Consider the following 57,671-nt stretch of genomic DNA (forward strand, 5'->3'; position numbering starts at 1 on the left):
AGGGCACAAAGAGATGCGGGGACGCAAAGGGAAACAAGCCCCCAAAGAATACTTGATGTCGGATGTGGCACAGGGCTATTGACCGTTGCCTTTGCAGAACAAGGACACGATATAACCGGGATTGATCCCGCTTTGGATATGCTTGCCATAGCTGAAACCCGACCATTCGGTGACAAGGTTTCCTGGGTTCAGTCAGATGCAGCCACGTTCAAATCTGACCTGCGTTATGATCTTATTATTCTCAGTGGTCACGCTTTCCAGGTTTTCCTGACCGATCAGGCAACCCATGACGCCCTGTCCAACCTAAAGTCCCTTCTTGCGCCGGATGGCAGAATTGCATTTGATACCCGCAACCCCCAAATAAAATCATGGGAAAACTGGACACCCGCAAAAACAAAAGAAACCTTTGTTCTTCCCGTAATCGGTTCCCAAAACCGCGTAACAAGTCACCAAAATAAAGACAACGGCCAATCGCTAGAGATCGAAGTCTGGCATGATCTCGGTAAAGTTGAAAAGTATGGCGACGGTAAAATAGTCCAGTACTTTACCCTCTATCAAACAAAAGAGGATGGATCGGAAAGGGTTCCTTTGGAACACCCATCGACAGGCCCGGTCAAAACCGAAGCACAAATCAGATTTTTGAGCGATAGAGAACTTGCCGCACATATGGAAAAAGCGGGGCTTTCGCTGGAACATCTATACGGCGATTGGGATAGAACCCCCTTTGAAAAGGACAGCAAGGAAATGATCGTGGTCGCTCGTTCAAGGCCATGATAGCGATCAGAAAAAAGCCCATAGCAAATAAATGCTATGGGCAACCATATTCATATAAATGACCTTTAGGCCATGAACGGGATTATTGCTTCGCCCATTTCCAATAAAGTTCCCGCGCCAGTTTGCTTACCGGACCAATAGGATATTCCACGTCCTCAAACTTGACCACCGGGGTGATTTTCGAAATGTTACCGCTCATAAAGACCTCGTCTGCACCTTCGAAATCCTCGAAAGACAGGGTGGTTTCAATAACCTCGCGGCCCGCTTCACGTAACAGACCAATAACACGCTGACGGGTAATGCCGTTCAAAAAAGTACCATTTGGTATGGGTGTGTAGATTACATCATCCTTGACCATAAATACGTTAGAAGTTCCGGTTTCGGCTACATTCCCCAAAGCATCTGCCACAAGCGCATTGTTATAACCGCGGGCCTGTGCTTCGCGGATCATCCGGCCATTATTTGGGTAGAGACAGGCTGCCTTGGCATTTACAGGTGCCATTGACACCATCGGGCGCACAAATTTTGTCCGGCAAAGTGTTTGTGTATAGCTGCTCGGTGCCATGGGAAACTGTTCCAGGCAAAGACAAAACTCGGTAGAGTTTTCATCGGGAACAACCGTCCCTGCACCCCCTTCTTTCGACCAGTACATGGGGCGAATATAAACTGCAGCATCATCAGCAAACTTTTTCAAACCTTCCATGGTCAGGTCAATAAGCTGCTGGGTCGTCATGGTTGGTTTCAGGCCCATAACTTCGGCAGAGGCATTCACGCGCGCGGAATGAAGATCCAGATCGGGGACAACACCTTCGAAAGATCGCGCACCATCAAAGACGAGCGACCCAAGCCAGGTACCGTGATCCGCTGCCCCCATAATCGGTAAATTACCTTCGTGCCATTCACCTTGGAAATATGTCCAGATTACTTCACCGATAGCCATCCCGCTGCCTTCTCTGTTTTTTTAAATAGGGTTGTGAAATTTTATACAATAGCTTTATTCGGCCCTAAGCAATTCTTCAAGCCTAGTTTATCTAATACCATACAAAAAAATTTTCTAATCCGAAGAGATTACCTGGTTTCGAGAAAGCAAACGAAAAATATCATGTGGCAATCTGCTACAGCCCAAGTGATAATTTCAGGACAATGCAATCAGTATTGCAAGGGCAGGCTAACATAAACCGTTGTGCCCGCACCATAAACACTTTCGATGCGAAGGTCGCCCCCTTGTGCAATAGCCAGCTTTCTGGAAAGGCTCAACCCCAATCCAACGCCCTCGTGCGCACGGGTCATACTATCAGCAACCTGATTAAAAGGCTCCATGACCCGTTCCAGATTTTCTTCGCTAATACCAATGCCATTATCGCTGACCACAAAATCGATATACTCATCCCCATTACGCTCTGCAGAAAGCGTTACCTTGCCTTTTGACGGGGTAAATTTGATGGCGTTTGTCAACAAGTTGGAAATGATCTGCTTCACATGCTGTTTATCTGCATAGGTATAATAGTCACCATCCGGCTCTATTATTTCATAGGCAACATCTTTGTCATTTGCCCGGCTTTTAATCAGCTGAATACAACAGCCCATCAATTTCTTAACTGGCAAAACTTCAGGTTCTGGAGATATTTTTCCCTCTTCAATCAAAGAGATATCCAGAATATCATTAATGATATCCAGAAGAAAACGGGCAGATGTCTGAATATCCCCTGCATAGGTTTTATACCTGTCCACCCCCAGCGGGCCGAAGAGTTCCCGTTCCAGTATTTCCGAATAGCCAATAACCGCATTCAACGGTGTTCTTAGCTCGTGGCTCATATTGGCAAGGAATTGGTTCTTGGCATGGTTAGCAGCTTCGGCACGGTTTTTCTGTTCTATTAACTCAAAGCGCGCGTTATGAGTTTCAATTGCCCCGCGACAGCTCAAGGCCAGAGACTGAATAAAATTCAGTTCGATTTCGGTCGGCCTACGCGTTGTTTTGTAATAAATTGCAAAGGTGCCATAGGTGACCCCTTTTGTACTAACAATTGGATGCGACCAACATGCATGGTAGTCAGTGGTTCGAATTACATCCAGATAATCAACCCAATTCGGATGGTTATATATATCTTCGACAACAACAAGTTCCTGTCTTTTTGCCGCCGCACCGCAAGAACCAACAAATTCCCCTATTTCAACGCCGTTTATCAACCCCGCATATTCTGATGGTATGGAAGGCCCTGAAAAATTGCGAAGATACTGCTCGTTTTCCAAGAACATGATGGCGCAATTCATATGCGGAAAGATTGTCTCAATATTCCTGATCAACTGATCAAAGTTTTCCTTTAGCGGAACCCCTTTGGTCACATTCACCAACATTTCATTGTAGGCAATCATGGTCTGTTCACGGGTTTTTACCGGGGTGATATCAACACTAACCCCAAGGTAATAAAGGTTAGGATCATCTTTAAGTTCCAAAGGGCAGAGAGACAGGTCTTCCCAGTAATAAGCCCCAGATCGATCCATACAACACAATTCACCCGTCCAGGTTTCCCCGGCACGAAGTAATGCCCACATTTCATCATAGAAAGAATCAGGATGATATTCAGACCTAAGATTTAATACAGACATTCCCTCTAGCTCATCAATGCTAAAGCCGGACAGGTCTGCAAGCTTTTGATTTGAATACTTTAAAATGCCATCATCAGACAGAATATAAACAAGCGCATGATTGTCTATTAACCGAACCAGTTCCTTCGCAGGGCCATCGGTAAAATCATTAAAAATCGGAGGTTGATCCATCAAGTCACCCCTTTGAAGAGGTTAAAGTTCTCAATATTATCTCGCGCTCTACATAGAATTATACACAAGTAATAAGGGATTTTCTAGCAACAAGAATCCTCATCCCACTGCTAGACTATCACCATAAACTTAATTGAACTTAAAGGACCAACCCCGGTCTTTGAATTTAGTAGTTTCCTGCTTTACTTCTACGGCAACAGAACAGTTGACCCGGTTGTCTTTCGTGTTTCCAGTTGATCATGGGCACTGGCAACGTCCGACAAGTTAAATTTTTGGTTGATACTGATCTTTATTTTCCCGGATGAAATCATGACAAACAATTCATCCGCAGCAGATTGCAAGTACCCCGGTTCTGCCGTGAAATGAAACAATACCGGGCGTGTAACCGTATAGGACCCAGCCGCCAGATCAGACAGTTTAAAATCAAGTGCGGGCCCGGATGACTGGCCAAAACTGACCAAAGAGCCGAAAGTCTTCAGACACTGTAACGATCCGGGATAGGTATCCTGGCCAATACTGTCATAGACAGCATCGACCCCTTGCCCACCGGTGATTTCTTTAATCCGTTCAACAAAGTCCTCGGACTTGTAATCAATCATTTCGCTATAGCCATGATCGGCTGCAAGAGTACATTTTTCGGCCCCACCAGCCGTTCCATAGGCCGTCACCCCCTTCGCAGCCAGCCACTGCCCGGCGATCAGGCCAACGCCGCCAGCCGCCGCATGGAAAAGAACTTTTTTGCCCGCCTCGGCAACGTAGCTTCGGTGCAAAAGATAATGCGCCGTCAATCCCTTGAGCATGGATGCAGCCGCAACTTCGTCCGAAATACTATCGGGCAATTTAACCAGATGTTTGGCATCAATGGCACGGTGTGACACATAGGCCCCGTTTGGAATGGTATAGGCCACACGCTCACCAACCGCAAAACCGGACACACCATCGCCAACGGCCTCAACCACGCCTGCGGCTTCACTGCCGAGAACAAGGTCTTTATCAACGGGCCACGGATAAAGTCCGGTGCGAAAATAGGTATCAATAAAGTTCACCCCGATGGCCGTGTGGCGGACAAGAACCTCTCCCGCTGCTGGTGTTGGTTGCGCAACCTCCACCTGTTCCAGAACATCACTACCGCCCTGTTGGCGCGCAACTATTGCATAGGTCATCTTTATCTTCCGGGTTTAGAAATTATTGAAACTATTCGTTCTAGATACGGCGCGCGTCCTAAAGTTTCAATCTTTTCGTCAACAAAAACCAGAACGGAATCTGGAACAAGGCTGTCGATAGAAAGATATTACTCTTCCAGCAAAAATTCTGGATCGGTTGGTAATTGCAGGGCGATCGCCAGCTGATTGGTTTTTGATGCCAGCGCCACAATCTTGAGAACCTCGGCATGCTGCGCAGGGGTCATGCCCTTTGCCTTGGCCCCGGCCGTATGGGAATGCACACAATAGTTACAGTTATTGACGATGGACACCGCAAGATACAGCATTTCCTTGGTCAGCGGATCAAGATCAGACGGTGTTGCCATCACGGCCTTGACCTCGGCCCATGTGCGTTCCAGTAGATCCGCATCAAAGGCCAGATAGCGCCAGATATTATTAATAAAATCGGTTTGACGCGTCGCGCGGATATCATCAAAAACGGCTTTTACCCGGGGATTACTTTCCAAATTTTCCGGCGGCAAAACAGTGGACATAAGTTACTCCTGAAATGGCTGAGCAGTTCAAATTTTCGAACAGGATAGTAACTCTTCACCTACACCACCAGCCCTAAAACCGGACACCAAAACTGACGGCACCAAAGACGGCGGGGTCGTCTTGTCCTTCGAATTCCTTGGTGCGGTACACCATGGTATAGCTGACGCGATATTGATCATAGGTCAGTGCCAAACCCCCGTTGATATCGGCAACGAAGTGGTGCTTGTCGACGGAATGGGAATTGCTAAAGGTATTGCCATCCAGAAAAATATTCCGTGCGACAGCGCGTCCCTCTACACCGCCAAAGAGGTACCAGCTCCACCCGTCATCGGGGGTATCAAAATATCCCGTACCGGGAAGCCCCGGTTTGACACGCAGCGGACCGTCCTGCCAGACATCCTTTTCCGGGGTCAGGCGAAAGTTAATCCCCACATCGGCAAAGGTATGCACATTACCCAGTGTCGCCCCATAATATGGCGAAGCCGCCAGACTTAACCCGGCTGCGTCCACCGACCAATAGTTTGGAAACCGTCTTTGCCACCCCAAAGAAACTGCGGGTTCATGGTTAAGCTGATTTGACCAGCCGCGGGGGGTCGGGCTACTGGGTGTGACATGGGTGTGGACAAACTTTTGGGCCTGTTCCCCCAACGCAGCGGGGCCAACGACACCAAGAGAAGCCTCTATTTCATCCAGATGGTTATCTGTAACCGTCACCAGACCAATTGACCCGTACAGATGCGCCGCCCATGGTCGGTCATTGGGGTCCTGTTCACGCTGTCGAATGTTGCGGGGGGTATAGATATTCTGCCCCAGAGAATAAAACACGCTGGATGTTTCATTAATACCAAAGGTCGGAATAACCCGATCCAGCGTATAGGCGATATCTGGCAAGTCGGCATTCACATCCAGATAGCCCAAACGAACACCGCTGGTATAGTTTTTGTCGGTACCAGCCGCCCCAAGGGAATCATTTTCGATAACCAGCGAAATGTACTGGTCTTCTTTTTTGGACGCAACGCGACCCGTTAACTGCTCTTGAAAGGTCACATCTGTGTTTTGTGGCGGTTCAGCGTCCTGCGCAAGTAATGGCGAGCCACTGCAAATGAGTGCCGCCGATACAACCCCACAAAAGAGCCCAGAAAAAGACGATGTAGCTTTCAAACCGGGATATCCCCCAAACAATTATTTAGTACAACGATCTATCGCGCATTATCCCTACAAAGAGATCATGGCGGAAAAATGTCATCACCACTTTCTAACAGATAACTAGGCTAACAGATAACCAGGCTAACAGTTAACCAGAAAGAGATAAAATCTCCCTTAGTTGAAGCAACGATATTTATCAATTTTCGATAAACCTGATTTCTCCATTCCCGAACACTTGACCCTGGGTATTCAAAAAAATAAATGCTGTTTCCAGAAGCTATTCTAAAGCGTTCAACAAACAGGCATCCAGTCTGTTGTTCAAATCGGCACAGTTCAAATCGGCAAAGTCGAAACTTTGAAAGGCCCCCAGGAAAGAACTTGATAGATCAAAAACATAATTCGGTGAACAAGGGTTCAAGAACCCGTGCAAACCAGAGCTTTGAAAACAGGTAACGAAATCTTTCTCGCCCAATGCAATCATCACATCCTGAACAGAAAAGTGTGTTTCTTCCTTTGGAAAAACGAGTGACACCGGACATTCCGGATTGATCGACAGATAATGCCGGATCTGACTGGGATAAAATCCCACAAAGTGCTGAACTCTCTTCGCCAAATCAGGGTGATCCAACATGCGCCAGACTGTTGAGGCCCCAACACTGAAGCCCAAAAGAAACAATGGCCCCACAGTTTCACGGAATGTTTTTTGTAACAACGACAGATAACCATCATGCCCGCACACACGTATAAAAAAATCATAGGCATGCTGTTCATCGTCAAAGACAGGTTGCTGTCCATCATAAGGATCAAGTGTTGTCACGGATATTCCCTGCTCGAGAAAGGTTGCCTCAAGCTTGGTGGTAAAAGACGTACGCCCATAAATTTCGGGCAAGATGATAACTTGCAAAGGCTTTAATATCCGAACACCGAACCAAACGGGGATACTGCTTTTAGATATTCAGGAACAGCAATATCCCTGCACAAAGGTAAAAACCAATTCACCCGAAATCAGAACCCCGAAATCAGAACATTGCAAAAATACGGGATGGTCCGCCCGTACCACCGCGATGTTTTGGCGCCCCGACGACCAATGTCGCACCACTTTCCGGAACTTTGTCCAGATTGGCAAGACATTCAATGCCCCAACGGTTGGTTGGTAACCACGCGTAGTGTGTCGCAAAGTCCGGGGATTGCCCGTAATCCAGTGACAGACTGTCCGCTGCCAATCCAACTGCGTTTGTTTCCAGCAACATCTGCGCGGCTTCTACGTGAAAGCCGGGGAAGTGCATTTTTTCATCGCTGCCAACGTTACGGAACTTGTCGCTATCGGTAAATTTATCCCAGCCTGAATTCATGGCAACACAGGCCCGATCCGGAATGGGGCCGTTTTTGGATACCCATGCCTTGATATCATCGGGGGTTACCTGTGCATCCGCATTTGCGGCTGCTTTTTCCTTGATATCAATGACACACAAGGGAACCACCAGATTATCCACGGGAATTTCAGTAACCGACTGACCATTTTCAGAAAAATGAAGTGGAGCATCCAGATGCGTGCCCGTGTGCTCATTCACTTTCAATTCAAGCAGATTGAATTTGTGTTCGGCATAGTTAAACTTTTGCTCTTTAAAAAAGCCTTGCGCCCCGAAATAGGTCGGAAAATCTTCATGCAGCTCATGTGTCATGTCTTCGACTTTACTGGCCCCCGCCGCCATTACAGGTGTCGGAGCGCCTATAGAAGCAGCGCCACCGACAATACCGACCGCCGCGGTAGCCGCAGTTTTCCGAAACAAATCACGACGGGATAACATCTTTTCTTTGACGGCTTCGATAACACATGCATCACACATGGAACTTCCTCCCAGATTTATCAGTTTTAAATACGCTTAAAATGATCTTTAGAAACTATTTCCAAACACAGGTTCGGAATTGATCATAAGGGAATGTAAAGGCCAGACACGAAAGCCAATACAAGCAACGACGGGATTAACGTTTTGACAACCGACTTTAACATCAACAATCAAAAGTATAAAGGCCGGGTCTTGTTTCGCCCTGCATAAAACAATCAATCACATGGTGATAAAAAGAAATAATCACAATGCGGTGAAAAGCCCAAAACCATTATTCCCAAAACAATTATTGATGGATTTAAAGCTGTTGGTTTTCTCAGCTCTCTTTTGTTTTATCTTCAAGCTGTTGTGTAAAAATATCACTGCTGTTCAACAGGCTTTCTTCTAACGCTGCTACGGCTTCGTTAATATCGGTAAGGTGCTTTTTTGCAGCAACCTGTGGCGACAGGGCAGAGGAAAAAAACACCATGTTGATCGATGCCACAACCTGCCCCCGGTAGAAAACAGGTCGGGCGATTGATGATATACCCGCGGCCGTTTCATCAATACTTTGTGCATAGCCACGTTCCCTGGTAATTCGGACCAGATTGTCAACATGGGTCTGGTCATTGGCCACACGATCCCCCGGATCGTCTGATGCCCTTAAAATTCGAAGGATAGATGCTCTGGTTTTTTCATTCGAGAAGCAGAAAAAAGCACGCCCCAAAGATGACGACAGAACGGGCCACCGGACCCCAACCATAGAACGATGATTTGAAAGGGGGCTGAATTTGTGCGTTGTCTCACGTATTAGCATTCCCTTGCCATCAAACGCAGCCAGATCGGTCGGCCAGACAACTTTTTTAAGCAACTGCCCCAACACAGGTGCACCAAGCTGTGTTACCCAATCGCGGTGATCATAACCTTCGCTGAGGGATTTAACCCCCATCGTTAAATGCCAAAGTGATGAAGACAAGGCGCCTGATTGCACAAAACCATCCCGTTCCAGCGTTTCCAGCAAACGATAGACTGTGGTCCGGTTTAGCCCACTCAATCGGGACAGCTCCTGAACAGGCAAAGGTCCCTCTCTATTTAAAATTTGCAAAAGAGACAATCCCCGAGAAAGCGCCCTCACAGGTTTGTAAACATCACGATCCATTCGAAAACTTTCCTTTATCATGCCCCCGGTATCATGCCCTGATATCATGACTTAGGCCTGATCTGGTTTTCAGGTGAAATATCAAAATCAACCAATGTTCGCATAGTGAACATTTTTTAGCATTTAATTGTGAAAAAAACAAAACCCTTTAAAACAACAGACAAGAAGATCACGTTGTCCCGTTTTATCAGGAACGCAGGAAATTTCTGTTAGTACCGGATACAGTTTATAGTTCCTGATCAAAAGATCAGGACTATTCACACCAAAAGCATAAGAGGTGTTAAGATCTGTCGCCGAACCAGATTTTGGCACTGTTGAAAATGCTTAGGGCCCTTCCCCGCTGTATCTGTTACGGCGACGTGATCTTCCAAAACCAATATCCACCAAAAAAAACAAGATGAACTGCACTTTAGGTATCGGAGCTTGCTTGTGTTAACCCTTGACGTCATCGCACTTTTTTTCCCACTGTGCATTCTGCTGGCCTTAACACCGGGGCCGGATAATATTTTTGTGCTGACCCAGGCTGCATTGAATGGAAAGTTGGCCGGTATTCTGGTCGTATTGGGGCTTTGTACCGGGGTGTTGGTTCACACATCAGCCGTTGCCTTGGGCGTTGCGGCCATCTTCAAGGCCTCGCCAGCTGCGTTCAACGCCCTGAAGATCATCGGGGCGCTCTATCTGCTTTATCTTGCCTGGGGGGCCTTGCGCGCCAAGACCGAGACCATAACGGTTGACCAGCAAAGCCAAAGCGGGGCGCAAAAAATCGGGTACGCAAAGCTTTACCAGCGGGGCATTATTATGAACGTGACCAACCCAAAGGTTTCGATTTTTTTCCTGTCCTTCTTGCCCCAGTTTGCCGACCCAACCCGCGGCAGCATGTCATTACAAATGATCCAACTGGGCGGTTTCTTTATTCTTTCTACTATTCTGGTTTTTGGGGGTATTGCCCTGTTGGCAGGGGCTGTTGGTGAATATTTACAACGATCACCCCGGGCACAAACCGTCATGAACAAGACAGCCGGCATTGTCTTTATCGCTCTGGCGGCCAAGCTGGCCACGATCCAGCAATAATATCTTAATCCAACAAGCCTATTCCCCCTGTTTGCGCCTATAGCCCTGATTATTTTTTGTAATCCTCTAGGCTTGATCCAAATCAAGTTCGAACAAAACAAAATAAGGTAGCTTGTTAAAAATCAGGGCTAAATTATGCCCTGTAACAAACGATATTCAGTGCCAGAATATATCCGAAAAAGGAGAACGATCGGCATGTCGCAACATACGTTTACATCAAAAGAGAACCAGTTTCACTCTCCTTTTCTGGAATTGGCCGCAGAAAAAAAAAAGTTCTCTTACCGCTTAGCCGTATAGAAACCTTCCCCCCGGGGGCCGCGATTGTAACGTTTGGCGAAAAGGCCGAAAACTTTTATGTTATTGAAGACGGATATGTCCGGCTTGTGCTGAATTCCACCTGTGGCGGAAAAAAATCAACTATTGATGTGCTCGGCCCTGGCAGTGCTTTTGGCGAAGAATCAGTTACAAAATCAGCGTTGAACAATTTCACCTGTATCGCACTCGACGAGGTCGAAACACGTGTTATTCCCGGCGACGTTCTCAGGCGAATTTTACTCGAAGATCCGGTTCTTCTTTTTCGTATGATGGGTAGTATATCCCTTAACATGCATTCTTTGATGACTCAGATTGCCGATCTGAAGATGCGTTCAACAGCAGAACGGTTAAGCATGTTCTTGCTGGGACTTTCGGGAAAAGATACAGGTGACGACATAATAAGACTTCCCTATGACAAACGCGTTATTGCTGATAAACTCGGTATGTCACCGGAAACCCTGTCTCGCACTTTTGCAAAGTTAAAAAAAATAGGCGTTAAGACACAACCAGGTAACAAGGTTATGATATCAGATATCGAAACACTTGCAGATTATTGCGGCTATTCTTTTGTCTGACCCCCAAATGCCAGAACACAATACTTCAAGGTTTAACACTGCAAAAAGCAGAGGCTCATAACATGAAACACTTTCCAATCGGGGATACCGAGCTTCAAACCCTGAATAACGTCGCGATTTTCTCTCAGCTGCCCCCAGCGCTGTTACAGGGGCTGTTTGAAAATGCCTCTGGCACTTTCTACGAAAGCCAAACTGACCTTTTTATGGCTGGGGACCCGGCCGACGGATTTTATATCCTTTTGTCCGGCGAAGTTCATCTGACAATTCTGACTGCAGATGGTGCACAAAGCCTTGTACGAATTGTTGAACCCGGCGAAAGCTTTGCCGAAGCTGCGATGCTTGGCCTTGGAGAGTTCCCGATCAATGGGACTGCCATGTCAAAATCTGCCATCGTCAAGGTCTCCAAATCCGCATTCGAGAAAAAAATTTCCAGTGATCCCGAAGCGTCTTTGCATCTGTTAAGCGCCCTGATTAAGCGACAACAATTTCTGATCAGCGAAATAAAAATACTCAAAAGCCTTTCCCCCTGTCAGCGGGTTGCATCGAAACTGTTGTCCCTGTACGAAAGCCAGCAATGGAAAGGGTCAGGCAGCTTGCCACGATGCAAGCAAACCATGGCCAGTAACGTCGGGATAGATCCCGCAAGTTTTTCACGGGTTCTACGGCGGCTGGAAGACGCAGGAATTGTTTGTGAGGGACAAGAGGTCATCATCACCGACCCCGAAAAACTACGCCAATACTGTGCCGGATTTGGCTATGTGTTTGATGACAACAAGCTTTTGATGTCCGCTTAATCACAGGAACTTTCTGCAATGAATAACGAAATACCTTTGAATGATGAAGACGAAAACTGTCACGTTCTCAGGGTCGAAAACTTGATCGCAGAGGGCCAGATACCAGTTGACGTCGTCACCCACATTCTTTTTGAAACAGACAACAAAGCATGGGTCGCCCTGCATTCAAATTTTGATCCAATACCCTTGCGGTTAAAGCTGACCAAACTAGGATGCATTATCAACAAACAAGATACCACTGATGGATGGTTATTCCATATCCACCGCGATGTCACCTTAGCTGAAAACAAAAAGCCCGTGCCATCTGCCAAGGCATCTTTTCGATTTCAAGACGGTATCATAACCATTGATGTCAGGTCTTTTGATTACCCCAATGATTTACTGGAAGTTTTACGGTTTATGGACACGTCCCTAGATAGCGATTGTTTCAGCGTCGAGATAAAACGTTTTACACATAAATTCCAGGAAGTACTGGCACAACGCGGATGGAGCTGCGTTTCAAAATCAAGTCATTGCGATGAACGCGGCGACTTTTGGGTCTTGGTACTCGAAGAAAAATAGTCACGGCCTCACGACGCTGCTCTTGTAAGCAGCGACGCGACTACACCCCTTGTTCCATAACAAGGCGAAAACCAACATTGTTTGGGGGGGAACCTACGGAACATCCACCAATCTTGGGATCACGGATCAATTCAGACTGATAGGATCTGTGTTCCCCTTGCATAATACGGACACCACCACAGGTTTCACTGCGTTCTTTTGATGTTGTCAGGTCGCTATAGTCAGTGCTCCAGCACGTTTGTGTCCATTCCCAGACATTACCCTTTAGATCAACCAGACCATATTGGTTGGTTCCATACCCCCCAACAACTTTGGTTTTACTAGATTTGGGGCGATTGCTAAAGGTGACATAATCTGCGGCCCAAGCCAGCCGGGGATCGTCAAAAAGCTTTTCCGCTGGACTTATGACATCACGGGAAAAATAGTTCCATTCTGATTCCAGCGGTAACCGAAAAGGAAACCCTGTCTTGTTAGAAATCCAATGCACAAATTCTTCCACATCAAAGTAACTGACTTGTGTGACGGGATGTTGCGGGGTTTCGTTTTCACGCATCCTGGGTTGATAACTGCACCCGCCATCATCATAACAAGCTTGCCAATGCGCAATTGTGATTTCTGAATAGGTTACAAAGATTGTCTTTGTTTCTGTGTAACCAGATGTGGCATTTGGCTCTAATTCAATCCGGACCAATCTGGGGTGATAGATCGGGTTTTCACTCAAAACAGTATCCAGTCGGGCCTTTTCATCATGACGCCCTTTCAAGGCAAGCGCACCACCACCAACAACCAGACCAAGTAACAAAGTTGCCATGATATGTTTACTGTTTATCATTACATCACCCCATATTTAACCGGGTAAAATCAGAGCCAAGCCACTCCTGGCGAACATTGCCTACCTATACAGTTTCACCGCCCTTATTGATTTGCTTCATCAAATCATCGTTCCATTCGCCCTCTACAACCATATGGGCAACGGCACCAAGTTCAGTTGCTTCAATCAGGTTGTGATTGACATAGGCATAAACGCCTGGCTGTTCGAACTCATAATGAAACACCCCGGCAGATCCACCACGGATGATCGCGGTTTCATGGCCACGTCCAGGCACATCATCAAATGACCCAGCTTCCCAGGAATAGTTCCAATGCCCCCCGATTAAATGCGGACGGCAGTCTCTGTTTGCCTGGGAATGAACAAAGAGAACCTTTTCACCGACTTTGGCCGTCATCGCGCCCTCGCCTGTCAATGCGCCGACCCTGCCGTTAAAGACCTCGTGTGTGGGGATCAGGCCACGGGCAAGTTCCATGACTTCAGAGAAATCTTCACCAGCTTCGGTAAACTTCATATAGTTACCGTTTTCATCTTTTGGCACATAGAAATCCTGTTCCCCGATGTAATACATCTTGTCATAGGTAATCGGATTGCCGCGACCATCGGTTAGTCCGTCACGTGGTAAAACAACAACCGCGCCATTCATTCCCTTGATCACGTGGTACGGGATCATGGATCCACCCGGTGCACAGTGATAAACAAAAGCACCCGGTTTTGTTGCTTTCCAACGCAAGACAGCGGTCTCGCCCGGTAATACATGTGTCAGACCACCACCGCCGAGCGCACCTGTTGCTGAATGGAAATCAACATTATGCTCCATTGCATTGGTCTCGGGATTTTCCATTGTGACTTCGACATAATCCCCTTCGTGAACAACAATAAGCGGTCCGGGGACACTACCGTTAAAGGTCAACGCAATTGTCTCGGCCTCGTCATCAAGCTTCCAAGGCATTTCTTCGACAGTTAAAGTAACTTCAACCACCTTGGGGCCGCCTTTGGCAACCGGATCGTGCTCTGGCGCAAAGGGGGGAGCGACCATTTTCTGTTTCACACGAGGCAACTTCGCAATTTCTGCTTCGCTTAGGGATGGGAAAGCTTTTTTACCTGTATGAGTAGCAGTGCTCGCAACCTGCTCATGTTTCAATTCCGGTTGTGTACCAGTCGCAGAAGCGTTGGCTTGGCCAGCGAGTGTGATCGCGCCCAAGGCTGCACCCGTTGATGCCAACGTTGTTCCGCGTAAAAAGCTGCGACGATCCATTGTTCTATCGTTATTGTTTTCCATGATCTTGCTCCTTGATAAGGTCCCGATCTCCGTCAGAACCCTTGTGACCCCTAGATTTACAGGAAGGGATAGGCCTCTTTCATGAGCCGTCCTAATATCAACTCACGCTTAAGGATTAATTCAAAATTCCTATCAGTGATTTGACTTTGAGCAAGAGACTGAAAATCACTCTTCCCCCACCCAAAACACAATAGATAAAACATTGTTTTTAAATGAATAAATCGCACTTGGCACATTTTGTCGCAGCTTAAGAATTATCGTTTCCACGACTTGATTCGCTTATGAAACGGGTAAAAACGACAATTGGTAAATACCCAAATAAAACAATATCCGGTCCGTCACTTGACCATCGTCAAATCTAAAGATGCGCCTTGAATGTATCTATAAAACAGGTGGAAAGGTTAATGGCATTCCGTCGTTGTCTTTCGCATCCGTCTAGCAAGTTGGGAGATCCATTATGAATGAGCGCTTATCAATCAGCGCCGCCCGAAATATCTTCTACGGAGGGACTATCTTCTTTGCCGTGATCTTTATAGGTCTCGTCATTGATACTGTTTACTACGCAACTGATGCAGAGACATCAAATGCGGCAGAAATCAACGAACAAGTCGCCCTCGGTAAGGAAGTATGGGAACGGCATTCCTGTATTAACTGTCACAGTCTTCTTGGCGAAGGCGCATACTTTGCACCGGAACTCGGAAATGTTTGGGCCCGCCGCGGAGGCGAAGAAGATCCCGAAGGTGCCGCCGATTACATCAAAGAATGGATGAAGGCACAGCCAACTGGCATCGAGGGCCGTCGCCAGATGCCAAACTTTAATCTTAATGAAGAAGAGTTGGACGCACTGGTCGAATTCTTCAGGTGGACCAACGGGATCGATACCCAGGACTGGCCACCAAATGAAGAAGGGTGAGCCGAGGGGACAATCTTATGAAATATCAAACTCAAAAAGTTGCACTTTATTATTTTGTTGGTGCACTCGTTCTATTCCTTGCCCAGGTAACTTTCGGGGCTTTGGCAGGGGCCGTGTATGTGTGGCCTAACCTATTGGCGGACACACTTCCCTTTAACGTCATCCGAATGATCCATACCAACAGTCTGATTGTCTGGCTGTTGATGGGTTTTATGGGGGCGGCCTATTATCTGGTGCCCGAAGAAGCAGAAACAGAAATCTACAGTCCCTTCTTGGCGAAGTTACAATTCTGGCTCTTTCTAGGCGGTGGTGCAGCGGCTATCGTAGGTTACATCTTCGGGGTTCACGGTGGACGTGAATTTCTGGAACAGCCGCTCTGGATCAAGCTTGCCATCGTTGGCGTGATGCTGATCTTCCTCTTTAACCTTAGCATGACTGTCCTCAAGGGTCGGAAAACAGCTGTCTCTATGATTCTTGTCATTGGTTTGTGGATGGTTGCTCTTCTCTTCCTCTTTGCCTTTTACAATCCAGTCAATCTCGTCCTCGACAAGGTATTCTGGTGGTGGGTTGTCCATCTCTGGGTTGAAGGTGTCTGGGAATTGATTATGGCCTCTATCCTTGCCTTCTTGATGATCAAGATGACAGGTGTGGATCGTGAAATTGTCGAAAAGTGGCTCTATCTTATCGTCAGTCTGGCGCTCTTTACCGGATTACTTGGTACAGGTCACCACTATTACTGGATCGGTGCGCCCGGCTATTGGCAGTGGATCGGTTCTGTTTTCTCAACGCTCGAAGTTGCGCCCTTCTTTGCCATGGTTCTCTTTACCTTCTATATGGTCTGGAAAGGTGGCAGAAAGCATCCAAACCACGCGGCTATTCTCTGGGCTCTTGGCTGTTCAGTGTTTGCTTTCTTTGGTGCCGGTGTCTGGGGTTTCCTCCACACACTCGCCAACGTGAACTACTACACCCACGGGACCCAGGTTACCGCCGCCCATGGTCACCTCGCCTTCTATGGTGCCTATGTCATGGTCAATCTGGCGATCATCACCTATGCCCTGCCGAAGCTTCTGGGACGGGAACCTTACAACCAGACACTTAATATGTGGGGTTTCTGGATTTGTTCTTCCGGGGTGGCTTTCATGACCTTTACCCTGACCTTTGCCGGGGTGATCCAGTCTCACGTTCAGCGTTTTCTGGGCGAAGCCTATATGGATGTTCAGGACCAGATGATGTTCTTCTATCAACTGCGTCTCGGGTCTGGTCTGGTCGTTGTCATCGGTGCATTCATTATTGTGTATTCCCTTCTTGTTCCAGGAAAAGAAACACAGCGTGTAAATGCCACAGCACAACAACCTGCTGAATAAAAGCTGTTGTTATGGCGATTGGGGTTTGTTTTTCAAACCCCAATCAGCCCCTTTAACCAAGTAGCTATTCGTTATTTAATTTTTTAAAACAGGTGTTAGTTATGGCACAGTCACAACCTTATTACGAACCAACAGCAAACGAGTGCCTGCTTTTCGAACAGGCTTTTAAAAACAAGCTTCCCCTGTTGCTCAAAGGGCCAACAGGATGCGGCAAGACACGTTTTGTCAGCCACATGGCCCATCAGATCGGTGTGCCGCTTCACACCGTTTCCTGTCATGATGATCTTTCTGCCTCTGACCTGACCGGGCGCTACCTTCTCAAGGGCGGCGATACGGTCTGGACCGACGGTCCTTTGACCAAAGCGGTTCGGGAAGGTGGAATCTGTTATCTTGATGAAGTGGTCGAAGCCCGCAAGGACGTTGCTGTTGTTCTTCATCCTTTGACCGATGATCGGCGCTTACTTCCGTTGGAACGTACGGGCGAATTATTGGAAGCACCAGATGATTTCATGTTGGTTGTGTCTTATAACCCCGGCTACCAGAATATGATGAAAAGTCTGAAACCCAGCACACGACAACGTTTTATCGCCGCCGAGTTTGACTTTCCCGATGCCCAGACTGAAACGCGTATTGTCGCAACAGAAAGCGGCCTTGATCCGGATCGTACCATGGGCCTTGTCAGGTTGGCACGCAAGTTAAGGGACATGAAGGGGCAAGATCTGGAAGAAGGTGTTTCCACACGTCTTCTGGTCTATTGCGCCACATTAATTCAGGCTGGGTTAGGGTATGACGAAGCCATTCGTCACGCCATGATCGAACCGTTGACCGACGAATACGACGTCAAACAGGGACTGGAAGAAGTCGTTCGGGTCAGCTTCGGATAACCCCTTTCAACAGATAATTTCAAGCGGTTAAAGTAAAAGCAGGAAGTCACACCATGGGTATAATGGAACTGATAGAGGTAGAAGAGTTTGTTGGCCGACAATGGCACAAACTTATTGCCAATGCAGAAAGCTATCCTGCTTTTGCGGATCAGGCAGTGGTTCTGGATGACGTCAAGGTTTTGCTCAGTGTCTTCTTTCGGGCTTTAGGCGGGGAAAATGCCATAGAAATCGCCGCCAGCGGCACCGAAAAATCCAATCACCGCCTTTCCCTGCGCCAAAAGCTGGGCATCGACATCGAAAAGCTTGCCCGCCCGACCCTTGACGGGCGGACCATGATGCTACCTGATCAAATTGCCCTGTTTCCACAAAAATCACTGAACCGGGATCTCTATCTCTGGCTGGCTGCTTTCTTTTCCCGGCATCAAAATGAAAAGCCCATTGATGTCGCTAATCCCTTACTCGCCGATATCCTTTTCATTCGTCAGTCTTATCAGGTTTCCCTGTTTCTTCTTCATGAACTACCCGGCTTACAAAAAGTCTATGGATCTCTTTGTGACAATTTACTGGATTTGCGCCCCGCACGGGATTACCTCCCCGATCAGGAACAAGCCCTGGAAGATGTCATCCTTCATTTGTTAGCTCAAAATCCAGAAGATCAGGCACCTGCTTTTTCTGACCGTGCAAAGCTGTACCTTGCAATTATTCAATGTCCATCCTTGGAAAATATCGACCTTAGTGGCTTTGAACAGGCAAAACAGAACTATCAACCTTTCCTGCCCGTTCCCTTGTGGGGGGAAATCATCCCGACAGCCAGAACAAACGGCTCTTCTGATACAGAAGGCGGTGGCGGTGCCAACAAACAATCACGGGATAAAAAAAAACGCCGGGCCGAACGTCAGGAAATGGACCAGACGAAAAAGGGAGACGGCTTCTTTGTTAGTGTTTACGACAAGCTAATGGCTGTATCTGACGTCATTAATCTAGACAGAAACATCAAAGAAGACGAAGAAGAAGACGCGCTGGAAACAGCCGATGACATTGATCGGATCACCCTCAGCAACCCGGAAGAAAAGGTTGCAACCCAGATCAAAATGGATCTGGATTTACCAGCAAACGAGCTAGATGAGAGCCGGGTAGAATCAAAACGAGCTGTTCATGAATGGCACTATCGCAAAAATACATTTCTGCCAAATTACTGCGCCATTACAATCCGCGAGGCATCAGACGAAAATACAGAATGGAAATTGGGTAAGGAAGCTGGGAAGCGTATTCGTCTTGTTCGGCGGCAATTTGAAGCCTTCAGAAATGATCGCAAGCTCCTGCGGGCACAGCCCGAAGGCAGTGACCTTGATATCGAGGCTCTGGTTCGGGCACAGGGGGATTTAAAAGCTAGCGGGATCTGTTCTGATCGAATTTACCTCAATACCCGAAAGATTGATCGGGATATTGCCGTTTCTATATTGATGGATGTTTCTCTCTCCACTGATAGCTGGCTGGATGATCGCCGGGTGATTGATGTTGAAAAAGAGTCGCTCGCTATTCTGGCTAATGGTCTGGACGCTGCGGGGGATGATCTGTCCATCCACACCTTTACATCCCGCAAGCGTCATTATGTTCGCCTGGATCGGGTCAAGGGTTTTGATGAACCCTTGAATGAGAAAGTCATGCAACGCATTGGTGCCCTGAAACCCGGATACTACACCCGTATCGGTGCCGCGATCCGGGTTATGGCCGAAGAACTGGATATCAGACCCAACAGACAAAAGCTCCTGTTAATCCTGACTGACGGCAAACCAAATGATGTGGATCATTACGAAGGCCGCTATGGAATTGAAGATGCCAGAAAGGCAGTACAGGAATGCCGCCGGAAAGGCATCACAGTCTTTGGTGTCACCATTGATCAAGAAGCCAAAGACTATTTTCCAACAATCTTTGGCCGTGGTGCCTATCACATCGTCGGTAACGCCGCCCGGCTTTCCCAGGCATTGCCCAAAATTTACAGACAGTTGGTAGATGCAGCGCATTAACATCAAAAGTTCATAAAATCCGAAACAAAAAATCAAAATAAAGCTAGAAAAGACAATCCATTAACTTTATTTCATCATTCAGGTGCTACTTTTACGCTGGTTTCTTGAATATGGAAGATTTTATGGCTGCCTCTTTGCCATCGTTACAACGCTTTGCACGGCTAAATAGTAATTCTGACAAAACCGAAGTCAGCGAAGTTGTCGCCGCGGTTATTGAAGACCTGCGCGTAACAGTTAAAAATACCGTTGATCCCTCTGCGGCCCGCAGATCCATTACAGATCTTCTGGATTTTTTAAACAGCCTAAAATCCACCGTCCATCCCGGGCGTGTCGAACTGGCACAATCAATATCGCAAAAAATGATACCCGAGCTCTATCAAAAAGATGAGCCAGCTGAATACGATAATTATGAATATCTGCGTGCAGAATATTTACTGGTTAATCACATCAGCAATAAAATAGCCGACAACCTGTCGTTAATTCGCGGCGAAATTTCTGCCCATCCCGGCTTTAGAAAAGGGCGACGAGAGTTCCCTGTCCATCCCTTGTGTATCTATGCCAACCTCTATGCATCGGGTATCAGAGATCTGATTACCAAGCTGATCACGCAGCGGTTTCGAAACAAGAAAATCCAAACCACCATCTATGAGCCGTTGACCCGCGATGTCATTGGTGTTGGCAAAAATCATGAAACCTTTTTCGAAGATAATGTGATCTATATTGATGAACAGGTCACAAAGCTTTTGGACTGGGGAATTGCAGCAGAACAGAGTATGGCCGCAAAAAAAATCGAAAGCTCTGACCCATCAAACAGTTCCGACAAAGATTTCACCCCCGAAGAACTATTGGTTCAGGAAGTACGTGACAAACTTAAAGTCCATTCTGAAATTAACGAATATTTTTTACCGCAAACAGCCGGATTTATCCTGATAAAACAGCTCTACACACTGAACAAAGGTCGTTTTCTGCACGCAGCAAAAGAAATTCAGAATGCCACCAAGTATGGCAATGATCACAGCCAAACTGTCTTGCAGATTGATCAGATCGTCAATGAAACAGAAGAACTGGAATTTGATATAATTGCCTTGTCTGCCCATGCTGTTGGTGATGAACAGAGCTTACTTTCTTACAAGGCATTACAAGACATTTGTATAGGATCAGCCCGCACCCGTGAAGCAATGCTCGAAGCACGACCCTTGATTGCCGCCGAACTGGGCCGCCAGCCGATCCACATGGCAAAGCTAATTATAGCGGAAACTCAGAAAAAAGTTGGTAACATACAAAAAATAAACGAGATGCTGGAAAATTTCCGTGAAATGATCCGCCGCCTGAACCAGAAAAGGTTTGAGCCGGAAATCACGACCTGCGCCAGTATGATGTTGTCATACAAAAGCCTGAAACCCATCGTTAAATGGCTACAAAACGAAGGCGCCGAAGAAGGTACCTTCTTCCTCCGCGCGCAACAGGTTCAGGTAAACCTCAAGAAAAAATGGAATATGGTCTAGGAACAGTTACCATTTAGGAACAGTTACCATTTCTGGCGTTCGAAATTCTATTTTAGAACGCCAGGTTCGTTCCTTACAGCCCGGAAAAGACCCGAAAAAGACAGTGATCGTATCTCTTCCGGACTAAAAGTTTCCTGGATAAACAACTGCTATAATTCTATTGTCACGATATCACTGAAGCGGCTCAAAACTGGCGGTAAAGTGGCGCAGCATTTTTGGCTCCTGGGTAATACGGTAACCCGGCAAGCTATCTTTGATGGCAGACAGCTCTTCAAAAACCTCGACCATATAGTCCGCGTGTGATTGTGTATAAACCCGCCGCGGGATTGCCAGACGCACCAGATCCATGGCCGCGGGCTTTTCCGATCCGTCCGGTGCACGTCCAAACATCACCGTGCCGATTTCGCATCCCCTGATACCACCCAGTTCATAAAGCGCACAGGCAACAGCCTGTCCGGGATATTGCAACGGTGCAATATGGGATAACCAGCGCCGGGCATCAACAAAGACCGCATGTCCACCCGCAGGTTTTACCACAGGCACACCCAATGCATCCAATCGCTCACCAATATATTCGTTGGTGCGGATACGATAGCGTAAATAGTTCTCGTCAACGATCTCGGTCAGCCCCTGTGCAATGGCATCCAGATCTCGTCCTGCAAGACCGCCATAGGTAGGGAAACCTTCGGTCATGATCAAACGCGCTCGACATTTCTCTGCCAACTCATCATCGTTAAGCGCAAGCCAGCCACCGATGTTGGCAAAAGCATCCTTCTTTGCTGACATGGTCATACCATCCGCCAGCGCAAAACAATCCCGGACAATTTCCTTGATGGTCCGATCACCTTGTCCCGCTTCACGCTGTTGAATAAACCAGGCATTTTCGGCAAAGCGACAGCCATCAATGATAAAGGGTTTGCCAAAACGTTTGGCCAGTGCCGCAGTCCCGCGAATATTTTCCAGTGACACAGGTTGTCCACCCCCGGCGTTATTGGTGATGGTCAGCATCACGCACGGTACCTTATCACCATATTCACCCAGATAGCTTTCCAGTTTATCCAGATCCATATTGCCCTTAAAGGGATGGATCAACGCCGGGTCTTTGCCCTCTTCAATGACAAGGTCAGTGGCCTCGGCCCCGCTGTTTTCAATGTTTCCCCGTGTGGTATCAAAGTGGGTATTGGATGGAATGTACTTCCCCTCGCCCCCCAAAATAGAGAACAGGATAGCTTCGGCAGCACGCCCCTGGTGCGTCGGAATAATGTGTTTGAAATCCATCAAATCCCGCACCGCAGCTTCAAACCGATAAAACGATGGAGACCCCGCATAGCATTCGTCCCCGGCCATTAAGGCTGACCACTGTTGTGCTGACATGGCCGACGTACCACTGTCGGTCAACAAGTCAATCAACACATCATCAGAATGTAGCTTGAAAAGATTATAGTCTGCCCGCTTCAAGAGATCCCGCCGCTCTTGTGGCGTAGTCATGCGAATGGGTTCAACAGATTTAATACGAAAAGGTTCAATTATGGTCTTCATCAAAAGGGTTCTCCGCTTTCGCCCCTTTTAGATGCCTTACTCCATTAAAGAAGGTAAAGACCGTATTCCAATCGGGGCAAAGCGCCGCGGTTGCCTGCTGCTCATCAGCCTGCCGCGCTCAGCGCCCAAATTCATACCCAATAAAATTAGCGAGTTCGCAAAACCCTTGCAAGGGGGAAGTCATATTTAAATCAGGTTTTATTGCCCCCAAAAATCCGTACATCCAGATACAAAACACTAAAATATAATCAAAACATCAGAATATTACGTGGCGACATCATAATTAATTCTCCGACAGAGAGGGCCCAGAACGCGATGTCGGGCTGATCTGATCTGGCGCTGTTTGTATTGTTCGTGCGATGCTTCGCCATTGCGATTGGCTTGATAGCTTTCTTCGTCCTGGATCTGGATTTCATAGGGAAAATAAAAACGGCGCGGGCTTCCATCTGCGTCCCTCAGCTTAATCCGCTGGCGACAGGTAAACTGCAGGGCACGATAGCTGTCACCACTAAAGACATTATCGCTCATACGTCCCACTTCTTTTGGGTATTGCATTTCCTGCAAATCCGCACTGACCTGTGCCAGATCCTCTATACCTTTCCAGCGTTCTTCGACCCAATCCACATCTATCAAACTGTTACGGGAACGGGATGGTTTGATATTGGCGAACATCACGACATTCTGGTTCCGCAGATAACAAAGGACACGCAAGGCATCCAGCGGATAGCGGGTCACCATCCGAATACCGATCCAGTCAAAAATATCCGCAGCTACATTTTCAGCCTTGTGCAACAGCTTGAGCACCGCTGACTTGCGGGATTTGGACGCACGACTTTCATAGGAAACAAGCTCGATATCCCCAATAAAGATGCCATTGGATGTATAGCGAATATGCTGTTCAAAACGGCTGAAAATCTGATCTTGAATTTGCCCGTGATAATTTTCATTAAAAAAGGATCCACAGTGGGCATAGGTGTGCATCACACGTAACAGGGCACAGCTCCACCGTGACCGCGGGGTTGCCTCAGGCTCAGATACCCACATAAGCAAATGCAGGATATTTTCCTGATTACGTACTTCCGGCAAGATTTCCTCGCCATCTTTCAGCAAAATATCTTCGATAAAATCGATCGCTTCCAGACGAATAGATTCAATTTCCTGGCGATCTTCCAGTTGATTGTAATCATAACCGTAACATTCCAGAAAGGCCTCAGCCTCTTCCAAAGATGTGACCTGTAAACGCGGGGAATCAATAATAGACTGACCATTCAGCACCGTCTTTAACGATGCGCCAGCCCATAGTTTTAGCTCTTCGTTCATTAAATCAGTATTTCCCATTTGTATCTTACCCCAATATCAAACCGGGTAAGGACGGGTGGGGCAAAACAAACTGACGATACAGGCAAGCTAGTATTCAAAATACAGATGCTTACATGCGGATATGCTCTAGCCAGTACTCTGGCAAATGAAAGCTAAATAATGATTAAGTTTGCCTGTCAGAATAAAACCATCTTGCAAGATTTCCTCGAAATGATTTCCTTCAACTGCCCCGCCAATGAAGAGGCATAAGATTAAACGTCCGGTTATGACCTTTGACATATCTGTTAATCTATCTGGTTTAGAAGAAACTTTCTTCAAGCAAGGTTCGGATCAAAACTCTGTGAGCAATCCCGCCAGAAATCGAACAATCAAATTTTCAAAGATTAAAGATAGAGAGGCTGGCTATCTAAAGGCCGACTACCTAAAGGCTGGCCCATGTACCCACGCCACCAAGGCATAGCGTGTCCCCTTTGTCACCGGGCGCACCTGATGTTGAAGAAAGCTAGAGAAAATTACAGCCGTTCCCTGATCTTTCGGAGCTGACCAGTTCTTGCCCTCGTTATCAACGCTCAGTTCTCCGCCATTGTAGCTTGCGCCATGGCTCAACTGGATCGAAATAGACAACTTGCGGCTAACCGTTGAACCAGAGGCACCAATATCCATATGCGCACCATAATGTCCCGCAGGTGCCTTGGGGTCTTCGGGGGCATCATATCTGATCAGCTGGAGCCCCTCTTTAAAGTCTTCCAGATCAAACTGAAACCAATCCTGATTGACCCGAGACACCAGCCCGGCAAGTTTTTTAAAAAGCCATGATGTTTCATTGGTATCATCCAGCCACAAATAGCTGCATTCACGAAGCGAGCTTTTGACCCCGCCCGCCAGCTTGGCATCAGCCACATCGGGTGAGCCTTCAAACAGATCAATCAGCTGCTGACACTCCCCGGGGGACAGTACTTTTTCCCTCACACAGGGACGGGTCATCTTCATGGTAACGGTAGCTCACAATTTAAAATATGCACAATCCAGTTGTGGGTATTTTGGCTATAAAATACAAGAGAAAAATTTTAAAAAACAATTGTATATTTTAACTGCTCCGTGCATTCTCTATAAAAAAATAACGATCTATTTCAGGGTTCTAGGCTAAATCTGTAACAACTTATAATTATAAAATACAAAGTAGTTTCAAATATAAGAATATAAAAATAATAACGACGGAAAGCGATTGTGGCAGACTTGTGATATGCTGCACGCGTTAACGACACATTAGTATTTTTCGCCTCAATATGATGTCGTCAGGGGAGTCATAATGAAAAAAATAGAACGGCGAACGTTTTTGAAAGGGGCTGCCGCCCTTTCAGCTGGTGGTATCGTACTCAAAGGTATCACCGACAGCGGTTTCAGTTACGCACAGGAAGTCCTCAACAGTACATCACCGCTGGGCATTTCCGACGATCTGCGCAACCCACCGGAATTACGATCTGTGGACGGTCAACTCCGCGCAGAGATCTATATGAGCTATAACAAGGTTGAACTGCCCAGTGGCACGGCGCTGTTGCGGAATTTGAATAACAGCCTGCCCGGCCCCACCTTGCGGATTGATCCCGGTGATACTCTCGAGCTCGCGTTTGAAAATCGCATGCCGGAAAACACCCCGGATCAGCCCACCGAAGTGAACATTCCAAATCACTTCAACACCACAAACATGCACTACCACGGCTTTCATGTCAGCCCAAAGGGCAACAGTGATAACGTCTATCTGAACATCGAGCCGGGGCAAAAGTTTAACTATGTGGTCGAAGTTCCCGATGACCATCCGGCGGGCAGTTACTGGTACCACCCCCACCGCCACGGATCTGTATCGGCACAGGTTGCATCCGGTGCCGCAGGCATGGCCGTGATCACGGGTACACTGGATGACGTGCCGGAAATTAAAGAAGCCGTGGAACGCGTTCTGGTTATTCAGGCGCCGATCCCCGGTGTTGATGGCATACTGGATGCCGAAGACCCGATCTGGCCACTTGATGCAGAACGCGACTTTCTGGTCAATGGCGAATACAAGCCCCGAATTTATATCCGCGAGGGCGAAGTCCAGCGCTGGCGCATTCTGCACGCAGGTGATGCCCAGTTCTTCCCCTTCAAGATCGACGGTTTGGAAATTTACGAAATAGGCCGCGATGGCAACCCTTTGCCCAAGGCTCAGCGCCGGGAAGAAATTCACCTTGCCCCCGGCAATCGTGTTGATGTCCTGGTCAAGGGTGTAAAACCAGGTGCCTACCTACTGCGCCGTCCATTTTTTGATCAGGGGAAAGCATCTTTGCCCCCTGTGCATCTCGCCAATATCTTTGTCATCCCCAAAGATGACCCACGTGTTCCGGTGGGTATTCCTTTTGGCCGGGCTATTCCACAAGGCGACCTGCCTAAAAACCGGATATTGACAGATATAACAGACGACGAACTGACAGGGCATCGCAAGATTGTTCTGGGCGTCGAAGATGTAAAGGGCTTCTTCCACGATACGCTCTTTACCATCAACGGCGAACCATTTGATCCCAAGCGTGACGATGTGGTTTCCAAGGTTGGCGCCGTCGAGGAATGGACCCTGATCAATACAACACCTTTCCCGCACCCGATCCACATCCATGTGAACCCTTTTCAGGTTCGATCCATCAATGGTGTCCCTGATCCTGATAAACCGTGGATGGATACCATAGGTGTCCCTGCCGCAGGGTCTGTGACCTTTCGAACCCGTTTTCTGGATTTCTCGGGCCGCTATGTCATGCATTGTCATATTCTCCCCCACGAGGATACGGGCATGATGATTAATGTGAATATCGAAGCTTAGACCCGCGCAACGAACTGGATTACTGAATATGACGAAATTATCCACAATTTACGCCACCAGTGCCCTTTTGGTTGGTGGCATATTCCTTGGAAACAATGCAATAGCAGATACAGCTGCGTCCTCTCCCACACCGAACCCGATCCCGGCATCAGGCTCGCAATGCCTTTCCTGTCACGGAGAGGATGGTCGCCCGGCACTGGCTGATGTGCCCATCATCGCCGGGCAACAACCGATCTATCTGGCAAATGCCCTGCGCCATTACAAAAACGGACAGCGCACAGGCGGCCAAGCCCTCGTGATGCAGGAAATGGTCAAAGACCTCACCGATAAAGATATTGAAGAACTCGCAAAATGGTTTGGAGAACAGAAATGAGAAAGTTCCTATTAAACACAGTTGCCGTAGCAACACTTGTTACTCTGTCTCTGACCGGTATCGTACAGGCTGACAGTACTGCCAAGGTCGATAACAACATCTATCTGACCTCACCCGAGGGAGAGCAGCTGTTCCGTGATGCCGAAATTTCAACGGATTATCTGAAGCTGGCGAGCTATCTGGAAAGCGAACATATTCTGACCTTCTGTGGTCCGGCGTCTATCGCCGGGGTCATGAATTCACTGGATATTGAGCGCCCGCAACCGCCAGAGCTTTACCCTTGGCCGCTTTTTACCCAGGTATCAATCTTCACCCCGGAAAACCAGAAGGTGAAATCCTATGCCATGGTCGAGCACGAAGGTCTGGAATTGCCACAACTGGCCCAGTTCTTCATCAATCTGGGAGCGAAAGCAGAATTTAAACACGCGGATGATTTCGATGAAAACTGGCTGCGTGAAACCATTACCAAAACCCTTGCAGATCCTAACAAGCGCTTTGTAGCAAACTATTCGCGAAAGCCAATCGGACAAATCGGTGGCGGCCATATCTCTCCTGTCGCAGCTTATGATGCCGATACGGACCGCGTTCTGGTTCTGGATGTCGCCCGTTACAAATACCCCCCTGTTTGGCTCACCATTGCAGAGCTATACGGTGCGATGATGGACAAGGATTCCACATCAAACAGAGCCCGTGGTGCCGTCATCGTTAGCCAATAGATCCACCGGATCGCCAAGAGCCGTATAAAAAAACAAAGCCTTTATAGAGGCCGTCAGGAGAATTGAAGATGAAACTAAGCAGACGCTCTTTGCTTGCCTCTGCTGCGCTGATCCCCTTGGCAGGACAGGCACAGGCCTTGAGCCTGGGGTCGGGTTCGCGGGTATTTAGCGAAGCAGTTCGCCAGATCGGTGGTGTGGTTGATATCCCCAATCACATGGTCCGTGCGGTCGAGACCGAGTTCCTGACCGTCTATGGACAGGATGCCATGAACACCTTTATTCAGCTGGTTGACGGACGCTCGATTACCGAGGCCCTGACAGATGCCAGCGATGATTTCAAAGACCAAACAAAGCTGATTGCCCGGGTTCTCTATACAGGGGAAATCACCCGCACAGACGAGAAAGGCAACAGCACGACAACTGTCCCTTACTACCCCTGGTCACTGGCCTGGTCATCCCTTGCCTTTGCCAAGGCCCCGGGTATTTGCGGCGGCCCCAAGTTCGGGCACTGGACGCACGGCCCCCTTAAAGGGAGAGAGATGTAATGGCTGACGAAAATAAAATGAATGCCGATGTCGTTATCATCGGGGCTGGCATGGCCGGGGCACACCTTGCCAGATCTCTACGCGAAAAAGATATCGATGTCCTGATTTTGGAAGCCGGGGACAGACGTCCACGTGGCGATTTCCTCAAGGTTTTCTATGAAAACCCGGTCAAGGGGCCTCAGGCTCCCTACCCAAGTATTCCTTCTGCCCCCCACCCGGAAGACAACAAGTACGCAGACTTTTATGTACAAGACAAAGATACGTTGAAAGAAAACCTCTTTATCGGGGCCTATTTGCGTATTTTTGGCGGTACAACGTGGCATTGGACAGGTTTTGCAGACCGCTTGCGTCCGGCAGATTTCCGCATGAAGAGCCTCTATGGTGTGGCCGAAGACTGGCCCATTGACTATGAGCTTCTGGAACCATTCTATGAAATCGCAGAGAAACGCTGGGGAGTAGCTGGTGACCCGAACCACGTCTGGGGTGCACCGCGAAAGACACCTTATCAGATGCCGCCAATCCCCGAGACCTATCTGGATAAACAGGTCACCAAAGCTCTGACCAAGATGGGACTGCACTCGGCGATCTTCTCTCATGCCCGTAATTCGGTTATCTATGACAATCGTCCGGTTTGCTGTGGGAACAATACCTGTGTGCCAATCTGCCCTATCGGAGCCAAATACGATGCCTCTGTTGATGCACAGAAGGCCGAGGAAGAAGGTGCACGGGTCGAGGTAAACGCCCTTGTGACCTTTATGGAAGTTGATAAAAACCAGAAGATCACCCGTGTCAAAGTCCAAAAACCGGATGGATCAACCTTCTGGGTTGGCGGCAAGGCCTTTGCGCTTTGTGGTCATGCCATTGAAAACCCCAGACTTCTTCTCAACTCCAAACAGGAAACAGCAAGTAAAGGCGTTGCAAATTCGTCTGATTCTGTCGGGCGTTATCTTCTGACACAGGCCAATCAGGATACCACCGGTTTCACCCCGGACCCTGTCTTCCCCTATCGTGGACCGCAGCAGACATCGGGTCTGGTCGAACGCCGGGATGGTGAATTCCGAAGCAAAATGGCCGCCATCGGAACGTCCTTTATGAACAACGGCTGGTCTGGGAACAGCGATGCCATCAACATGGCGCACGATCTTATTGACCAGGGTGTTGTCGGGGCAGAGCTTTCAAAACAGATTAACGAGAAAGTTTCCCGTCACTTGCGTCTCAATTCCTCGGCAGAGGTCTTGCCGGATCGAAATAATCGGCTGGAACTTTCCGACCAAATGGACACCGCTGGCATCCCCAAACCCAAGATTACCTTCAAGATGGATGACTATACCAAACAGGGCCTCAAGGTCGGTCTGGACATAAATCTGGAAGTTTTCAAGAATATGGGCGCGACAGAGGTCAAACACAACGACCCTTACCTGTCCAATGCCATTATCGGCGGCACGACACGTATGGGGGCCGATATCAAAACCTCTGTCGTCAATGCCGATCTGGTTGCACACGATCACGACAACCTTTACATCATCGGATCCAGCAGTCATGTGACAACCCCGGTTAACGCCCCGTCTTTGACCATTGCAGCCCTTGCCATTCGTGCAGCGGGACACATGGAAAAGAAACTGGCCGAAATGCCATAATGACCCTCGTGATTAATAAAAAACAATTGCTGGACAAGTCTGGTACTTGCTCAATGAACAAGGTTTAAACTCAATGAACAAGCTATTTGGCGTTGTCAGTCTGGCAATTCTCTCTTTTGTCTTCCTCGGAAACGCATTGAAATCGGTTGTTACCTCTACCGTTTTTGTTTCCGAGGGCGAGTTTGCAAGTTTCCTGAATATCTCTGTCGACAAAACCCAGATTTTGGTCGAGTTGTTGATCGGCAGCTCTGTCATGGCATTGGCCGTTGCCCCTTTCTTACTTACCCGTCAACGGGCACACAAAATCGCATCAATCTCTGCCTTGGTGGCCGCGGGATGTTACGCCGCACTCGGCCTGACCATGACCGTGGGCCCCGCACTTTTTGTGCGTGAGTTGATGGTTATCATCACCTTTGCCCTTGGTGGGTTCTTTATTTCCTTCTTTGCCCCCATCGCACAGCTAGCCATTAATGATGTAGAGAATGAACGCGAACGGGTTTTTCTGACCACTGTCTGGACATCTGCGCAACCCGTCGCCTTTTTGATTACGCCCCAACTGGTAAAATACGTCGCTCTGGATATTGGCACCGGGAATTACTTCCTGATCTTTGCGATCTTTCCCCTATTCTACCTTTTTCTGACCCGTACGGTGTTGAAGACACCGTCCGCTCCATCGACAGGTGGGGAAACGTTATCAAGTGAAAAGATAGACTGGCAGACCATTGGCTTTATCATCATAACTATCGCGGCCTTTGAAGCCTGGACCTTATCCAACTCTCTGTCGGGTGTGATCTCTGCCACCAGCCTTTCCTTTATGGGCGCTTTCTTTGTTATCGCCTTGATTGCCGGGTTTTATCTAAAGAAAAAGCGGCAGGAAGAAATACTTAAAAATGGAAATATAGAAACCGTAAAAAAGGGTCTTCCACCCACAGCAACTTTCCTGCTGATTGGCCTTTTTATTTTAGAAGTACCCTCCACGGGGTTCTTTGATGGCGCGTATCTTATTCGACACCTCTGCGCCCCGAGCCTGATCGAGGATCGTGCTTCTTTAGGCGCGGCGTCCCAGATTGCAGCTGTCGCGCTCGGTGGTGCTCTTTTTGTGCGCTGGCCACGTTTAATGCCCCTGTTGTTACTCTCGGGAATTCTGCTCTTGCTCATCGGGTCACTCGGTTTTATTCGCTACCCCGATCTGCCCGTCGATGCATCCTTTTTCTACACTTCGAAAATGGTTGCCCAGGCTGGCATGGGACTGGTCACCACTGTTATCGTCGGCGTGGTGATGGCTGAATGCCGCGGTAATCCCGTTATGGCCCTACTGCCTGCATTGGTCATTATGTTCGGGACAGAGTTCGGGTTGGAGATCCTTGAAATCGTGTATCAGGGTGCCAAGCTTTATGGCCTTCAGGAAGTCGAAGCCTATCGCGTTATCTTCTACGCACAGATCATTGCCATCCTGATCGCCTTGATCCCCTGTATCGAAGGGCTCTATCTAAAACACAAACAGGTACGCAGAGCAGCACATGAGCAAAACTGATTTACCAATTCTGGAACAACGCCGGATAGAGGCAAATATCATCAAGCCCATATATGATGAAATGGTTGCCGAAGTCGGGGTTGAGCGGGCAAAGGCAATTTTAAAGAATGCCATTGTCAAGAATGCGATCTCGCACGGCAAAGCCTATGCAGAAGCCCAAGAGAATGCCACGACACAAACCACGTCGCTTCTGAGCTTTCATGCGCTTCTCCCCCAATGGATGGCCAATGGCGCACTGGAAATTGATATTCTGCAAGAAAACGAGAAACATGTGGATTACAACGTAACGCGCTGTCGTTTTGCAGAAATGTACAGAGAAATGGGACTGGGCGAGATTGGTCACATTCTGTCCTGTAGCCGGGATGGAACCTTTTGCACAGGCTATGACCCCAAAATTAAGTTAGCGCGTACCCAAACCATTATGGAAGGCGCAAGCCATTGCGATTTTCGCTATCGCTACTGCCCAGATCATGAAAAAGATAACGATTAAAACAGATAAAAATCAGGGGCCACCGGAGCCAACACACCTTCAATAATCAAGGCCTCGGCCCAATAAACAGCCCCCCGGTCAGATAAAAATAGCCCCCCAAATAAAATAACCCCTGAAGCGATAGGTCCCGCACGGGTTTCCTTTGCTTCAGGGGCTTTATTTATCAGCGATGTAAAAAATAGTCCGCGTGCTGTTATCCCAATACATCCAGACTATCTGAATCCAACAATGACTTGATTGCATCCAGTTCAGACGTACCACCACTGAGCAGGTTCACGTTATCCAGTTCGATTGTAACGCTATCGCCACCCGGTAGCGCACCATTGCTATCAACGGTAATGGTTGTATCCGAACCATTGGTTGACACATTCAGATAATCATCCAGCGCAGCAGCCAGTTCAGAATTATCGCTTGCAGCTGCCAATGATCCATCATCGGTCAATAGTTCGCTAAGATCCAGAACATCACCCTGTCCGACATTAAAGCCGACAATGGTATCTGTATCGCCAGCATCTGCGCCAGAGAACTGATAGGTGTCTGCGCCTGATCCACCGTTCAGCGTGTCATCGCCCGCACCACCAATCAAAAGGTCATCACCGCTTTCGCCAGAAAGAATATCGTTACCAATACCACCGATCAGCGTATCATCGCCGTCGCCTGTCCACATTCTGTCGTTCCCAGCACCACCATCAACGGTGTCATTACCAGACCCATTGTAACGATCATCAAAGGTATCATTGCCACCCCCAAGGGAAACTTCGTTATCCGCGGCACTACCATAGACATAATCACCAAAATTTGTCGCGATCAGGTTATCAACACCTTCGAGGCTGTCATCACTGACCAGTTCTTTAGACAGTCCGACTTTACCTTTGATTTCAGCATTATTGGCACCGCCCGAAGGAGCATTGGCACCACCAACGGGGCCACCGTCATAATCCAGAAATGCCTGAATACCCGCAGTTGCTGTTGAATAGTCAGCATTGGCACCATCGACCGTCAAACTTAAGGTGCTGGATGTTGTATCCCCGTCACCATCGGTAACTTCATAGGTAAAGACATCCGTTCCCGCACCCTGTTCTTCGGTTGTAAAGCTGACCTGACGCACAAAGTAATCAGATGAATCACCCTTTCTGCTTCCTCCATCAGCATAGTCAATCGCATCAAACACCAGATATTGGAACTTTACGCCCCCGGTATCGATTGTCGCGGTGCCCACATTACTGCCGTTATAATCAATTGTCGGATCATTCAGAATGCCGGACGCAACTTTGTTGCCATCGGAATCATAGGCTGTCCATTGCCCCTGTTCGCCCTTACTCTCTGTTTTGTAGAGGTTCGAAACCTTGACAGTGGCAGAGGTCGCATCAGCCTGTAGGTCAATAACCAGCTTTTCACTCTGCCCGGTTTCCGCGTCATGGTTGATCTGCTTTGGTGCAGGCGATCCGCCCGACACGCCAATACCACGGCTGCTGAATGTTACATTTGCACCTGTGTTCGCCAAGGCGTCAAAGTCTGGGGTATCGGTCATGCCATAGGCATAGAGCTTGACATCACCCCAATCACTGCTGCGGCCACCCGTACCGGAACGGCCAACAGAAAAATCACCACCAGCCTGATACCCTGTCGCCGTATAGGTGTATGCCCCATCCGCAGAAATCTGCAAGGTACCGTTTGCGCCAACAATCTCTGTCACACCGTCCGGGGCAACTGCATGCTCTTTACCTTCAAAGGTAACAGATGTAACCGAACCGCCGTCCGCTCCAACACCGTCGTTATCAAGCACATTGCCGGTCACAGTGGTATTTGTACCTGTACCCGCCAAGGTTTCGCTATCGGCAACAGCAACGGGAACATCATCTTCGATTGTAACCGTAACCGCCGTTTCAAGGACAACCTCGTCACCATCGGTATCAAAAGCCTTGAACGCACCGGAAATATCCAGATCAAGTGACTGACCGTCATCATTGGCAGGGTCGTTTGGTGTATGATCAATCTGATCTTTAAGGACAAAGTTAAAATCATCACCGTCTTTGGTCAGCTCAAAAACAACACGTTCCCCGTCACCAGACCCGGCAACACCCTGAACGGCAATAACGGTACCTGAACCATCTGTAATAACTTTATAGCTTACGGCTTCGCCCTGGGACGTTACGCCAACCGGACCAGCGATATCTTCGTTGAAATCAAATCCACCCAGACCATCGGTTCCGGCATCTACCGTTGTCGCCAAGGCTTCAGAGGTAATGGTAATCTCTGTTGTCTGATCCTGACCGGATTCAGCATTGGCCCCTTTCAGGGCATCTTCATGTACCTCGACATTAACAGGCGCCGCACCATTGTTCACCGGCACACCGTTCAGTTCAGCCAGGGTTTCTTCGTCGCCATCGTCCAGCAGGTTAAAATTAAGCTCTGTGCGTCCCAGTGTATCTTGCGCATCCAACAGATCGACAAGATTACCCGTTTCATCATCATACTGGCTACCGCCGCCACCTTGCGGACCAGCACCTGCACCCGCCGCTGTTTCCAGGGTTTCCCCTGCGCTCAATGCCTGTGCCTGACCGATCAAAAGACCCGCGGACAGTTCAACACCACCGATAATGAGAACGGGCGCATCAGCGCCCTGGGATGCATCAACCAGGTTTTCAAAAACAATCCGACTGTCGGATGAACCATCGCCATTATTATCAAAGGTCAAAACAAAGTTATTGCCTTCAATAACCGGGGTGGCACCCGAAGCATCAAAGTTGAGGTTGGCTGTCTGCCCCTTACCAAGCGCAATCGTCGATGTCTCGCCCTCATTCGGGGCAGTCACATCGATGACAGTTGCCGCCTGTCCAACGAGCTGCTCTTGCCCGCTTTCACCAGAGACACCATCAGTAGATTGGTTCGAGATCACATCGCTTGCAACTTGGGTCAACACATTCACCATCAACTAAATTTATATCCACAGCCCTTGTCCTCAGTAGCCCGGCAAAGCAGGCACAGAAACAAAAGCTTTTTTGCACACATATACCTTAACTGAAATGGCAAGTTTTAAGTAGAAAAATATCCTAAAAAACTACATCAATACGTATGATATATTCGTAACAATTATGCTATTTTTATCTTTAATTTTATATAGTTATGAAAAAACGGCATATAGATAAAATTAGATATAAATACGATTAAAATATTCATTAAAAATCATTTAAATTTATAACAAATTGACCTTTAATTTTGATGTGTTTTTTTTGAACTAAATAAGGATAAAATCTCTCAACTACCTACCCATTTTGGGCTTCGTGCTGGCACCTTATTTGGCTTTAAACAACTGGCTCCTTATCAAGCATCTTTTTAAAATAGCATTGTGTAACAGGATAAAACAAAAGGGCGCTCTTTATATCAAAGAGCGCCCTTTTCATTTCTCAATAAAGATTGAGTTTATCAATCAATAACGATCTGAGTCGCAGGATCATTAACCAGATCATCGATGCTATCAATGGTCGAAGATGACCCTAGCCCCTGGAATGTAATCGATGCGCCATTGTGGAAGTTCACAACAACATCATTACCATCACCATTGTTGACAATACCAGAAACCATCGCATTCAGATCATCAAGATCCAAGCCAGCTGCACCAGTATCAACGACGTCACTGAAGTGAAGGATATCTTGGCTGCTTTCAAAGTCAGTAATGGTATCATCACCATCCCCAGCCCCTGCGAGCGAGAATACAAAAGTATCTTTACCACCCGTCAGAACAGCTGAGCCATCAACGTCACCTTCGACAACAAAATCACCAGTCATGACATCATCACCGGCACCGCCGATAAGGGTGTCATCACCACCTGTAAGCACGCTGTTACCGCCATAGACATCATCAGATATTTTCATATCCCCAATGAGAACGTCGTTATCAGCACCGCCTTCCAGTTGATCATTACCACCAGTTAAAGTCTGCGGACCAGTTTCAACGTTATCACGAATCTCGAAATCACCAATAAGCTCATCTTCGCCCGTGCCACCAATCAGCGTATCATCACCACCGACAAGGGTATGGCTGCCATACCTTTCAATATCATCATCGTTACGGACATCGCCGACGATTTCATCGTTTCCGGCACCACCATCAAGATAATCGTCGCCACCTGTGATCGTCACGCTACCACCCGAAGAAGACGAATCAGCGCCGATATCATCTTCGACATAGACATCACCGATTAGAGTATCATTATCGGCACCACCGTAGATGCGGTCCATACCACCAGTCAGGTTGGAATTTTCCAAATCCCTAGTGTTCTCTAGAACGGCAAAATCACCAACGGCAAAATCGTTACCAGCATGACCATGAATGACATCATCACCACCCGTAGCTGTCAGGCCAGACAAATGACCCGAAGTCTGGGCGAAGTCACCAACCAGAACATCATTGCCACCATTACCCAGTAGCGTATCGTTCCCATAGCCACCGATCAGAGTATCGTCTCCATCACCACCGATGAGAATTTCATCCGCATCAGTGCCAGTGACAGTATCGCCTTCCTGTACTTTGACAGAAACATTGGCGTCATTACTATCAATACCGTCAGCAGCCGTGTAATCAAAGCTACCTTCCGTAGCCGGCGTAACAATTGCCGTACTGTCGATTGATAGTTCAACCTCGTAATTGTCCGCACGATCGCGATCTCTTCCAATCGGTGCATTGTCTTCAACTCTGACAAAGACCTCGATCTGACCACCGGAAGTGTTTTCATAACTACCCGTTGTGAAATCTGGATCCAGCTCAACACCTGATGAGGAATAGAGTTTAAAGCCAGGGTTACCTTCTGAAGAAAGCACACTAAGAGACAGAATTTCACCGGCAAGAAGCGTTACTTTGAAAGCATCAGCATCCTTACGTACAGTATTGTAAGTACCGAAGATACCATAGTCATCATAATCACGCGCCGATTTCAGTTTTCCTTCGAAGCGGATTTTATGAACGATATCATTCCCAACGGAATTATCCTGTGCCCATTCTGTACGTGGTAGATCCACCGCGAGTGCACCAAAACCATTATTATTCACCCCAGAAACCCAGTCACCAATGAACCAGTTATAATCATAACCATCACCAGATCCTTCAGAAATCGTTTTCAAGGAACCAGAGCCAAAGCCAAGTGAAGATACATCGCCACCTTCTAGTGTGAAGGTAACAACCTCATTCCCCGCATCATGAGCAACAGTACCGTCAACCGGGTTGCTGACACCATCGACAGTCAAGGCATCGCCTTCAGCGTCCGTATCGTTCTGGAGCAATGCCCAATCCGGGATATCAATTTCACCCTGGACATTTGTCAGAACAATATCATCAACGGCAACAGGTGCATCGTTAGAGCCTGTCACAACAATTGTTGCCGTTGCGCTTGCGGATGCACCACTGTCATCACTCATTGTGTAATCAACAACAACAGTCGCGGTTTCACCTTCGGCAAGGTAATCAAACGCTGTACCCGGCTCAAAGAAAAGCTCATTACCGACAACAGTTACGTCAGCAGGAGTAGCCCCCTGATCCGCAGGCAGGCCAGATGCAAAGCTGACAGAATCTAGGCTGAATGTTGACGGGTTATCACCGTTATCAACATCTGTATCATTTGCCAGAACATCAACGGTAAGCGTTGCATTTTCATCGGTCGTAAGAGACCCATCAGGCCACCCCGGCCCTCTTATGGCAACCAGGTTGCTAATTGTCAGACTTTCATCGCCACCAGTGATATCACCAGAGAACTTGATTTCAATCCCACCATCATCTTTGGTCACAACATCAAAGCTGTAGCTGTTTGTCCCCTTATCATGAGTGACAAGAACTTCAACACCATTGATCTCAACGGTGAAGGTATCCTGATTACCACCAAAAGGATCCCAGCTTCCACCAGTTTCAGCATCAAAAGTGATGGTTACCTGACGACCAGCGTTCTGAGCACCAAAGCTAACGCCTAATGTTTTCTCGGAATCGGCCTTTGTCAGCTCAAAATCAGGAACCGTCCCAGTAATCGGAACACCCGCGGGAAGAACACCGTCATCAACAGCAACTGGTGCATCATTTGTACCAGTGATCTTGATTTTCAACTCAGCAGTATCACTGTCACCATCGGCATCTTCCATACGATAGGTAAAGGTATCGTAAACGGTTTCACCATCGGCCAGGGCCTGAACGTTCGCCGCACCATTGTTAAGTGTATAGGTGTAGCTACCATCAGAATTGATCGTCACAGACCCGTAAGTGCCAACCATTTCTGATGTTGTTGTAACAACGGCACCATCAGCACCCTGATCATCATTGGTCAGAACATTACCAACAGCAACCAGATCGCTATCTTCCTGAACCGCATCGGCGGCATTGGTATCATCAACAGCTTTCACACCATCATCTGTGATGTGGAATTTCAGGGTCGCTGTATCTGTATCACCATCGGCGTCGGTTATAACGATCTCGAAATGTGGCTCCAGTTCATCGCTAATCCCTGTGCGATTTGCATCAGGGTGATCAACGGCTTCATGAAGAACAATTTCATAATATCCATTATTATCAACCTTCAGTGTGATAACCGGAATTTCCGAACCATTAGGTCCGATCGCGGCAACACCGGTAAGAACCATGAAGTCACCATCAGCAACAGGATCACCGAACTCAATATCCTTGCCACCAGACGTGAACGGTACTTTTGCGCCGCCCGCATAGTCTGGATCTTTGACAAACTTGAGGTCTGTAATTTCAATTGATCCAGCACCATCAGCACCATAAAAACCGCTAAAGTAACCCGTTACTTTATCTGAACCGTTGCTGTGAAGATCACTCTCACGAAGGTGATTTGCTGTCTCGTTATCAAGGCCGGGTCCATCATCATCAATATTCACACGAATATTTGCTGTCGCCGTATCACCGTCACCATCCGTCACAGTATAGAACAGCGTATTCAGGTTGATGTCTTCGTCATGAGACCCTGTATTTGGGTGCTCAATGCCACGATACTGAGCAAAATACAAATCTGCACTTTCAGAAGATGTCGAATGCGACATATAGGCCACAAAAACAATTTCGCCGCTATCCAAACGTCCAACAACCGTATTTTCATCTTCGCTGTAAAGCTTGATGTCCTGATCTGTCGCAGCATCCTTTAAACCTGATAGCTCACCGTTGTAAGCGTTACCGTCTGCGTTTGTCAGATCAACTTTTCCACCAATTTTGTCTTTACCAAAATCAAAAGAAAGGCTCTCTTTAGCAATGGAAAGAGGATATCCATCAACAAGATCAGGGAAATCGCTTGGCGTATCACTGACAAAGATTTCATCTGTATTACCCTGTACACCAGGTGTTTCATCAGTATAGATCGCATCAGCCTGAGCAGAAGGACCATCATCGTCAATGTTGATCGTGGCAACCGCAGAAGCGGTGTCACCGTCACCATCGGTCAATGTTACAGTGAAGCCAAGCGCCAGCAGATCATCATGATCCGCAGGTGTAGAACCATCCTGATCGTGATCAAGTTGGCGATACTGGGTGAATTCGTATTTACCGTTTGTGGTATCAAATACGAAGGTATAAACCGCATCACCGCCTGTGGTCTCAGCTTCAATTGTGATAAAGCGACCATCCCCAGAAGTCGACGTTGATGTCGTCACTGTTTCTGTTGCTGATGTCACACCAGTAGGTGCTTCAACGCTAAAGCTGTGACCAACCACGTCGGTACCAACATCAAATGTCATCTGACCAACGGCAACACCACATCCATCAACCGGGTCGGCACCTGTGACATTAACGATAAGGTTTACATCGTTATAATCGCCATCGCCTTTTGGATTACGCAGGTCTTCCCAGTTCTGGTTACCGGGATAACCGTTATCAATAACGTGCGTAGAACCATCCGGGTTCAACCCAGAGTTAGAGAAGTAAGCAGGTTCCTGACTGCCTGAAAGCGCGTCAGCCCCTTTATAGGCAACCCACTTGCCGCCTTCAAATTTGAAGGTAACATCATCGCCAGCCGCAAGGCCTGTATTCTGATTGTCGCCATTCGGGATCAGGAAGATACCAACAGTCGCACCCTCGGGGTAATCAGCTTTGTTAAAAGTGATAGAGGTCGAAGTCAGATCATGCGCATCCGGTTGAATGATTTCGCCACCAATTGGATTACCATCAGCATCGGACACATAGTAACCAATTGTGTTGTGATACCCGGCAGAATCCTGACCCGCATTGGCAACATCAATTGTTACAGTTTCATCAGCACCAAACAGGCTATAAGTACCATAAAGCGCATCGCTTTCATCCATAGTCGCTGACGAAGCTTCAATCGAAGGACCATCATCTTCAACTGTAATTGTCGCAGTAGCGGGATCACTCACGTCACCTTCGCCATCAATTGCGACATAATCCAGAGTAAAGGACAATGCATCATCATGCTCGCCAGCAGAATTATCGCCATCGATACTATGATTAATCTGCTGATACTGAACAAAAGTCATTGTCGCAGTACCGGAAGATGTTGTTGGCTGTTCAAGATGTACAGAGAAAACAGCATTGCCTTCATCATCCAGACCCCAAACGATATTAGGGTTAGTATCATCACGGGTCAGGAAGATTGGACTAGAATTCTCGTCGCCTTCCCCACCAGCTGTCATCCCCGGAACTTCAAAGCTGTCATAATCGGCAAAATGCAGCTTTTCCGTACCAACATCAGACGCATCGGTTGGTGTTGTTGGCCCATCAGTTTTAAAATCAAATGCAACTTCAGCTTCTGCCTGACCAATAACAGAACCATGTACACCAACAGTGCTTGCAACCAATGCAGCAGCAACAGCCGCATTCAATGTGGCAACATCACCTGATCCGGCATCAACACCTTTGGTTTCATCATGTGTAAAGGTCACGCCCTGAACTTCAGGAATGTCTTCAATAATCCGGATTGTATGACTGCCATCCGTTTCTGCACGGTTGTTCAGGTCAGTTAATTCGTCACCAGAAAGATTAACCTCTTCTGCTATTGCTTTCAGGCCAATTGTCACATCACCATCATCGTGAGAAGAACCATCGCTCCAGCGTGAAGACGTCCAGTCCTGAGGGTTAAAGGTCAGGTCAATATCAACCAGACCACCTACATCATCCAGATCAGTTACATCAATTGTAATGCTATAAGTCGTGTTCAACCCGATATCGCCGGGGTTTTGCCCATCTGCAAGACCATCAACTGTAAAATCATACCCAAAAGTCGGGATCCAGTCAGATGGAATACCGCTTAGCACAATGGTATGAACTTCAGAACCATCAGTATAGTCACCAAAGGTAACGTTTACTGGTACAGTAACTTCGGCCTGTTCGTCATAAACATTATTTTCAGGCTCGGAAGCGCCATTACCAGCATCAAGGATGTTCGCCAGCAAATTAGAGCTATCAGAGGTCAGTACATGGACTTCACCAACGCCCAAATAATCAACCAGTGCCTGATATTCTGATACAACATTTGAAGTCGCCATAAAGACAGGGATAATACCTGAGGCCTCAATTGCTGCCTTTAACTGTGCCAGAGACGGATAATCTTCATCCAGATCGGCCGTCAGATCACCATCACCATCGTTAGCACCAAGACCAGAGGCATCACCTGCTTCGTGGAACGAGTTGTCGGTTGTCAAAACGACATATTTCGACGCCCCACTACGGAATCCAAGATCACTTGCGTTCTGCGCCAAGTTCAAAAGCGCTTCGATTTGACCTTCAGGCCCATCATTACCGCCCGTAGCACTAAAACCATCAACCGCGCTTTGAACAGCGGCCAGATCATCCGTTACATTCTCGGCATTCTGGAACACATAATCCGAAGGATCGCCATAAGGATCAAGCGGTTTATCTTTGAAGCTTCCCACACCAAGGCGAACATCGGCAGAGAATTCCCCGCCATCAATTTTACCAATTAGGCCCGACATTGCAGTTCGCACATTGGCAAGGTCGTTACTGAAAGACCCGGTCAGATCTTGTAATAGATACATATCAACAAGACCATCACCATTCAGACCGCCGTCGTCATTAAAGACAGGTTTATCAGCCGCTGCATCGACAACAGCAACTGCGGTCGCAGGGATAGAAGCACTTTCACCGGAATCAGGATCAGAAATATTCGCCGTTGCATTGACGGTGATATCCGCATCTGAATCAGCCGGTGGCAAGATAAAGACACTGTCAAAGTCTTCTGGCAACACAGTTACAGGGAAAGGACCTGCGAAGATATCCGCATCATCTGTCCCACCGATATAAAGTGTTACACCTTCGGGTAGAGCTTCAATAACGACGGAATCAAGCGTTTCATTATCAGCAGGGGTAAAGTTGAACTCGACCTGCATCGGGAATTCTTCCTGATCCCCCAGATGCTGGTTTGGCTGCCAATCTTCAAAACCGCCAGAGAAAGATCCGGAAACATATGTTTCGCCGCCTTCACCACCATCATCTGGAATGTCTGTTGTAACGGTCAGGAACGAAAGATCAAAAGTACCTTCGGCCGGGTCAGTAATCTCATCACCATTGGCCAGCAGGCCAAACTCAAGGCCAGTCCCGCCAAGCGCCTGTTGCGCCTGGAGCAGATCGATAATGTCACCCAGATTTTCGTCATAGGTGCTACCGCCACCACCTTGGGGTCCAGCGCCTGCACCAGCGGCAGTTTCAAGGGTTTCACCCTCAACAAGGGCCTGTGCCTGACCAATCAAAAGTCCGGCAGGAAGTTCAATACCACCGATAACAAGAACAGGGGCATCTTCGCCCTGGGCATCTTCAACAAGGTTCTGGAAAACGATGCGGCTATCGGCGCTACCGTCACCGTTACTGTCAAAGGTCAGAACAAAGTCGTTCCCTTCCAGTACCGGGGTTGCTGCCGTTGCATCAAAATTCAGGTTCGCTGTCTGACCTCTTTCCAGAGAAACAGTCTTGGTTTCTCCACCTGTTGGTGCTGTAATTTCAACAACAGAAGCAGCCTGACCAACAAGAAGGTCTTGCCCTTCTTCGCCTGAAACGTTTTCGTCGCCTGTATTCGTGAAACTTTCAGTCATAATATTTAGGACCCCTTATCCTAGTTTTGACAAACAGACTGTCAGATTTTTGATCTGTTCAGTCTGTTATAAACAAAAAATTGTTAAAATTTATTGGCAACAACTATACAGATTAGGAAAGTAATCGCAATCGCGTTTACGCCAAAAACTACATTATTATGTATGATCTTTTGGTTATGAGAAAGTTTTTGAACTTTTACACCCTATGATTCCCATGCATCCTTTTTATTCGACAACTCTGAAGCGAACTTGCCATCACTGGCTGTAGGGCGCATGATTATCAGGATAACAACCATCGCCAGGGGAAAGCATAAACCGTGCGTACCATCGATTACTATTACTCCACGCGCTCAAACTACACCTATCTGGGTGCGGCACGCTTGAATGCCTTGGCAAAAAAGTATGGCTTTAAAATTGTGCACCGCCCGATCATTCTCTCTAAAACAATGCCTGCAATAGGCGGCCTCCCCTTTGATGAACGTCCAACAATGTTACGTAACTATGCCATGAATGATGCCCTCCGCTGGGCGAGGTATCTTGACATTCCTCTCCAGCGCGAACCCATCCATCACGATGGCCCGGTAGAGTTACCTTCTGGAATTGTTATCGCTGCCCAACGAGCGAAAGAACGCGGGGAAAATGGCGATCTCGATTTACTCAGCCTCAAGGTTGTGGAAGCTCTCTGGCGAGATGATCGCGACATTGCGGACCAGCAAGTTATTACCGAACTGTGCGAAGCCGCAGACTTTAGTAACCTGCAAAGCCTTGTTAACGAAGCACTTTCACCCGCAGTGCAGGCCGAGTTGGATCGCAATTGCAGAGAAGCCGTTATGCGAGGCGTCATTGGCGCCCCTACCTACTTTGTTAATGGCGAGAACTTTTACGGACAGGATCGTTTGGATTTCGTCGAACGTGCCCTGAGCGAACATATACAGCCTGAGTGAACACATACATAAACCCAAAAGCTAATAAGGAAATAACGGGTACTTAGCTGTGCGGCAATAAACTGAGAGAGAAACTCACGGAAAAGAATACCCACCGTAACAACCAACCAGAACAGCAGAGCTGTTGATAGTCCGTTCATTGTCCACGAAAGTGTTTAGGCTGGGTCCTCGAAAGTGTTAAGGCTGGCGCCGGATTGAATGCCAACAAATTCAGCTAGCTCAATTACACACCTCTGGTTCAATTACGTCACCCCGATTTTAATCCCACGATTTTTATCCCCCGTTTTTTATCCCCGCCTTTAATCCGGGGTCTCTAACCGTCGGCTCCAATCTTCAACTTCCAGACGCGACAAACGCTTTTGCGCCAGCACTTTCCAGTTCTCAGCCAATTCGCCCAAGGATGCGAGAGACTGTAAATCTCTCCGATTAAGAGTATCCACATAAAGAACCTTTTGAATACGGGCTAAATTCCAATCAGGTTGAGGACGCTCAATTAAAGTAAGTTTATCCCCTTGATTAACAACGCCATTCTCAATGACACGATAGTACCACCCCGTTCGCCCCGATTTTTGGACACTCGCAGCCATTTTAGGGTAAGAGAAGCGTACGTTCAGTTTCCAACAAGGTTGACGTCCCTGAGAAACCTGAATAACGGCTGTACCAAATAGGAAAACATCCCCGATGCAAATATCTTGCTCTTGCAAACCTGTTGTCGAGATATTTTCCCCAAACCCGCCAACCTTGAGTGCGTCAGCATTGATGTTGGGAAATTCATCAGACCATGTCTTATAATGTTCTTGTGCATAGTGATGTAATGCCTTTTCCGGGCCACCGTGATGTCGTGGATCGGCCTGTTCATCATCCACAAAACCCAGTTTTGTTACTTTCAAAGGGCCGGATACAAGATTTTTTGCTATTGCGCTAGGCTGTCCCTTTGGTCCAAACGGAACAGATTTCCCGATCAAAAGGCTCTCGATGACATAACTTGAGCTTGAGCTTGGGTTTAGGGTAGCACTTGATTCGGAGCTTTGAGTGGTCATAAACAGGGTCTCAATTTGGGAACAGAACGAAAGACTTTATCAAGCTAACGGCAAGCCTTGGGGACAGCAAGATCAAACAAAGGCTTGAATTAATTCCAAGCCCTTGTTTCAAAAACATGCATCAAATTCGCCCCCAAGATCCCGATGCCTCCCTATCCCAGGGATCACACACCGCAAGAACCAAAGGGATCAGGATCACGCGTTTTGCGCGGGTTCAGTATCCGTAAACCGAACAGGCTTACCCTGTGGATCGCCAATCAGTTCACCGTCTTTCATCACAACCATACCACGGATAATTGTCGCCATTGGCCAGCCCTTAACGGTCACACCTTCAAAAGGTGACCATCCACATTTATAGGCCAGCCAATCTTTGCTGATGGTTTCTTCCTTGTTCATATCAACAATGGTAAAATCAGCATCAAAACCACAGGCAATACGCCCCTTACCCGCAATATTATAGATACGCGCCGGACCGGATGATGTCAGATCAACCAGACGTTCCAGAGAAAGATTGCCCTTGTTCACATGGTCCAGCATCAACGGCATCAACGTCTGCACCCCCGGCATACCGGATGGTGACGCAGGATATGGCTTCTGCTTTTCTTCCAATGTATGGGGTGCATGGTCCGACCCCAGCACGTCAACGATCCCTGTACGGATCCCTTCCCACAGACCAAGACGATGTTCTTCGTCCCGAATTGGCGGGTTCATCTGGGCAAAGGTGCCAAGTTTCTCGTAACAGCCCGGTGCGCTCAGGGTCAGGTGCTGCGGCGTTGTTTCAACCGTCACCAGATCCTTGTTCGCCGCAAGGATTGGCATCTCATCCTTGCTGGTTATATGCAGCACATGAACACGGCGGCCGGTTTGACGGGCAAGGCGACAGATCCGGGTTGTCGCCAGTACAGCCGCTTCCGGGTCTCTCCAGACCGGGTGCATGGTTGGATCTGCCCCATCACGTACCAATGAAAAACGCTCTCTGAGACGGTTTTCATCTTCGGCATGGACAGGACAACGGCGGGTTCCGTTTTTTAGAACATCGACCAACAGCCCCTCTTCTTCCACCAAAAGACTTCCGGTAGAAGAGCCCATGAAGATCTTGATCCCGGCACAGCCCGGAAGTTTTTCCAATTCGCCCAGTTCATCCACATTCTCTTCCGCAGCCCCGATAAAGAAAGCATGGTCAGTCCAGGCTCTGTTTTCACAGCGGGATAGTTTATCTGCAAGCTCGACGGGACCAAGAGTATTGGGATTTGTATTTGGCATTTCAAAGATGGCAACAATGCCACCCAATGCCGCCGCAGCAGTCCCACAGGCCAGATCTTCCTTGTGCTCTAATCCCGGTTCACGAAAATGAACCTGAGTATCAATGGCCCCGGGCAGAACATGTTGCCCTGTCGCATCATATTCCTCTTTTGACGTTGCGCTCTCTAGATTACCAAGAGCAACAATGCGCCCGCCCTTCACACCAACATCAATTTTTTCGGTTCCGTTCGGGGTAACAACATCACCGCCCTTAATGATCAGGTCGTAGCTTTCGCTCATGAAGCAATCCTTTTTTCTTGCGCTAATAATTTCTCAAAGAGATCGATGTAATTTTGCACACATGCCTCTTCGGTGTAATCTTTTCTATAGGTTTCAAAGCCAGCTGCGGTAAGGCGCTCGGCCAAACCCTCTTCATCCATAACCCGGGAAATTGCCGCGGCCATTCCCCTGTGGTCATCAACAGGTACCATAAGTGCGTCGTGATTGTCAGTTGCCATCTCTTCCGGTCCGGCTGTCCGCGTCGTCACCAATGGTGTTTTTGTTGCCCAAGCCTCAATCATAACCGATCCAAAGGGCTCAAACCGCGAAGGGAAAACGCAAATATCAGCCGCCGCCAATAAAGCTCCGCGATCATTACGCCAACCCAAAAACCGAACCCGACCCTGTACACCAAGTTCCTTTGCCAATGCTTCCAGCTCTTCGCGCAAAGGTCCTTCACCTGCAATCCACACATAAGGGCGAGCCTCTATTTTCGCTGCACGCAACAAGGTATCAAAAGCTTTATTTTCATGTAATCGTCCCAGAGACAGCAAAACAGTCGCATCATCGGGTGTATTCAAATCAGCTCTGGAAACCGGGGCGGCATCAACCTCGACAGAGGCAAAGTTCGGAACGTGATGTGATCGCTCTGCGGGCCATCCGACTGATATCAAATAATCCACAATATCCTTGGTGTTACCAATCAGATGATCACAGTTTTTATAATTCTTGAGCTTGTAATATCCGCCCAAACGGGCAAGGTGTAAAAAATCACCTTTGGGGCACAGGGACGTGGCCCTGTTCATAAAGGTCATTACCACATCAGGTTTAAATTCCTTTACTTTCTGCTTTAGTCCTTTTTTCGTCTTAAAATCAAAGAGCTTGCCAAAGGGAAGAACCAACGTTTCAATACCTGCGCCCTTAAACAGGCTAACGCGGTTATCGTTCTGGCGGAGAGCAGTATGGGTTTCAATACCTGCACGATGCAAGGCAAGTGTTATATGCGTATAAAAGGTTTCCGCACCTCCTTCACCCCCGGCACCCAATACCAATAGAACCTTCACCTTGTGATCTCTCCCCGCTTAAATCCACCAGCCCCATTAATCATAACGGCCGCGCCCTGGCATTCAGAATGATGTCTACAGAAAATAAGATTAAACTGCCTACTGTTTAACGGAATTCTTTCTAAAAACAAACAGTAACCCAACCCAAAACCAGAAATAATAGACCACATTACTTTAAAAGAATATTTGTGACCAAATTGCGGCCTATCCAGAAATATATATTCCCCTGGTACGATATAAGTTAAGCTAGGGCACTATATGGTTTTCATATTGCTTTTTTCAGATTACATCCTTCATTCTGAAAATATGTTATTGTTGATTGAATATTTTTATAGTTCCCGGGAAAATTGGTTACGCCAGAAAAGGTAAACTCAACCGCCATAAAGGTATCCAGTAATGATTATGTATCTTTGCCAGTTTTTAATCTGAAGTAATTCAAGCAGGTAGAAGCGTGACAATTGAACGCCCCGAAATGACAACAGAAGATCCAGACCTTGTCGCCAATGATGATACAACAGGCGACGGAGAGAGCTTACATACGCCCGGCCCCCCAAAGCGCGTGTTGGTTATCAAGCTCTCTGCGTTTGGCGACTTCATTCTCTCTATCAGATCATTTCAGGCAATCAGGGCACATCACCCCGGTGCCGATATTACACTGTTAACGACAAAGCCCTATGTTTCCCTGGCCAAAGCCAGTGGTTGTTTTAACACTGTATTGATGGACAGTAAGCCGAAAATCTACGAAATTCCGTCCATCTTGAAACTGCGCAAAACATTGCGTTCTTTCAAGTTTGACCGCGTTTATGATCTGCAACGGAACGAACGCACCGGGTTTTATTACAAACTGTTTCCAGCAAACAAGCCTGAGTGGGTTGGTAACGTTCGTGGGTGTTCTCACTATTACGAAAAGCCTGACAATGGCGTTTTCCACATTGCCGTTCGAGAAAAAGAACAACTGAAAACGGCTGGCATTACAGATGTCAGACTGCCGGATTTGTCTTTTATCAAAGCTGATATCGAAGATCTTGCACTTCCCAGATCTTACGCCTTGCTTGTGCCCGGCGGTGCCCCACATCGTCCGGAAAAACGATGGCCTGTCACGCGCTTTGCCGAACTTGCAGATCACATGACACACCTCGGGATTACACCTGTTCTTATCGGCACAGAAGCAGAGCGAGTTGAATGTGATCAAATCAAACAATTCTGTTCTGCAGCCCTCAATCTTTGCGGGAAAACCAGTCTGGAGCAAATAGGTGTCATTGCCAGAAAGGCACAGTTTGCAGTGGGAAACGATACAGGTCCCATGCACTTGATTTCTGCGGCGGGTTGCCCCGTTATCGTCCTGTTCTCAAATGCTTCTGACCCAAATAAGATTTGCCCCATTGGCCCAGAGGTAGAAATCATACAAGTGGATGATCTACAGAACCTTGAGCTAGAAAAAGTTGCCGCGGCCTTGCCTGCTGCAAACACAGATTAAGCTTTTGCAAATCTCGAAGCACAAAACAGAACTAAAAAAACCATAGTAAAATATAGGGGCAAAATAATAGCTGTAAAATATAGTCAGGAAGATATCACAAAAACTGAGTGTTCAATGACTTACGGCTTTAAACGATCCGCTTCGTAACGTGCCTTGATGTGGGAAACCATTGGGTAAAGCGCAGCAAAGGTCGCGATCAGAAAACCGTATCCACCTTCCCGATACCCTTTTCGCCCAATAAAACACCGCCAAAAACGGCTTATAATACGGCGCGCGTTGTGGGGCATCGTCCCGATATCACCGCTATCCAGCAGATCCTTTGCCCTTGCCGTTGTATAGGAATCAAAACGTCTGATCATATCGGATATATTATCATCCACATAGTGAACCAGTCTGTTTTGTAATTTGTGCCCTCGACGGGCGCCATCTTTCCAGTGAAGCTTTGGATGAACACGTTCTTTTCCCCAACGCTTTACACCTTTTCGGCAGAGACGGGAAACCGATCCAGTACCAAATTGCGCGCCCCAGCCATATCGAACACGATTTTTACCAATATAATTATCAACGGGCAGAAGATAATAATCAGCATCAGCATGCGCTACAGTCATACAAATTTCTTTTGCCAAAGCGGGTAAAATACGCTCATCCGCATCTAATTCGAGTATCCATTCACCACGACAAGCATCATTACCGACATTTCGTCGGTCCCCTTCTATCGGCCATCCACCTTCGACGATACGATCAGTATATTCCAACACAATTGATTTTGACCCATCTGTACAACGATCAAGAACGACGACAATTTCGTCGCAAAATTTGATTCCTTCCAGACAATCACGAATACGCTCTTCTTCGTTGTGTATCACAACCAAGGCTGATAATTGAATTTCCCTGTCATTGTCCTGTGATGCATTCATCTCTATCGGCATGATTTTTTCCAGTTAACAACCAAGATCAATCTAGATCTCCGTCTCGTTATTTTGTCCTCGGTTACACAGCTCCTGTGCAGCAGAAACAACAGTCTCCACAGCAAGGGATTTCATGTAGCTCTCAACCCCGTGACTGTAATCATAATTCGGATGGCTTACTATTTCTCGATAACTTTCAGGTGTACGAATACAGGCACAGTCTGCCCCCCAGGGGTGATAACGCCATTCGGGGCTAGGTCCAAATAATCCCAGAGTTTTAACCCCTGCCGCAGCAGCAAGATGCATCAGACCGGAATCATTCCCAACAAACAGATCACAGCGTCTTAAACAAGCCGCAGCCGTAACCAAATCATGGCCGATCAGGTCTATAACTTTTTCGGAAGGTAAAGACGACAACACAGATTTTATTTGTTCTCGCTCATGAGGGGCTGCCAAGACCATCAGTCGTGCACCGGGAAGGACGCCCTCTGCCCCGGTAAGAGCATCGATCAATCCGATGAATTTTTCCACAGGCCACTGCTTCCCGCTCCAGTTCGCAGCGGGGCCTACGGCAAGAACTTTCGATCCCTCTGGGACCAATTCCGCAGCTTTTTGATTATGTGTCTCATCGGTCCAAACCACTGGAGATGGCGGCTCAACACTATTGAGAACTTTGGACAGCTCCACTATACGATGAACCTTGTCATCCTTGGCAGAATTAACCAACCTGCGCCCGGTCCATAGGAAATAACTAATACCGGTTCCCCGCATATCAACGACAACATCCCAGCGTTTTTTCACACAACGCGTCCACAACTTTAGCCAATGTGCGTGGTATTTTTGCTTTTTTATGACGATGATTTCTTCCAATCCGGGTACAGCTTCATATAAAGAAGCAGATGCCTGTCCAACAGCAACTGTTACCTTTGCGCCGGGGTATTGGTCCAACATCGCCTGTAAAACACCGTTAGACAAAACGGCATCGCCAATTCGGTTGGCCGTGATAAAAAGAATTCTCAACGCAGTTGTTCCACCATTGGGCAGTTGTCCCACCATTGGGATGATTAAATCGGGTGTAGATGATTTATAGCAAGCTTACTCTTTCATCAACACTTCTAACACCTTATATATCACAAGACACATTTCAGGACAGGGAACAGTCCTGACAAAAGACCCAGATGCTGTGTTGATCTGATATTGCTTAAAGAGACTGAATAAAAATGAGTAACATCGCTGCCATTAAACTTGACCACCGTACCATCCTGAAACTGGATGGCGAGGACCTTGTCCCTTTCCTTCAGGCGGTCGTTACTCAAGACATCGGGCGGGTGTCCCCAACAAAATCAGTCTGGTCCGCGTTATTAACGCCACAGGGCAAATTTTTGCATGATTTTTTTGTAGCATCATCCCCCGAAGGCGGGTTTTTGCTTGATTGTGAAAAAGAACGCGCCGCGGATCTGTTACGCCGTTTGAAGCTGTATAAAATGCGTTCAAAAGCGACATTGGAACAGACAGATAACCGCTATAGCATTCTTGCTCTTCAAGGACAGAATTTAGATCAAAAATTTGGTATCCCACTAGAAAAAGGCGCCAGTAAAGCGATTGCTAACGGCTGTATTTACATCGACCCACGCCACCCGGCTATGGGTGCTAGGGCGATTATCCCGACTGATAAACTGTCAGATTTTCTGAAAGAAAATGCACTTTCGGAAAGCACACTTGCCGATTATGACCAGATCAGGGTCGCGCTGGGGATCCCCGATGGTAGCCGTGATCTGGAGGTTGAAAAATCAATTCTGTTGGAAAATGGTTTTAATGAACTAGATGCCATTGACTGGGACAAAGGATGCTACATCGGACAAGAACTTACAGCCCGAACCAAGTATCGCGCCCTTATCAAAAAACGCCTTCTGCCTGTAAAATTGACTGGTTCAATACCTGAAGCAGGTTCAGACATAACCAACTCGGGCAAAAATGTTGGTATTCTTCGGTCTGTGTACGGTAACCTCGGTCTGGCAACACTAAAAATAGATGCCATTGGTTCTGACCAGTTACTTTGCAACGGAACAAATGTGACGCCCTTGCTTCCAGATTGGATAGAAATCGACGCATGAATAAGCTTGATCAAAAATTCGAGCAAAAGATCGTTAAAGATGACGATTCTTCTTCTCTGATTGATTTGATAAAGTCATGTTATGAAGAATACGCAGATCGCGGCATTGTATTTGATATCCAAGAAGAGCCGGATCTTTTAAAACCTGCGTCTTACTTTAAACTTCATAACGGTCATCTTTTTGGAGTTAGCACCACAATAGATCCAGAAAGATTAATAGCAGTTTGCGGTTTCATACAATCAAATCCTGATTATTTGAAAGTTCATTCTATGGAATTGAAGAAACTTTATGTTTGCTCTGACTATCGGGGATGTGGCCTTGCACAACACCTTGTGAAAGAAGTTATTCAGGAAGCTCATATAAGAAAGGTCTCTGAACTCTTGCTTTGGACTGACACACGATTTACCAAAGCTCATCAATTGTACAACAAGCTCGGTTTTATAAAACAGAAAACGACCCGAAAATTATCAGATAAAAGTAATACAGAAGAGTTCTGCTATCGCTTGACTATTTAATAAACGAACAATCTCAATGCCCCGAAGCACTTGAGACCAAATTAAGTATCAACACGCCACCAAGGATCATACCAATGCCGATGACACCTGCCAGATCCATTTTTTCTCCATAGATAACCATACCCAAACCTGCGGTAAGGACAATTCCAGCCCCGGACCACACTGCATAGGTCACACCAATGGAAAGTTGACGAGTGACAATGGACAACAGATATACGGCAATTAAATAGCCGACGATAGAAACAGTTGTCGGTAAAGGCTTTGTGAAACCATCAGCAGCTTTTAAAGAGAGCGTCGCGATAACCTCGCTTGCAATGGCAATAGCCAAGATCAGATAAACTGACATAAATTTCGCCTTGAAAATAAAGAAAATGACCGGGGGAAACAAAGAATCCAGAATTGATGCTTCTTTGGATATTTAGCCACAAAACCGCCTAAAGAACTAGCTTGTTTGTGGCACTTCAATCCAGTTTTCCAAAAAAGCTCGTAGGTTCATAATATCAGGCCACCCCGCAGCGACATCAATCTTCATTTGGCGCGCCCGATCCAGATCGTGATCAGGCAAGGCACGATAACTAAAGATTGCGGCTTTTCCCGCCGGCGCCCCCAAATCTTTTAACCAATCAAGCTTATAGAGCATTGAACTGGACGGACCCGAGGGGTGGGATTTGGGATTGAAATATCCTGTTTTACATTCAACGAGGTAAAGCCTGTTGTTACAAAGAAATGCAATATCAATTTCATTTCTGGAGCCTGTCGGTGATTCGATATTCAAACCACTGGCGATATCCCCAATTTGTACGGGATAATTCTGTTCTGCCCAATCATCTTTCAGCTGATTTATAACGCCATACCCATACAGTTCGAACCACCCGCCTCTCATGAATCTGGCCGCTTCATTCCCCCTGAAAACCAGATGCTGTTTTTTCCATTCCACCAGTCCGGTTTCACGAAAACAATCAACCATCTTCATAAAATCGGGGTTTTTCGTCAACTTATGTGAAACAGGACCAGCCCGATAAAGTCCCTTGCTTTCTTTTGCCCGGCTCATATATCCGTTTAACGCCCCAATTACCGGCGAAAATTTCTTTATATTGCCGGCCATTTTTGCGCCCAGTTGCATCTGTTGTTTGTCAAGCGCATGTCGCACAGGTTTTGGGGCAATAACTTTAAATCCATTCCCTGATAAAACATCTTCAAGCAAGGCATTATCAGGGATATCAGAAGGCGCACCGTCCCCCCCATTTAACCAGACAATCCGGTCATTTCGGGTATCAACCAAAAAGGCAGGTAAATGGTTTCGCATGAAGACCGCAACAGCCGCCATGCTCAATGCTTTTCCTCCGCCAGACGCGTTTAGAACAACAGATCGTTTTTCTTGTGGAGACAGGGTTTCAAAAACAATTGAGATCTGCCCAATCAGGTATGAAATATCAACGGGGTCAACACCTTCATCAATCGTATGGATATCCACAACAATCTCGTGTCCGGTCAATGTTTCCTTTAGATATCTGGCCTGATCAAGATGGCGGTGGTCACATAACAACAAAACCCTTTTTGGGGGAAAGAAATCACTGTTCCCGATATCAGCAAGAGCCGGGTTCAGGTTTGGTAAACTGGTATCCGATACCAGACAAATATGGACAGGCCCCGTACTGCTGTCGGTCATGCACGTAATGCAAAATTTAATTTTGTCCCCACCACAGCCAATAAATCAAAGGGCGAAACCCCATCCAACTGCTCAGGAAGCAACCCGTTGTTTTGAATAAACGCAACCCCCTTGCACCCGAAATTATCCTTCAAACCATCAAAAAGCCATTCTTGCGCTTGTGTTTCCCGCCTTTTAGACAGCTCTCCCGTCGTTGACATCCATGTATTGTGTTCGTCAAGCAGAGCTATAAATTTCTGAATATCCCCAGAATTACTTGATGATAATGATAAAACTTTCACATCCCATTTATCTGTACGCGGCACCGTCAGGGATAATGCCCCACGTAAATCGGCCTTGGCTCGTTCAGCCGCTTTGCCCAAATCAGCTTTTGTTACCAGTGCAATATCGGGAATTTCTGCAATACCTGCTTTCATGAATTGTAACGCATCCCCCGAACCGGGCTGAACACAAAACACGATGCTATCGGCGACACTTGAAACATCCGTTTCCGATTGACCAACCCCGACCGTTTCAATCAGCACAATATCAAACACAGCTCGCATCAACACCATCGCAGCAACGGTATGATCGGACAAACCACCCAACCTTTGCCGTGCGGCCATTGATCGTACAAAAACGCCCTGATCATCAGGATCCGTAGAAAACCGAACCCGATCCCCCAAAAAAGCCCCACCGGACTTTTTGGACGATGGATCAATTGCAATCACCCCCACAGTACGATTAGCTTTGCGATAACACGAAATCATTTCGGACAATAAGGTGGATTTTCCCACCCCTGGAGGTCCAGTAATACCAATCACCTGGGCCCGGGGTTGAGCATAACATTCACTTAACAGTGGCAACATCATCTCATATGACTGCTCTAAAGCTGAAAGTGCGCGAGAAAAAGCCAACTTACCGCCGCCACGCAAAGTCATCAGATCGGGTATCACGTACTCTTTCATGACCTAATTTGCCCCTTGCTCCAGACCATCAAAACATGATGCTAGCAAAACCATTAAGAGTGAGCATTAAATAACTACCCCTTTTGCTTAATTCATTATAAATTTCTAGAATAATAAGATGCCTCAAGAAAATAACCGCAAAAGAAGGCCAGGGATGACAGAAGAACAAGGGATAGAATATGGTGACGAGGGTAACCTTGCAAAGAGGGTAGCCGACTTACTTCGGGTCGATATTGCAACAGTTAACAATGATAATAATACATCCTCAAAGCCACTTTTCAGCGCGAAAGACTTTTCTGTCTTTGACCATCTGCATTCCAGGGGCCGCGCAGCAACTCAAGAACTGAGTGAATATCTGTCAGCCCACCCTGGCTCTGAACTTCTTGATATTGGCTGTGGCATCGGTGGCCCAGCGCGCTTCATCGCTGAACGATTTGTATGCAAGGTACATGGCATTGATCTGACAAAAGATTTTTGCGAAACCGCAGTGCTGTTGAACCGTTTGTGTGGACTAGATAAACGTATTCAGATCACCCATGGCGATGCTTGTGATATGCCCTATGACGACAATCATTTTGATACCGTTTGGACCCAACACACATCCATGAATATCGCGGACAAGAACGCGTTTTATTCTGAAATCAAACGGGTTCTCAAGCCCGGTGGAACTTTTTTATTTCACGACATATTTTCAAACGACGCCTTACAAACAGACGAAGAACGCCAAATACACCTGCCTGTTCCATGGGCAAGCCGTCCAGAGCACAATCACCTCGTCCCCGGGGAAGTTATTCGAGATATCTTGAAAGATCTGGGGTTTCACCGAGAAATCTGGACAGATGTGACCGCTGAAACACACCTGTGGTTCCATAACTACAATGGTGCAAACAACGGCCAAAACACATTGTCAAAAGATCTGAACCCCACACTTTTTATCGGCAGAGATTTCCCCGAACGCGCCAAGAATTTGAAAAAAAATCTGGCATTAAACAAAATCTCTATCATACAGGGCGTTTTCAGAAAGGGTTGATTACAAACATTCTACCTAAGCCAATAGTAACACCCAAGATAACCATCAAGACGTAACGAAGAGATTGATGTTTCTGTGATTGAAAATTTCCCCTTACGAAAAACCAAGGAAAAGATACAAAAATGCTAACCCCCTTCCACATTGCCGTTCCCGTACGCGACATTAACGAAGCCAGAGAGTTTTATGGCTCAAAAATGGGTTTTTCCGAAGGTCGTAGCAGCGACAAATGGATCGATTACAATATGTTCGGTCATCAATTCGTTGTTCATCTGGACGAAACACTGGGCAAGGATGGTTCAGTCGGGCAAATTCGAAATGCCGTTGATGGTCATGGCGTCCCCGTTCCACACTGTGGCGTTGTTCTACAGATGCAAGACTGGCAAGCCCTTGCCGATCGCATGCGTGAAATCATCGATGACTTTATTATCGAACCCTATATCCGCTTCGAAGGTGAAGCCGGAGAACAGGGCACCATGTTCTTTACCGATCCTTCTGGAAACGCACTGGAATTCAAAGGCTTCAAGAATATTGAAAAAGAACTCTTTGCCACTTAAGGCACAGTTTCTCACAGTAAAAGAACAGATTTCTCATAAAAAGGGCCGCACAAATGCGGCCCTTTCTTCCTTGCTTTCGGACGGAACCATCGGGGAATAGAAATACCCGAAAGCGCAGAATAGATTATAGCATCTAAAAATAATAACTAAGGCGGACCTGTAGATGGTCATCTCGACGAACATCATATTGAAGTTCTTTATCCGTCAAACCATCAGTAATCCGTAACTCCGCTTCAATTGTCCATCTGTCACTCAGACGACGATCAGCTTCGATAGAAAAGCTGCGCGCATGGCTTAGACGATCAATAATCACCCCCGCCAGGAAATCAGTGTCTTC

Annotated in this window: 47 protein-coding genes (2 of these 47 running past the window's edge); 23 read left to right on the forward strand and 24 right to left on the reverse strand. The window is 47.4% G+C overall.

Translation table 11 applies throughout. The features are described from left to right. Positions 1-774: the 3' portion of a class I SAM-dependent methyltransferase gene (locus WH95_RS02470; RefSeq protein WP_046502537.1), read on the forward strand. It extends 138 nt beyond the left edge of the window; 774 of the gene's 912 nt are visible here — the last part of the coding sequence; its start codon lies beyond the left edge, outside the window; it ends in the stop codon at positions 772-774. A gap of 82 nt (positions 775-856) precedes the next feature. Here WH95_RS02470 and WH95_RS02475 read toward each other — a convergent pair whose 3' ends face one another. The 8 genes from WH95_RS02475 to WH95_RS02510 form a co-directional block, all read right to left on the reverse strand. Next, complete coding sequence (locus tag WH95_RS02475; protein WP_046502540.1) at positions 857-1,714, reverse strand: branched-chain amino acid aminotransferase; 858 nt, start codon at positions 1,712-1,714, stop codon at positions 857-859. 209 nt (positions 1,715-1,923) lie between these two features. Then, positions 1,924-3,552: a PAS domain-containing sensor histidine kinase gene (locus tag WH95_RS02480; protein WP_046502543.1), complete on the reverse strand. Its 1,629-nt coding sequence runs from the start codon at positions 3,550-3,552 to the stop codon at positions 1,924-1,926. Between the two features lie 188 nt (positions 3,553-3,740). Beyond that, on the reverse strand, positions 3,741-4,715 hold the full coding sequence (locus WH95_RS02485; protein WP_046502545.1) for a quinone oxidoreductase family protein: 975 nt from the start codon (positions 4,713-4,715) through the stop codon (positions 3,741-3,743). Positions 4,716-4,843: 128 nt separating this feature from the next. Next, positions 4,844-5,248 (reverse strand): carboxymuconolactone decarboxylase family protein, encoded by a 405-nt coding sequence (locus WH95_RS02490; protein ID WP_046502548.1) that lies wholly within the window; start codon positions 5,246-5,248, stop codon positions 4,844-4,846. A 73-nt stretch (positions 5,249-5,321) separates the two neighbouring features. Then, entirely contained in the window at positions 5,322-6,410 is a 1,089-nt protein-coding gene (locus WH95_RS02495; protein ID WP_046503236.1) for a lipid A deacylase LpxR family protein, read from the reverse strand. Positions 6,411-6,672: 262 nt separating this feature from the next. Next, on the reverse strand, positions 6,673-7,284 hold the full coding sequence (locus tag WH95_RS02500) for a hypothetical protein (RefSeq protein ID WP_157845867.1): 612 nt from the start codon (positions 7,282-7,284) through the stop codon (positions 6,673-6,675). A 130-nt stretch (positions 7,285-7,414) separates the two neighbouring features. After that, on the reverse strand, positions 7,415-8,242 hold the full coding sequence (locus WH95_RS02505; RefSeq protein ID WP_046502550.1) for a cyclase family protein: 828 nt from the start codon (positions 8,240-8,242) through the stop codon (positions 7,415-7,417). A gap of 316 nt (positions 8,243-8,558) precedes the next feature. Beyond that, entirely contained in the window at positions 8,559-9,380 is an 822-nt protein-coding gene (locus tag WH95_RS02510) for a helix-turn-helix domain-containing protein (protein ID WP_046503240.1), read from the reverse strand. 429 nt (positions 9,381-9,809) lie between these two features. Here WH95_RS02510 and WH95_RS02520 point away from each other — a divergent pair, with 429 nt between their 5' ends. The 4 genes from WH95_RS02520 to WH95_RS02535 all read left to right on the forward strand — a co-directional run bounded on the left by WH95_RS02520 (position 9,810) and on the right by WH95_RS02535 (position 12,696). Then, positions 9,810-10,451 carry a LysE family translocator gene (locus WH95_RS02520; RefSeq protein ID WP_046502556.1) on the forward strand — a complete coding sequence of 214 codons (642 nt, stop codon included), beginning with the start codon at positions 9,810-9,812 and terminating at the stop codon, positions 10,449-10,451. Between the two features lie 293 nt (positions 10,452-10,744). Next, positions 10,745-11,341, forward strand: a complete 597-nt coding sequence (locus tag WH95_RS02525; RefSeq protein WP_281174799.1) for a Crp/Fnr family transcriptional regulator — start codon at positions 10,745-10,747, stop codon at positions 11,339-11,341. Positions 11,342-11,403: 62 nt separating this feature from the next. Beyond that, positions 11,404-12,135 carry a Crp/Fnr family transcriptional regulator gene (locus WH95_RS02530; protein ID WP_052741733.1) on the forward strand — a complete coding sequence of 244 codons (732 nt, stop codon included), beginning with the start codon at positions 11,404-11,406 and terminating at the stop codon, positions 12,133-12,135. A gap of 18 nt (positions 12,136-12,153) precedes the next feature. Continuing rightward, positions 12,154-12,696, forward strand: a complete 543-nt coding sequence (locus WH95_RS02535; RefSeq protein WP_046502560.1) for a hypothetical protein — start codon at positions 12,154-12,156, stop codon at positions 12,694-12,696. Between the two features lie 40 nt (positions 12,697-12,736). On the opposite strand, the gene WH95_RS02540 is transcribed toward WH95_RS02535, so the two are convergent. Next, complete coding sequence (locus WH95_RS02540) at positions 12,737-13,528, reverse strand: formylglycine-generating enzyme family protein (RefSeq protein ID WP_052741734.1); 792 nt, start codon at positions 13,526-13,528, stop codon at positions 12,737-12,739. A gap of 64 nt (positions 13,529-13,592) precedes the next feature. After that, the gene (nirK, locus tag WH95_RS02545; protein ID WP_046502563.1) at positions 13,593-14,807 is read right to left on the reverse strand and encodes a copper-containing nitrite reductase; all 1,215 of its coding nucleotides are present in this window, start codon (positions 14,805-14,807) and stop codon (positions 13,593-13,595) included. A 457-nt stretch (positions 14,808-15,264) separates the two neighbouring features. Between nirK and WH95_RS02550 the strand changes: the two genes are divergently transcribed. The 5 genes from WH95_RS02550 to WH95_RS02570 all read left to right on the forward strand — a co-directional run bounded on the left by WH95_RS02550 (position 15,265) and on the right by WH95_RS02570 (position 21,500). Next, positions 15,265-15,720, forward strand: coding sequence for a c-type cytochrome (locus WH95_RS02550; protein WP_046502566.1), 456 nt, complete (start codon positions 15,265-15,267; stop codon positions 15,718-15,720). Between the two features lie 17 nt (positions 15,721-15,737). After that, positions 15,738-17,084 (forward strand): cbb3-type cytochrome c oxidase subunit I, encoded by a 1,347-nt coding sequence (locus WH95_RS02555; protein WP_046502568.1) that lies wholly within the window; start codon positions 15,738-15,740, stop codon positions 17,082-17,084. Between the two features lie 101 nt (positions 17,085-17,185). Beyond that, a complete protein-coding gene (locus WH95_RS02560) occupies positions 17,186-17,968 on the forward strand; it encodes a CbbQ/NirQ/NorQ/GpvN family protein (protein ID WP_046502569.1) in 783 nt (260 codons plus the stop codon). A gap of 53 nt (positions 17,969-18,021) precedes the next feature. Further along, the gene (locus WH95_RS02565) at positions 18,022-19,995 is read left to right on the forward strand and encodes a nitric oxide reductase activation protein NorD (protein WP_052741735.1); all 1,974 of its coding nucleotides are present in this window, start codon (positions 18,022-18,024) and stop codon (positions 19,993-19,995) included. A gap of 122 nt (positions 19,996-20,117) precedes the next feature. Beyond that, positions 20,118-21,500, forward strand: a complete 1,383-nt coding sequence (locus WH95_RS02570) for a hypothetical protein (RefSeq protein ID WP_157845868.1) — start codon at positions 20,118-20,120, stop codon at positions 21,498-21,500. A 171-nt stretch (positions 21,501-21,671) separates the two neighbouring features. Here WH95_RS02570 and WH95_RS02575 read toward each other — a convergent pair whose 3' ends face one another. The 3 genes from WH95_RS02575 to WH95_RS02585 all read right to left on the reverse strand — a co-directional run bounded on the left by WH95_RS02575 (position 21,672) and on the right by WH95_RS02585 (position 25,349). Then, positions 21,672-23,039 (reverse strand): tryptophanase, encoded by a 1,368-nt coding sequence (locus WH95_RS02575; RefSeq protein WP_046502574.1) that lies wholly within the window; start codon positions 23,037-23,039, stop codon positions 21,672-21,674. Between the two features lie 264 nt (positions 23,040-23,303). Beyond that, the gene (locus WH95_RS02580) at positions 23,304-24,377 is read right to left on the reverse strand and encodes a TIGR04552 family protein (RefSeq protein ID WP_046502577.1); all 1,074 of its coding nucleotides are present in this window, start codon (positions 24,375-24,377) and stop codon (positions 23,304-23,306) included. Between the two features lie 399 nt (positions 24,378-24,776). Continuing rightward, entirely contained in the window at positions 24,777-25,349 is a 573-nt protein-coding gene (locus WH95_RS02585; protein ID WP_052741736.1) for a 2OG-Fe(II) oxygenase, read from the reverse strand. Positions 25,350-25,668: 319 nt separating this feature from the next. Between WH95_RS02585 and WH95_RS02590 the strand changes: the two genes are divergently transcribed. The 7 genes from WH95_RS02590 to WH95_RS02620 all read left to right on the forward strand — a co-directional run bounded on the left by WH95_RS02590 (position 25,669) and on the right by WH95_RS02620 (position 32,499). Continuing rightward, positions 25,669-27,204: a multicopper oxidase family protein gene (locus tag WH95_RS02590; protein ID WP_046502578.1), complete on the forward strand. Its 1,536-nt coding sequence runs from the start codon at positions 25,669-25,671 to the stop codon at positions 27,202-27,204. A gap of 28 nt (positions 27,205-27,232) precedes the next feature. Beyond that, complete coding sequence (locus tag WH95_RS02595; RefSeq protein ID WP_052741737.1) at positions 27,233-27,577, forward strand: c-type cytochrome; 345 nt, start codon at positions 27,233-27,235, stop codon at positions 27,575-27,577. Continuing rightward, positions 27,574-28,293 (forward strand): phytochelatin synthase family protein, encoded by a 720-nt coding sequence (locus WH95_RS02600; protein WP_046502581.1) that lies wholly within the window; start codon positions 27,574-27,576, stop codon positions 28,291-28,293. The genes WH95_RS02595 and WH95_RS02600 overlap by 4 nt, the downstream gene beginning before the upstream one ends. Before the next feature lie 68 nt (positions 28,294-28,361). After that, entirely contained in the window at positions 28,362-28,838 is a 477-nt protein-coding gene (locus tag WH95_RS02605; RefSeq protein WP_046502583.1) for a hypothetical protein, read from the forward strand. Further along, positions 28,838-30,475, forward strand: a complete 1,638-nt coding sequence (locus tag WH95_RS02610; protein ID WP_046502586.1) for a GMC oxidoreductase — start codon at positions 28,838-28,840, stop codon at positions 30,473-30,475. Before WH95_RS02605 ends, WH95_RS02610 begins: the two co-directional genes overlap by 1 nt. A gap of 73 nt (positions 30,476-30,548) precedes the next feature. After that, complete coding sequence (locus tag WH95_RS02615; protein ID WP_046502588.1) at positions 30,549-32,009, forward strand: MFS transporter; 1,461 nt, start codon at positions 30,549-30,551, stop codon at positions 32,007-32,009. Next, positions 31,996-32,499: an L-2-amino-thiazoline-4-carboxylic acid hydrolase gene (locus WH95_RS02620; RefSeq protein WP_046502591.1), complete on the forward strand. Its 504-nt coding sequence runs from the start codon at positions 31,996-31,998 to the stop codon at positions 32,497-32,499. Before WH95_RS02615 ends, WH95_RS02620 begins: the two co-directional genes overlap by 14 nt. Positions 32,500-32,692: 193 nt before the next feature. Here the strand turns inward: WH95_RS02620 and WH95_RS02625 are convergent, their stop codons facing one another. Beyond that, positions 32,693-35,419, reverse strand: a complete 2,727-nt coding sequence (locus WH95_RS02625) for a type I secretion C-terminal target domain-containing protein (protein WP_162199370.1) — start codon at positions 35,417-35,419, stop codon at positions 32,693-32,695. Between the two features lie 506 nt (positions 35,420-35,925). Then, positions 35,926-43,551 (reverse strand): DUF5801 repeats-in-toxin domain-containing protein, encoded by a 7,626-nt coding sequence (locus WH95_RS02630; RefSeq protein ID WP_046502595.1) that lies wholly within the window; start codon positions 43,549-43,551, stop codon positions 35,926-35,928. Between the two features lie 317 nt (positions 43,552-43,868). Between WH95_RS02630 and WH95_RS02635 the strand changes: the two genes are divergently transcribed. Then, positions 43,869-44,495, forward strand: coding sequence for a 2-hydroxychromene-2-carboxylate isomerase (locus tag WH95_RS02635; RefSeq protein WP_046502598.1), 627 nt, complete (start codon positions 43,869-43,871; stop codon positions 44,493-44,495). A gap of 299 nt (positions 44,496-44,794) precedes the next feature. Here WH95_RS02635 and WH95_RS02640 read toward each other — a convergent pair whose 3' ends face one another. The 3 genes from WH95_RS02640 to WH95_RS02650 all read right to left on the reverse strand — a co-directional run bounded on the left by WH95_RS02640 (position 44,795) and on the right by WH95_RS02650 (position 48,120). Beyond that, entirely contained in the window at positions 44,795-45,535 is a 741-nt protein-coding gene (locus WH95_RS02640; protein WP_082113949.1) for an MOSC domain-containing protein, read from the reverse strand. Positions 45,536-45,730: 195 nt separating this feature from the next. After that, positions 45,731-47,077, reverse strand: a complete 1,347-nt coding sequence (locus tag WH95_RS02645) for a dihydroorotase (protein ID WP_046502600.1) — start codon at positions 47,075-47,077, stop codon at positions 45,731-45,733. After that, positions 47,074-48,120: a glycosyltransferase gene (locus tag WH95_RS02650; protein ID WP_046502603.1), complete on the reverse strand. Its 1,047-nt coding sequence runs from the start codon at positions 48,118-48,120 to the stop codon at positions 47,074-47,076. The genes WH95_RS02645 and WH95_RS02650 overlap by 4 nt, the downstream gene beginning before the upstream one ends. A 451-nt stretch (positions 48,121-48,571) precedes the next feature. Here WH95_RS02650 and WH95_RS02655 point away from each other — a divergent pair, with 451 nt between their 5' ends. Beyond that, a complete protein-coding gene (locus WH95_RS02655; RefSeq protein WP_052741738.1) occupies positions 48,572-49,597 on the forward strand; it encodes a glycosyltransferase family 9 protein in 1,026 nt (341 codons plus the stop codon). Positions 49,598-49,716: 119 nt separating this feature from the next. On the opposite strand, the gene WH95_RS02660 is transcribed toward WH95_RS02655, so the two are convergent. Then, on the reverse strand, positions 49,717-50,526 hold the full coding sequence (locus WH95_RS02660; protein WP_245622929.1) for a glycosyltransferase family 2 protein: 810 nt from the start codon (positions 50,524-50,526) through the stop codon (positions 49,717-49,719). Between the two features lie 30 nt (positions 50,527-50,556). Beyond that, positions 50,557-51,525 (reverse strand): glycosyltransferase family 9 protein, encoded by a 969-nt coding sequence (locus tag WH95_RS02665; RefSeq protein WP_046503265.1) that lies wholly within the window; start codon positions 51,523-51,525, stop codon positions 50,557-50,559. Positions 51,526-51,725: 200 nt separating this feature from the next. Here WH95_RS02665 and ygfZ point away from each other — a divergent pair, with 200 nt between their 5' ends. After that, complete coding sequence (ygfZ, locus tag WH95_RS02670; protein WP_046502605.1) at positions 51,726-52,619, forward strand: CAF17-like 4Fe-4S cluster assembly/insertion protein YgfZ; 894 nt, start codon at positions 51,726-51,728, stop codon at positions 52,617-52,619. Next, positions 52,616-53,134 carry a GNAT family N-acetyltransferase gene (locus WH95_RS02675; protein ID WP_046502607.1) on the forward strand — a complete coding sequence of 173 codons (519 nt, stop codon included), beginning with the start codon at positions 52,616-52,618 and terminating at the stop codon, positions 53,132-53,134. Before ygfZ ends, WH95_RS02675 begins: the two co-directional genes overlap by 4 nt. A 13-nt stretch (positions 53,135-53,147) precedes the next feature. Here the strand turns inward: WH95_RS02675 and WH95_RS02680 are convergent, their stop codons facing one another. The 3 genes from WH95_RS02680 to WH95_RS02690 all read right to left on the reverse strand — a co-directional run bounded on the left by WH95_RS02680 (position 53,148) and on the right by WH95_RS02690 (position 55,750). After that, positions 53,148-53,480 carry a DMT family transporter gene (locus tag WH95_RS02680; RefSeq protein ID WP_046502610.1) on the reverse strand — a complete coding sequence of 111 codons (333 nt, stop codon included), beginning with the start codon at positions 53,478-53,480 and terminating at the stop codon, positions 53,148-53,150. A 96-nt stretch (positions 53,481-53,576) separates the two neighbouring features. Continuing rightward, positions 53,577-54,803, reverse strand: a complete 1,227-nt coding sequence (locus tag WH95_RS02685) for a Card1-like endonuclease domain-containing protein (RefSeq protein WP_046502612.1) — start codon at positions 54,801-54,803, stop codon at positions 53,577-53,579. Beyond that, complete coding sequence (locus WH95_RS02690) at positions 54,800-55,750, reverse strand: ArgK/MeaB family GTPase (RefSeq protein WP_046502614.1); 951 nt, start codon at positions 55,748-55,750, stop codon at positions 54,800-54,802. The genes WH95_RS02685 and WH95_RS02690 overlap by 4 nt, the downstream gene beginning before the upstream one ends. 154 nt (positions 55,751-55,904) lie before the next feature. Between WH95_RS02690 and WH95_RS02695 the strand changes: the two genes are divergently transcribed. Together WH95_RS02695 and WH95_RS02700 are read left to right on the forward strand one after the other, a co-directional pair. Beyond that, a complete protein-coding gene (locus WH95_RS02695) occupies positions 55,905-56,780 on the forward strand; it encodes a class I SAM-dependent methyltransferase (RefSeq protein ID WP_157845870.1) in 876 nt (291 codons plus the stop codon). Between the two features lie 122 nt (positions 56,781-56,902). Further along, positions 56,903-57,334 (forward strand): VOC family protein, encoded by a 432-nt coding sequence (locus WH95_RS02700; RefSeq protein WP_046502619.1) that lies wholly within the window; start codon positions 56,903-56,905, stop codon positions 57,332-57,334. A 133-nt stretch (positions 57,335-57,467) separates the two neighbouring features. Here the strand turns inward: WH95_RS02700 and WH95_RS02705 are convergent, their stop codons facing one another. After that, positions 57,468-57,671, reverse strand: partial view of a hypothetical protein gene (locus WH95_RS02705; RefSeq protein ID WP_052741740.1) — the final stretch only. 1,101 nt of this gene lie beyond the right edge of the window; only the last 204 of its 1,305 coding nucleotides appear in the window; its start codon lies off the right edge, out of view; the stop codon is at positions 57,468-57,470.

Source organism: Kiloniella litopenaei, assembly GCF_000982415.1.
GTDB classification, from domain to species: domain Bacteria; phylum Pseudomonadota; class Alphaproteobacteria; order Kiloniellales; family Kiloniellaceae; genus Kiloniella; species Kiloniella litopenaei.

Coding starts and splice junctions, on each gene's coding strand:
- WH95_RS02475 (WP_046502540.1), bottom strand. CDS start 1,714: ATGGCTATCGGTGAAGTAATCTGGACATATTTCCAAGGTGAATGGCAC.
- WH95_RS02480 (WP_046502543.1), bottom strand. CDS start 3,552: ATGGATCAACCTCCGATTTTTAATGATTTTACCGATGGCCCTGCGAAG.
- WH95_RS02485 (WP_046502545.1), bottom strand. CDS start 4,715: ATGACCTATGCAATAGTTGCGCGCCAACAGGGCGGTAGTGATGTTCTG.
- WH95_RS02490 (WP_046502548.1), bottom strand. CDS start 5,248: ATGTCCACTGTTTTGCCGCCGGAAAATTTGGAAAGTAATCCCCGGGTA.
- WH95_RS02505 (WP_046502550.1), bottom strand. CDS start 8,242: ATGTGTGATGCATGTGTTATCGAAGCCGTCAAAGAAAAGATGTTATCC.
- WH95_RS02510 (WP_046503240.1), bottom strand. CDS start 9,380: ATGGATCGTGATGTTTACAAACCTGTGAGGGCGCTTTCTCGGGGATTG.
- WH95_RS02530 (WP_052741733.1), top strand. CDS start 11,404: ATGAAACACTTTCCAATCGGGGATACCGAGCTTCAAACCCTGAATAAC.
- WH95_RS02535 (WP_046502560.1), top strand. CDS start 12,154: ATGAATAACGAAATACCTTTGAATGATGAAGACGAAAACTGTCACGTT.
- WH95_RS02540 (WP_052741734.1), bottom strand. CDS start 13,528: ATGATAAACAGTAAACATATCATGGCAACTTTGTTACTTGGTCTGGTT.
- nirK (WP_046502563.1), bottom strand. CDS start 14,807: ATGGAAAACAATAACGATAGAACAATGGATCGTCGCAGCTTTTTACGC.
- WH95_RS02550 (WP_046502566.1), top strand. CDS start 15,265: ATGAATGAGCGCTTATCAATCAGCGCCGCCCGAAATATCTTCTACGGA.
- WH95_RS02555 (WP_046502568.1), top strand. CDS start 15,738: ATGAAATATCAAACTCAAAAAGTTGCACTTTATTATTTTGTTGGTGCA.
- WH95_RS02560 (WP_046502569.1), top strand. CDS start 17,186: ATGGCACAGTCACAACCTTATTACGAACCAACAGCAAACGAGTGCCTG.
- WH95_RS02565 (WP_052741735.1), top strand. CDS start 18,022: ATGGGTATAATGGAACTGATAGAGGTAGAAGAGTTTGTTGGCCGACAA.
- WH95_RS02570 (WP_157845868.1), top strand. CDS start 20,118: ATGGCTGCCTCTTTGCCATCGTTACAACGCTTTGCACGGCTAAATAGT.
- WH95_RS02575 (WP_046502574.1), bottom strand. CDS start 23,039: ATGAAGACCATAATTGAACCTTTTCGTATTAAATCTGTTGAACCCATT.
- WH95_RS02580 (WP_046502577.1), bottom strand. CDS start 24,377: ATGGGAAATACTGATTTAATGAACGAAGAGCTAAAACTATGGGCTGGC.
- WH95_RS02585 (WP_052741736.1), bottom strand. CDS start 25,349: ATGAAGATGACCCGTCCCTGTGTGAGGGAAAAAGTACTGTCCCCCGGG.
- WH95_RS02590 (WP_046502578.1), top strand. CDS start 25,669: ATGAAAAAAATAGAACGGCGAACGTTTTTGAAAGGGGCTGCCGCCCTT.
- WH95_RS02595 (WP_052741737.1), top strand. CDS start 27,233: ATGACGAAATTATCCACAATTTACGCCACCAGTGCCCTTTTGGTTGGT.
- WH95_RS02600 (WP_046502581.1), top strand. CDS start 27,574: ATGAGAAAGTTCCTATTAAACACAGTTGCCGTAGCAACACTTGTTACT.
- WH95_RS02605 (WP_046502583.1), top strand. CDS start 28,362: ATGAAACTAAGCAGACGCTCTTTGCTTGCCTCTGCTGCGCTGATCCCC.
- WH95_RS02610 (WP_046502586.1), top strand. CDS start 28,838: ATGGCTGACGAAAATAAAATGAATGCCGATGTCGTTATCATCGGGGCT.
- WH95_RS02615 (WP_046502588.1), top strand. CDS start 30,549: ATGAACAAGCTATTTGGCGTTGTCAGTCTGGCAATTCTCTCTTTTGTC.
- WH95_RS02620 (WP_046502591.1), top strand. CDS start 31,996: ATGAGCAAAACTGATTTACCAATTCTGGAACAACGCCGGATAGAGGCA.
- WH95_RS02630 (WP_046502595.1), bottom strand. CDS start 43,551: ATGACTGAAAGTTTCACGAATACAGGCGACGAAAACGTTTCAGGCGAA.
- WH95_RS02640 (WP_082113949.1), bottom strand. CDS start 45,535: ATGACCACTCAAAGCTCCGAATCAAGTGCTACCCTAAACCCAAGCTCA.
- WH95_RS02645 (WP_046502600.1), bottom strand. CDS start 47,077: ATGAGCGAAAGCTACGACCTGATCATTAAGGGCGGTGATGTTGTTACC.
- WH95_RS02660 (WP_245622929.1), bottom strand. CDS start 50,526: ATGCCGATAGAGATGAATGCATCACAGGACAATGACAGGGAAATTCAA.
- ygfZ (WP_046502605.1), top strand. CDS start 51,726: ATGAGTAACATCGCTGCCATTAAACTTGACCACCGTACCATCCTGAAA.
- WH95_RS02675 (WP_046502607.1), top strand. CDS start 52,616: ATGAATAAGCTTGATCAAAAATTCGAGCAAAAGATCGTTAAAGATGAC.
- WH95_RS02680 (WP_046502610.1), bottom strand. CDS start 53,480: ATGTCAGTTTATCTGATCTTGGCTATTGCCATTGCAAGCGAGGTTATC.
- WH95_RS02685 (WP_046502612.1), bottom strand. CDS start 54,803: ATGACCGACAGCAGTACGGGGCCTGTCCATATTTGTCTGGTATCGGAT.
- WH95_RS02690 (WP_046502614.1), bottom strand. CDS start 55,750: ATGAAAGAGTACGTGATACCCGATCTGATGACTTTGCGTGGCGGCGGT.
- WH95_RS02695 (WP_157845870.1), top strand. CDS start 55,905: ATGACAGAAGAACAAGGGATAGAATATGGTGACGAGGGTAACCTTGCA.
- WH95_RS02700 (WP_046502619.1), top strand. CDS start 56,903: ATGCTAACCCCCTTCCACATTGCCGTTCCCGTACGCGACATTAACGAA.